This window comes from Streptomyces sp. (assembly GCF_036524955.1).
Taxonomy (GTDB): Bacteria; Actinomycetota; Actinomycetes; order Streptomycetales; family Streptomycetaceae; genus Actinacidiphila.
This window is the reverse complement of the sequence record NZ_DATDBG010000038.1, coordinates 1-57,671: the sequence shown is the minus strand read 5'-3', so window position 1 is coordinate 57,671 and position 57,671 is coordinate 1. Positions and strand designations below refer to the sequence as shown.

The following is a 57,671-nucleotide window of genomic DNA, read 5'->3' as shown; positions in this document are numbered from 1 at the left end:
CTGCACACCACGGTGATAGGGCCCAGCGGCAAGCCGGTCGAGCTGCAGATCCGTACCTTCGACATGCACCGCCGCGCCGAGTACGGCATCGCCGCGCACTGGAAGTACAAGCAGGAGGCGGTGGCCGGCACCTCCAAGGTGCGCACCGACAGTCCGCGCTCGGACAAGAAGGACGACGCGGTCAACGACATGGCGTGGCTGCGCCAGTTGCTGGACTGGCAGAAGGAGACCGAGGACCCCGGCGAGTTTCTGGAGTCGCTGCGCTTCGACCTCTCGCAGAACGAGGTCTTCGTCTTCACCCCCAAGGGCGACGTGATAGCGCTGCCGGCCGGCGCCACCCCGGTGGACTTCGCGTACGCGGTGCACACCGAGGTCGGCCACCGCACCATAGGCGCCCGGGTCAACGGCCGCCTCGTACCGCTGGAGTCCACCCTCGACAACGGCGACACGGTGGAGGTCTTCACCTCCAAGGCGTCCGGCGCCGGACCGTCCCGGGACTGGCTGGGCTTCGTCAAGTCGCCGCGGGCCCGCAACAAGATCCGCGCCTGGTTCTCCAAGGAGCGCCGCGAGGAGGCCGTCGAGCAGGGCAAGGAAGCCATAGCCCGGGCGATGCGCAAGCAGAATCTGCCGATCCAGCGCGTGCTGACCGGCGACTCGCTGGTCACCCTCGCCCACGAGATGCGCTACCCCGACATCTCCGCGCTCTACGCGGCGATCGGCGAGGGCCACATCACCGCCCAGTCCGTGGTGCAGAAACTGGTGGACGCGCTCGGCGGCGAGGACGGCGCGACCGAGGACATCGCCGAGATCACCACACCGTCCCCGGGCCGCAGCAAACGCCGGGCCAACGCCGACCCCGGCGTCATCGTCAAGGGCGAGCGCGACGTCTGGGTCAAGCTGTCACGATGCTGCACCCCCGTGCCCGGCGACCCGATCATCGGTTTCGTCACCCGCGGCAACGGCGTCTCGGTGCACCGCGCCGACTGCGTCAACGTCGAGTCGCTGTCCCAGCAGCCCGAGCGGATCATCGATGTCGAATGGGCGCCCACCCAGTCCTCGGTCTTCCTGGTCGCCATCCAGGTGGAGGCGCTGGACCGCTCCCGGCTGCTCTCCGACGTCACCCGCGTCCTGTCCGACCAGCACGTCAACATTCTCTCCGCGGCCGTCCAGACCTCCCGTGACCGGGTCGCCACCTCCCGCTTCACCTTCGAGATGGGCGACCCCAAACACCTCGGCCACGTCCTCAAGGCGGTCCGCGGCGTGGAGGGTGTCTACGACGTCTACCGCGTGACGTCGGGTCGGCAGCGCTGAGCCACCGGCTCCGGACGCCGTGTGCGACGCGCGCGGCCCGGTGTCGAGCAGCGCGCGGCCCCCGTACCGGCGTTCCGGTACGGGGGCCGCGCCCTGTCGAGCGTGGGGGGCCGTCAGCCGCCGAGCTCCTCCATGCCCTTGAGCGCCTGGTCCAGGAGCGCCTGGCGTCCATCGAGCTCGGCGGCCAGCTTGTCCGCCTTCGCGGTGTTGCCCGCGGCGCGTGCCGCGTCCACCTGGGCGCGCAGCTTGTCGACCGCCGCCTGGAGCTGGCCGGCCAGACCCGCCGCACGGGCCCGGACCTCGGGGTTGGTGCGCCGCCACTCCTGCTCCTCGGAGTCGTGGAGGGCGCGTTCCACCGCGTGCATACGGGCCTCGATCCGCGGCCGGGCGTCGCGCGGCACGTGGCCGATGGCCTCCCAGCGCTCGTTGAGCGACCGGAACGCGGCACGCGCCGCCTTCAGGTCCGTCACCGGCAGCAGCTTCTCCGCCTCGGCGACCAGCTCCTCCTTGGCCGCCAGGTTGTCCCGCTGCTCGCTGTCGCGCTCGGCGAACACCTCGGCGCGGGCGGCGAAGAAAACGTCCTGGGCGCCGCGGAAACGGTTCCACAGGTCTTCCTCGGCCTCGCGCTGCGCGCGCCCGGCCGCCTTCCAGTCCGCCATCAGCTCGCGGTAGCGGGCCGCGGTCGGCCCCCAGTCCGTGGAGGCCGACAGCGACTGCGCCTCGGTGACCAGCTTCTCCTTGGTCCGCCTGGCCTCCTCGCGCTGCGCGTCCAGGGACGCGAAGTGCGCCTTGCGGCGCTTGGAGAAGACCGAACGGGCATGGCTGAACCGGTGCCACAGCTCGTCGTCGGCCTTGCGGTCGAGACGGGGCAGGCCCTTCCAGGTGTCCACCAGGGCCCGCAGCCGTTCGCCGGCCGTACGCCACTGCTCGCTCTCCGCGAGCCGCTCGGCCTCGGCGACCAGCTGCTCCTTGGCGGTCCTGGCCTCCTCGTGCTGCTTGGCCCTGGCGGCCTTGCGCTCCTCGCGCCGGGAGTCCACCAGCGCCACCAGCGCGTCCAGCTGCTCGGCCAGCGCCGCCAGGTCACCGACGGCGTGGCCCTCCGACACAGTGGTCCGCAGGTGCTCGATCGCGGCCAGGGCGTCCTTGGGCGCCAGGTCGGTGGTCCGCACCCGCCGTTCCAGGAGGCCGATCTCCACGACGAGCCCCTCGTACTTGCGCTCGTAGTAGGCCAGGGCCTCCTCGGGAGAACCCGCCTGCCACGAACCGACCTCCTTCTCCCCGTCGGCCGTACGCACGTACACGGTCCCCGTCTCATCGACGCGGCCCCACGGGTCGCTGCTCACAGCGCCTCCTCCACGTGATGCCCCGCCGAATCGCGCCCGGCGGGCATCGTTCACAGTTTCTCTCCGGCCGGGCTGCCCGCCCTGACCGGTCCAACGCCAACATAGGCGACCAGCGCCCCGGCTGTCCGCATCCGGTGCGGCCCCAATCAGGATTTGGTGACGGTCGCCTTGTCGATGACCACCGTGGCGTTCGGTGCGCCGTCGCCCTGCCCGCTGGACTCACCGGCCTTGGCGATCTTGTCCAGCACCTTCATGCCGTCCGCGCCGATGGTGCCGAACGGGGTGTACTTCGGCGCCAGCGGGCTGTCCTTGTACACCAGGAAGAACTGGCTGCCGCCGGTGTGCGCCTGGCCGGTGTTGGCCATCGCCACGGTGCCCGCCGGGTAGGTGACCGTTCCGTTCGGGCCGGCCTCGCCGAGCGCCGTCAGGTTCTCGTCGGCGATGGTGTAGCCCGGGCCGCCGCTGCCCTGCCCGGTCGGGTCGCCGCACTGGAGAACGAAGATCCCGGCGCTGGTCAACCGGTGGCACTTGGTGTGGTCGAAGAAGCCCTTGCCGGCCAGGAACGTGAAGGAGTTGACGGTCTCCGGGGCCTTCGCCGCGTCCAGTGCCAGCGGGATGGTGCCGCAGGTGGTCCGCAGGGTGAAGGTGTACTTCGCGCCCTTGTCGACCGACATGGCCGGCTCGCTCTTCCACTGTTCGGTGCCCGGTGTGCCCGCGGCCGGCTTGGCGCACGGGTCGGGGCCCTTGGCCGGTGCGCCGGTCGCCGCCTGCCCGGACGGCGTGGCCGAGGGGTTCGCGGCCGCGTCGTCCTTCTTGCCGCTGCTGTCGAACGCGCCGACCGCGAACGCGGTCCCGGCCCCGGCGACGACCACCGCGAGCACGGCCGCGATCACCGAGTTGCGTACCTGTGACTTGCGCCGCTGCTGCACCCGGCGCTGCTGCTGCCGATCGAACTTCTCCCGGGCGAGCTGCCGCCGCCGCTGTTCCTTGGTGACCACTTCGCCGTCTCCGTCGTGAGTGCCGTCTACACGTCTTGATGATCAGCATGCCGTCCGTACCTGTGTGCGGCCGGTACGGCATGCGGTGTGTGGCGCAGATCCTCGCGTCCCGCACGCGCCCAGTCCAGTCCGCCTGCGATCCCGCCCCGCGCGCGCCGCCACGGGCACGATACGAGTTCGCCGCCGCCACCACGTCGCCGGTAGGCTTTTGAGCTGCCGACACCACCCGCGGACGACAGAAGGACGAACGTGCTCATTGCCGGGTTCCCCGCCGGGGCCTGGGGGACCAACTGCTACGTGGTCGCCCCCGCCGCCGGTGAGGAGTGTGTGATCATCGACCCGGGTCACCTCGCGACCCAGGGCGTCGAGGACATGCTCGCCAAGCACCGACTCAAGCCCGTCGCCGTCATCCTCTCGCACGGTCACATCGACCATGTCGCGTCCGTCGTCCCGGTGTGCGGGGCCCACGGCGTGCCCGCCTGGATCCACCCCGAGGACCGCTACATGCTCAGCGACCCGGAGAAGGGGCTCGGCCGCGCCATCGGGCAGCCGCTGATGGGAGAGCTGACGGTCGGTGAACCCGACGACGTCAAGGAGCTGGCCGACGGCTCCGTGCTGCGGCTGGCGGGCCTGGAGTTCCAGGTCGCGCACGCGCCCGGCCATACCAGGGGGTCGGTGACGTACCGGCTGCCCCAGAGCGCCGCCACCTCACAGGATCAGGGGTGGCCGTCGGTGCTCTTCTCGGGCGACCTGCTCTTCGCCGGCTCCGTCGGACGCACCGACCTGCCCGGCGGTTCCCTGGCCGAGCTGTACGAGTCGCTGGCCCGGGTGTGCCTGCCGCTCGACGACTCGACCGTGGTCCTGTCCGGCCACGGCCCCCAGACCACCATCGGCCGCGAGCGCGCCGCCAACCCGTACCTGGGCGAGGCGGCGCGCGGCTCAGGAGCCGGCGACCCGGCTCCACGACGAGGATTGTGACGCATTCTGCTGTGAGCGTGTTCCAGGCCCCCAAGGGCACCTACGACCTGCTGCCGCCCGACTCCGCGATCTACCTCGCGGTACGCGAGGCGATCGCCGCACCGGCCCGCCGCGCGGGCTACGGCTACGCGGAGACCCCCGGCTTCGAGAACGTCGAACTGTTCTCCCGCGGCGTCGGCGAGTCCACCGACATCGTGACCAAGGAGATGTACACCCTCACCACCAAGGGCGGCGACCGGCTCGCGCTGCGCCCCGAGGGCACCGCGTCCGTCCTGCGCGCGGCCCTGGAGGCCAATCTGCACCGCGGCGGCAACCTCCCGGTCAAGCTCTGGTACTCCGGCTCGTACTACCGCTACGAGAAGCCGCAGGCCGGCCGCTACCGGCACTTCTCGCAGGTCGGCGCCGAGGCGATCGGTGCCGAGGACCCGCTGCTCGACGCCGAGCTGATCATCCTGGCCGCTGACGCGTACCGCGCGCTGGGCCTGCGCGAGGTGCGGCTGCTGCTCAACTCCCTCGGCGACGCGGAGTGCCGCCCCGCCTACCGGGCCGCCCTCCAGGACTTCCTGCGCGGCCTCGACCTGGACGAGGACACCCGCAAGCGGATCGAGATCAACCCGCTGCGGGTGCTGGACGACAAGCGCGAATCGGTGCAGCGGCAGCTGGCCGGCGCCCCGCTCATCGCCGACCACCTGTGCGAGGCGTGCAAGTCCTACCACGAGCAGGTGCGCGAGCTGCTGGCGGCGGCCGGCATCCGTTACGAGGACGACCCCAGGCTGGTGCGCGGCCTCGACTACTACACCCGGACCACCTTCGAGTTCGTGCACGACGGACTCGGCTCGCAGTCCGCGGTCGGCGGCGGCGGGCGGTACGACGGCCTGTCGGAGATGATCGGCGGCCCGTCGCTGCCGTCGGTGGGCTGGGCGCTCGGCGTGGACCGTACCGTGCTCGCGCTCCGGGCCGAGGGCGTGCAGCCGCCGCTGCCGCCGGTCACCGACGTCTACGCGGTGCCGCTCGGCGAGGAGGCGCGGCGGGCGCTGTTCACCGCCGTCACCGGGCTGCGCAGGGCCGGGATCGCGGCGGACTTCGCCTTCGGCGGCAAGGGCATGAAGAACGCCATGAAGTCCGCCAACCGCTCCGGCGCGCGCTTCGCGCTGGTCGCGGGGGAGCGGGACCTCGCCGAGGGCGTCGTCCAGCTCAAGGACCTCCAGACCGGGGAGCAGGGCCCGGTCGCGCTGGACGAGGTCGTCACCACCGTCAAGGAACGACTGGCCTGATCCGCTCGTACGGGTACGAGGGCGCTGTGGACCTTGTCGCCTCCACGGCGCCCTCGTGCACAATGAGGGGTGCCGGCTCACCCCCACCGACCGAGAAGAACGGCGGCCATGACGACTTCCGCGCTTGACGAGACGCGAACGGACGGCGGCAGCGAGCAGCCGGAGCCGGACGGCATCGCGGCAGGACGTGCCTTCACCTGGCTCCTGCTCATCTGCGGCGCGCTCGGACTCCTCGCGTCGTTCGTCATCACCGACGACAAGTTCAAGCTGCTCGAGGCCAAGGTCGAGGGGAGGACCTACACCCCGGCGTGCAGCCTCAACCCGATCATCTCCTGCGGCAACGTCATGCAGAGCTCGCAGGCGCATGTCTTCGGCTTCCAGAACCCGATCATCGGCCTGGTCGCGTACTCCATGGTGATCGCGCTGGCGGTGGGCATGTTCGCCGGGGCCCGCTACCGGCCGTGGTTCTGGCTCGGGCTCCAGGCCGGCGGCCTGTTCGGCGTGGTCTTCTGCTCCTGGCTGCAGTACCAGACGCTCTACAACATCGACTCGCTCTGCCTGTGGTGCAGCCTCGCCTGGGTCGTCACCATCGCGATCTTCTGGTACACGCTGGTTCACAACATCAAGCACCGGATCATCAAGGTCCCCGAGGGCCCGCGCGCCCTGGTGCTGGAGTTCCACTGGGTGGTGCCCGTGCTCTGGTACGGCATCATCGCCACCTTGATCCTGGCGCGCTGGTGGTCGTACTGGAAGACGCTCGTCTGAGGCTCGGGCACGGTGGGGAACGGTACGGAGGCAGCATGCTGGTCGGCGTGACGACATACCTGGAGCAGGCCAGGTGGGGCGTGTGGGACGCCCCCGCCGTGCTGCTCCCGGCGGGCTACGTGCGGGTCGTCCAGCAGGCGGGCGGCATCGCCGTACTGCTGCCGCCGGACCGGCCGGAGGCAGCCGCCGCGGCGGTCGGACGCCTCGACGCCGTCGTCGTGGCCGGCGGGCCGGACGTGGAGCCGCACCGGTACGGCGCGGTGCGCGACGAGCGGACCGGCCCCGCGGCAACCGAGCGGGACGAGTGGGAGCTCGCGGTGCTCGCCGCGGCGCTCGGGCGGGGGACGCCCGTCCTCGGTGTGTGCCGCGGGATGCAGCTGCTGAACGTGCTGTACGGCGGCACCCTCGTGCAGCACCTCGACGGCCACACCGGGGCGCCGGGCCGGTTCGGGCGGCACCGGGTCACCCCGGTCGAGGGCACGCTGCTGGCGAAGCTGACCCCTGAGCCGTACACCGTGCCCACCTACCACCACCAGGCCGTCGACAGCCTCGGCGCGGGCCTGACCGCGAGCGCCCATGCCGACGACGGCACCGTGGAAGCCGTAGAGGTCACCGGCGAACCCTTCGCCCTCGGTGTCCAGTGGCACCCCGAGGCCGGTGCGGACCTGCGGGTCGTCCAAGGCCTGGTGGACGCGGCCCGCGGCGGGCGTGTCAGTGCGGTGACCTAGGCTGCATGGCGTGGAGCCAGATCTGTTCACCGCAGCCGCGGAAGACCGCCGGGAGCGGGATCCCAGCGCCAGCCCCCTCGCCGTGCGGATGCGTCCGCGCACCCTGGACGAGGTGGTCGGGCAGCAGCACCTGCTGCGCCCGGGCTCGCCGCTGCGCCGCCTGGTGGGGGAGGGCGGCGGCGGCCCCGCCGGGTCCTCCTCGGTGATCCTGTGGGGCCCGCCCGGCACCGGCAAGACCACCCTCGCGTACGTCGTGAGCAAGGCCACGAACAAGCGTTTCGTGGAGCTCTCCGCCATCACCGCCGGCGTCAAGGAGGTCCGCACGGTCATCGAGAGCGCCAAGCGCCAGTCCGGCGGCTACCAGCGCGAGACCGTCCTCTTCCTCGACGAGATCCACCGTTTCAGCAAGGCCCAGCAGGACTCCCTGCTGCCCGCCGTGGAGAACCGCTGGGTCACCCTCGTCGCGGCCACCACCGAGAACCCGTACTTCTCGGTGATCTCGCCGCTGCTGTCCCGCTCCCTGCTGCTGACCCTCGAACCGCTCACCGACGACGATCTGCGCGGCGTCCTGCACCGAGCGCTCACCGAGGAGCGCGGTCTGGCCTGCGCGGTGACCCTCCCCGACGACGCCGAGTCGCACCTGCTGCGCATCGCGGGCGGCGACGCCCGCCGCGCGCTGACCGCCCTGGAGGCGGGGGCCGGCGCCGCGCTGGCCAAGGGCGAGGACACCATCGCCCTGGCCACCCTGGAGGAGGCGGTCGACCGGGCCGCGGTCAGCTACGACCGGGACGGCGACCAGCACTACGACGTGGCCAGCGCCCTGATCAAATCGATCCGCGGCTCGGACGTGGACGCGGCGCTGCACTACCTGGCCCGGATGATCGAGGCGGGCGAGGACCCCCGCTTCGTCGCGCGCCGTCTGATGATCTCCGCGAGCGAGGACATCGGTCTGGCCGACCCCACCGCACTGCCGACCGCGGTGGCCGCCGCGCAGGCCGTGGCGATGATCGGCTTCCCCGAGGCCGCGCTGATCCTCAGCCACGCCACGATCGCCCTCGCGCTGGCCCCCAAGTCCAACTCCGCGACGACCGCCATCGGCGCCGCGCTGGCCGACGTACGCGCGGGGAAGGCCGGACCGGTGCCGCCGCACCTGCGCGACGGGCACTACAAGGGCGCGGCCGAGCTCGGCCACGCCCGGGGGTACGTCTATCCGCACGACGTCCCCGGCGCGATCGCCGCCCAGCAGTACGCCCCGCCCGAACTGGTCGGGCGCCGCTACTACGAGCCCACCCGCTACGGCGCGGAGGCCCGGTACGCGGACATCCTGGAGCGGGTCCGGGACCGCCTGGCCGGCCGCGGGGAGTGACCCGCCGCGCACCCCCCGCGGTGGTCTGCTCCACCCGCGCGGCACGGCCCGGGCGGCATGAGGGGCGCCGTGCCCGGGTTACCCTCAAAAGGAGTTCGCACACTGGCGGCCGACGGCCGCCGGCGCTTCTTCCACCACGGGACGCGGCTGACCGTTCCCTGACCTATGCGTCGGGCACGGGGTTCCCGGGTCGGCACCACGCGAACTCCTCAGTTAAGGTAAGCCTTACCTAATTCTCATGGAGGTCGTCGCACGTGAACCAGTCGCGTCCCAAGGTCAAGAAGTCCCGGGCGCTGGGCATCGCGCTCACCCCGAAGGCGGTCCGGTACTTCGAGACCCGTCCCTACCCGCCGGGTGAGCACGGCCGTGGTCGCAAGCAGAACAGCGACTACAAGACACGGCTGCTGGAGAAGCAGCGGCTGCGTGCGCAGTACGACGTCAGCGAGCGCCAGATGCAGCGTGCGTACGACCGCGCCAAGAAGGTCCAGGGCAAGACCGGTGAGGCGCTCATCGTGGAGCTGGAGCGCCGCCTCGACGCGCTGGTGCTGCGCTCCGGGCTGGCCCGGACGATCTACCAGTCCCGCCAGATGGTCGTGCACGGCCACATCGAGGTCAACGGCCGCAAGGTGGACAAGCCGTCCTACCGGGTGCGCCCCGAGGACATCGTCCAGGTCCGTGAGCGGTCCCGGGAGAAGACCCCGTTCCTCGTCGCCCGTGAGGGCGGCTGGGCCGGCGACGGCGAGTCCCCCCGCTACCTCCAGGTCAACCTCCCGGCGCTCGCCTTCCGCCTCGACCGCGACCCGAACCGCAACGAGATCCCGGTGATCTGCGACGAGCAGCTCGTCGTCGAGTACTACGCCCGCTGATCCCGCTGCGCGCGTGGGGGCCGCGGACCCGCCGCCCGGTTCTCGGCCCCCACGGCGACGGACGCGAACCGGCGGCGGGCGCTCAGCAAGGTGCGCGGCACTCGCGGTTCCCCGGAGCCGTCCGAGTGGCGTCAGCCGTCGCCCTCCAGCCTCCGCAGACGCTCCGTGTCGCCGGTCCGGGGGCAGTTCAGACACGCCTGGGCGGCGTCGAGTGTGTAGTACAGGCAGCAGCCGAGCCGGTTGCGGGTGGGGTACCGCTTCCCGTCGCGACCGGTCAGCAGCCTGAAGCCGGCGCCGCCGGGAAACGGTGGAATGCCGGCCGGAAGCAGCTCGGTCGCGGCCTGTACGGCCCGCTCCTCCTGGTCCAGCACGCGGCCGAGGTACCAGACCGCGGAGACCAGGTCGTCGCCGGCCATGCCCCACAGGGCCCTCGGCCCCCGCCGCAGGTGCGGGCCGATCGCGGTCAGCAGGGGTCGTACGTGGTCGGCGACGGCGGCCCGCAGTTCGGCGCGCAGCGCCTCCTCGTCCGCCACCACCCGGGCTCCGGGCATCCGGCCGGCCGCCGGGTCGTCCGGCAGGCACGCGAAGCCGGAGCCGGGGACGACTTCGAACGCGCCCGTCGCCAGCTCCACACGGACCTCCCGCGGGTGGACCCGCGGCACGCGCCGCTCCAGGTACCAGACCCCGCTCATCAGCAGACTGACGGACCAGAGATAGTCGTGCAGGGCGCGGGAGGCGGCGACATCCCTGCGAGGCATGTGGCCGTGGCGTTCCCGGATCCGTCCGGCCTCGGCATCGACGAAGGCGTCGAGCGCCTCCCGGCTCTCCGTCAGTTCCGCTCCGTCCAGGTGCGGTCCGGGCGTCGGTGCGGCGGCTGCCGCGCCCGGGGCCGCGACCGTCATGTGCAGCGCCTCGCACGACGCGACCAGACGCCGGTAGGTGCGGGCGAGCGCGGTGGAGGCCGAGCTCGCGGCGTGGTCCGCCGCCGAATCCCCAGGGGTCGTGGTCATCGGCGCTCTTTCCTGTGCGGGACGGCACGGCTGCGGGGCGAACAGAAAGGTAAGCCTCACCTTACCGGCGAATCCGTGGACGGGTGATCACCGGGGTGTGTCGTGCGGGTGAACGAGTTGAAGGCTTAGGTTTGCCTAACTTAGGCTGCTCGCCATCGACGTGGCCGTGTCCGTCGGCGTCGAGCAGCCCACACGCACGCCGCTCACCACCACCGACCCGGAAGGGGCCGCCGACCATGCGGTTGTACCTGCTCGCCCGCAACCCCACGGACTCGGTCACCGAAGGCTTCCTCCCCGCCGCGGCCCGGCTCGGCCTCGGCGTCACCGTTCTCACCGACCAGCCGGAGGCCCACCTCCGCATCTACCCGGACATCGAGATCCTGGGGTGCGATGTGCGCGACTTCCGTGCCGTCATCACCCGGATCGCCACCCACCACCCGCCCGACGCGGTCTTCACCAACAGCGACCACCTGCAGATCCAGACCGCTCTGGCGGCGGATTTCTTCGGCCTCCCCGCCAAGAGCTGGCAGGCCGCGCTGCGCGCCAAGGACAAGGCACACATGCGCCGTCACCTCGCCGCGACCGGAGCCGACACCGTCTGGTCGACGGAGCTCGCCGCAGGGCAGGACCCGGCCGGGCTCACCGGCTCCGACGTGCCCTACCCCTGTGTGGTCAAGCCGCGCGACGGGGTGGCCAGTGAGGACGTGGTGCTGGTCGAGCGCCCCGAGGAGCTCTTAACGCGCTGCAAGGAGATCCAGGCGCGGCGACCGGAGGCGGCGCTCGTGGTCGAGGAGTATCTCGCCGGAGAGCTCTACACCCTGGAGACCCTCGGCGACGCCCGAACCCGCCACGTCCTGGGCGGCTTCCACACCGAGCTGTCCCCGCCGCCGTACTTCGTCGAGGAGCGGATGACGTTCGTCGCCGCCCACCCCGAGCCGGTCGTCGCGCAGGTGCTCGCCCAGCTCGACCGCCTCGGCGTCGGCTTCGGCGCCTGCCACACCGAGTTCGTGGCGCACGAGGGCCGCGCCCGCATCATCGAGGTCAACTACCGTGCCGTCGGGGACCAGTGCGACCTGCTGCTGGCGGAGCTGCTGGGCATCCCGCTCTTCGAGCACATCCTGCGGATCCACCTGGGGGAGCCGTCGCCGCCCGCGGACCTCGGTGCCCGCACCGACGGCGCTGCCCGGCTGGAATACCCCCGCGCGACGAGCGCCGGAACGCTGACGGCAGCCCCCGCCGCCGCCGATCTGCTCGTGGACGGCGTGAAGCTGAGGTACCGGCCGCTGCGCCCGGTGGGGGAGCGGCACGAGCTCCACCACAGCAACCGCGACCATCTCGGCGTGCTCCGGGCCACCGGAACCGACCAGGAGACGGTCGACCGAACGGTGGCCGGCTTCCTCGCCGCGCAGAGCTGGGAGATCACCCGGTGACGGCGGGCGCCCCCGCCGCCGACACCGCCGAGCCGGACCTGCTGCTGCGCGTGCTCGGCGCGCTCCTGCGCGAGGACGTCGCCGGCCTTCGCACGGGTTCCACGCCCGTGGAGCGGGAGGACGGCCCGTGGCTGCGGCTCCCCACCCCGGGAGGTGACGACGCGCTGTTGCTGGCAGTCGCCGAGGACGGGTTCCAGAGCACGTACGCCGCACGGCTGCCCCTGCTCCTGCGGGAGTCGGACGGCGGCGAACTGACCGCCCACGACACGGTCCTCGACGCCCTGCGCGCATGTGCCGCCGCCGAAGACCGGGGCGGTTTCGACGCCTTCGCCGAGGAGTGCCGCCAGACCCTTGCGACCATGCGGCTGCACACCCGCACCCGTGACGAGGTCACCGGCCGGCTCGCCGCCCGCTACGGCGCCGACCCCGCCGACTGGACCGGCCTCACCGGTGGCCTGGCGCACGACACCCTCGCCGCCCGCCTCGACCACCCCGTCTACCCGACCGCCCGAGGACGCTCCGGCCTCGGCGAGGACCAGTTGCGCGCCTACGCACCCGAGTTCCACCCGCGCTTCGCACTGCGCTGGATCGCCGTACCGAGGCACGCCGTCACCGTGCCGGGAGGCGCAGCCCGGCTCCCCGACTGCTGGCCGACGTCCGCGGTCCTCGGCCTGCCGGAACTCTCCCACAGCCATCTCGCCCTCCCCGTCCACCCGCTCACGCTCGGCGCCCCGCTGCGGGAGGCCCTGCGCGCCACCGGGCTGCGGGACCGGGCCGTACTCGCCGAGGCCCCGTACCTCGACGCCGTACCCACCCTGTCGATGCGTACGGTCGCGCTCGTCGCCGACCCCGGCCTTCACCTCAAACTGCCGCTCGCCACCGCCACCCTGGGCCTGCGCAACCGCCGGACCATCAAGCCCGGCACCCTCGTCGACGGCGCCGCCGGCCAGCGCCTGCTGGACAGCGTGACCGCCCGCGAACCGCGCTTCCGCGACACGGTCCTGCACGCCGACGAGACGCTTTACGCCCATGCGGGGCACGAACTTCTCGCCGTACTGTGCCGGCGCTACCCGGCCGGCCTCGGCGACTGCGTCGTGGTGCCCATGGCCGCGCTGCTGAGCGAGGCCCCCGGTGGCCGCCTGCTCATCGACCACCTCGCCGACCGGTTCCACGGTGGCGACGCGGTCGCACTGCTCGACGCCTGCCTGACCCTGCTCTTCGACTGGCAGACCACGCTCTTCGGCTACGGCATCGGGCTGGAGTCGCACCAGCAGAACGTCTCACTGGTACTGGACCGGCGCCCGGACGGCCGCACCCGCCTGCGACTGCTGCTCAAGGACAACGACGGCCCGCGCGTCAACACCGCACGTCTGCGGGAGACGCTGGGCGCCGCCGCGCCCGACCCGTCCGAGTTCGACGACGCCCGGATCTGCGGCGAGGACGACCGGGCGGTCACCGACCTGTTCACCACCGTCACCGTCCACCTGTGCGCAGGCGCCTACGCCTTCGGGCTGGCCCGGCACGGCCGCGCCCCGCTGGAGCGGCTGCTGCGGCTCGTCCGCGACCGGCTCGCCGAGGCCGTCGAACGGCTGGGCACCGGCCCGGGCGAACCCGGTGCCACCCTCCGCGCCCATGTCCTGGACGCTCCGGAGCTGCCGGTCAAGGCGATGGTCACCGCCGGAACCCTGCTCTCCAAGGAGCGTTCGGGCGCGGCTGACATCAACAAGCACTACACCACCGGCCCCAACTACCTGCGGTCGGCGGAGACGCCGCGATGACGGCCGTCGCACCGCCCCGCCGCAGCCGCGGGCGGCCACCGCCGGCCCACCGCCCCACCCGGCCGCGCCCGTGCCGACCGGCACAGCCGTGGCGGTGGCCGCGGTGTCCGCGACCGCCCTTGCCCTGCCGAACCTCCGCTCTCCTCGCACCCGCTGGAGCCGTTGATGCCGCTGACCGATGATCTCCCGGCCGCCGCCGGGCGGTGCCCGCACGGCGCTGCCGCTGTTCCGGCTGCCCCCGCCGGTCTGCCCACCGCCGACGATGTCGTGGCCCACACCCTCCTCAACTGCCTGCTGCGCGAGCTGTCCGGCCCCGAGCACCAGACCGCCGTCGCCGACGGCCACCTGCTGGTGCGCCTGCCCCGCCGAGGCGTCCTGCTGCGGATCACCCTGCGCCGTACGTCCCTGCTGGGCGCGCACCGGTTCACCGGGCCGGTGCTGGAGCAGCGCGACGGCGGCTGGACGAAGATCGACTGGCGGCGCCTGGCCGAGTACACGCAGGAGGAGCTGTCGCTCCGTACGGGCGTGCGCAACGAGGAGTTCTCGGACCAGATCGCCTCCGGCCACCAGGCCGTGTCCGCCGTGCTCGCCGCACGCACCGTGCCGCCGGCCCCGAGGACCGCCGACGGAGACGGGCTCGCCACCTACCTCGACTCCGAGCAGTCCCTCCTGTTCGGCCACCGCTTCCACCCCACGCCCAAGGCACGCACCGGCGACATCGCCTCCTGGCTGTCCTTCGCGCCCGAGGCCGGTGCCCGTTTCCCGGTGCGGCACCTCGCGGTCCGCGAGCACCTGATCGCCGAGGAGACCGCGGAGGACGGCGCCACCGATGTTCTCGACCGGATGCGCTCCGACGTCCCGGCCGGCTACCGGCTGCTGCCCGCGCACCCGTGGCAGTACGGGATGCTTTCCTCGCACCCCCTGCTGCGGACCGCCCTCGCCCGCGGCGACGTCCTCGACCTCGGCGAGGGCGGGGAGCCCTTCGCCGCCACCGCCTCGGTACGGACCCTGTACGACGGCGAGACCTTCCTCAAGTTCAGCCTGAACGTCCGGATCACCAACTGCCTCCGCAAGAACGCCAGTTACGAACTGTCCGGCGCCGTCGCCCTGACCCGGCTGCTGGAACCGGCCCTGGCCGACCTGGCGACCCGCTTCCCGGCCGGCGCCGTGCTGCGCGAGCCCGCCTACCGCGGTCTCGCACTGCCCGGTCCCGACGGCCGCCCGGACCGCGAACTGCTGGAAGGCTTCGGGGTGATCGTCCGGGAAGGCCTCTCCCGGCGGATGCTGCCCGGCACCACCGCGCTGCTCGCCGCCGCCGTCGCCGACGAGTACCCGACAGGCCCCGGCCACATCTCCCGGCTCCTGGACGGGGCGGGTCCGCAGACCGCTCTCGACTGGTGGGCGGCCTACCTCACGCTGCTCGTACCGCCCGTCCTGGCGGCCTACTTCGACCACGGCCTCGTCCTGGAGCCGCACCTGCAGAACGTCCTTGTCTGCGTCGACGACGACCGCATGCCCGCCCAAGTGCTCTTCCGTGATCTGGAGGGCACCAAGCTCGTCCCCGAGTACCACGCCGAGGCCCTCGCCGCGCTGCCCGCCGACGTCGCGGGCCCGATGACGTACGACGCCCGGCACGGCTGGGACCGCGTCGTCTACTGCCTGCTGGTCAACCATGTCGCCGAGATGCTGGCCGCCCTCGCCGACCTGCACCCGCAGACCGAGCCCGCCCTGTGGGCCCAGGTCCGCGCCACCTTTCAGGAGTACGCCGACCGGCACGGCTGCCCGCCGCAACTCGCCGCCCTGCTCGCCGGCGTGCCTCTGCCCGCCAAGGCCAATCTGCTCACCCGCTGGGAGCGCAAGGCCGACCGCGAGGCCGCCTACATCCGCCTGGCTTCGCCGTTCGCCGAGCAGGTGCTCTCCGAAGCGGCCCGCGACCACGGCACCCGGTGCGTCCGATGACCGCCCCCACCCCCGCCGTGCGCGACCGCGTCCTGGCGCTGCCCTCGGCGGAACTGCCCGCGTACCTCTACGACCTGGCCGCGCTGCGCGAGCACGCCGCCGCGGTGCGTGCCGCGCTGCCCGGACGTGTCGAGCTCTACTACGCCGCCAAGGCCAACCCGGAGCCGGAGGTCCTGGCCGCGCTCGGCCCGTACGTCGACGGCTACGAGGTCTCCTCCGGCGGCGAACTCGCGCATGTCGGCGCGGCCGTACCGGGCCGCCCGCTGGCCTTCGGCGGCCCGGGGAAGACCCCCGCGGAGATCACGGCCGCGCTGGAAGCGGGCGTGGCCCGCTTCCACGTCGAGAGCGCGAACGAACTGCATACGCTGGCCGAGCTCGCCCGGCGGGTCGCCCCGGACAGCCGCGTGGCGGTCCTGCTCCGCTTCAACCTCCCCCTGTCCGACGGCTCGCTGGCGGGCAGTTCCCTGGCGATGGGCGGCCGCCCCACCCCCTTCGGCCTCGACCCGGCGGAAGCCGACACGGTCGTCCGGCGGCTCACCGACGGCACGCACCCGCATCTGGAGCTGCGCGGCGTCCACGCCCACCTGGCGAGCGGGCTGGGGGCCCCCGAGCAACTGGCCGTCGCCGAGTCCGTGGTGACCTGGGCGGTCGGCCTGGCGGCACGCCACCGCATCGAACTCGCGGAGGTCAACGTCGGCGGCGGCATGACCGTCGACTACACCGCCCCCGAGCGCCGCTTCGACTGGGCCGCGTACGGCGAAGGGCTCGGCCGCCTCACCGCCGCGCACCCGGATCTGACCGTGCGCATCGAGCCGGGCCGCGCGGTGACCGCGTACTGCGGCTGGTACGCCACCGAGGTGCTGGACGTGAAGCGCAGCCACGGCGAGGAGTTCGCCGTCGTCCGCGGCGGCACCCACCATCTGCGCACCCCGGCGGCCAAGGGCCACGACCAGCCCTGCACCGTCCTGCCGGTGGACGTCTGGCACCACCCCTGGCCGCGACCCTCCGCCCGTCAGGACCGGGTCACCGTCACCGGCCAGCTCTGCACCCCCAAGGACGTCCTGGCCCGGCAGGTCCCGGCGCCACGGCTGCGGGCCGGCGACCGGGTGGTCTTCGGCCTCGCCGGGGCCTACGCGTGGAACATCTCGCACCACGGCTTCCTGATGCACCCCCGGCCCGGCTTCCACTTCCTCCATCCGGCCGACGGCCGGCCCGCGGCGCACGGAGGGTGATCGGGCATGCGCACAGCGCGCCACGGCGCCCCGCCCGGTCGCCGGATCCGCCGCGTGCGCGGGGTGTGTGACACCGTGGCCGCTGGTGCCCGCCGTACGGTATTGCGGTACGGGGCCCCCGGCGTGGCGCGATAAGGTCGGTGTCCTAGCCGACGACGTCGGCGACGTGTGATCGGCCGGGTCGCGTCGGCGTCACGGTGCGCGTCGCACGGCGCGTGTCAAGCGGTCCGCGTCGAGGCGCGGACGATCCGAGGGAGTGCGGCAGCGTGTCCGGTGCAGAGGTGGCCGGCCTCATCGTGGCGGTGTTCTGGGCGATCCTGGTGTCGTTCCTGGCCGTCGCGCTGGTACGGCTCGCCCAGACGCTCAGGCGGACCACCGAACTGGTGGCCGGGATCACCGAGCAGGCCGTACCGTTGCTCGGCGACGCGTCGCAGGCGCTGCACAGCGCCCACGCCCAGCTCGACCGGGTCGACACCATCACCGCGGACGTCGCCGAGGTGACCGCCAACGCCTCCGCGCTCTCCTCCACCGTGGCCTCCGCGTTCGGCGGCCCCCTGATGAAGGTGGCCGCCTTCGGCTACGGAGTGCGGCGCGCGATCGGACTCCGGGCCGGGGACACGGGCCGGGCCAGGGCCCGGACCGCCACGGCCGGCACACCGCTGCCCGCCGCCCGGCGCGGCGGCCGTCGCAACCGCTCCAAGGACTGAGGACGCCATGCTCCGCCGCTTGTTCTGGTTCTCCTCCGGCGCCGCCACCGGCGTGTGGGCCACCGTGAAGGTCAACCGCGCGGTGCGCAGGCTGACCCCGGAGAGCCTGGCCGCGACCGCGGCCCACCGTGCCCTGGAGACGGGTGCGCGGCTGCGGCTGTTCGCCCGGGACGTACGGGCGGGCATGGCGCAGCGCGAGGTCGAACTGCACGACGCGCTGGGGCTGCGGGCCCCCGGCGCCGCCGGACTGCCCGCCCGCCAGGACCCGCCGGTCCTGCCCGCTCAGGTCTCCGACGTCCCGGCACGGCGCCGGGGCATCGCGTACAACCGGAAGGACGAACACTGATGGAGTCGGCAGAAATCCGCCGCCGCTGGCTGCGCTTCTTCGAGGAGCGCGGGCACACCGTCGTGCCGTCGGCGTCCCTCATCGCCGACGACCCGACGCTGCTGCTGATCAACGCCGGCATGGTCCCGTTCAAGCCGTACTTCCTCGGTGAGGTCAAGCCGCCCTTCCCGCGCGCCACCAGCGTCCAGAAGTGCGTCCGCACCCCGGACATCGAAGAGGTCGGCAAGACCACCCGGCACGGCACGTTCTTCCAGATGTGCGGCAACTTCTCCTTCGGCGACTACTTCAAGGAAGGCGCCATCCGCTACGCCTGGGAGCTGCTCACCACCCCCCAGGACAAGGGCGGTTACGGCCTGGAGCCTTCGAGGCTCTGGATCACCGTCTACGAGCAGGACGACGAGGCCGAGGCCATCTGGCGCGACGTCATCGGCGTCCCCGCCGAGCGCATCCAGCGCCTCGGCATGGGCCCCAACTTCTGGTCCATGGGCGTGCCGGGCCCGTGCGGCCCCTGCTCCGAGATCAACTACGACCGCGGCCCCGAGTTCGGCCCCGAGGGCGGCCCGGCCGTCAACGACGAGCGGTACGTGGAGATCTGGAACCTGGTCTTCATGCAGTACGAGCGCGGCGCCGGCCAGGGCAAGGAGGACTTCCCGATCCTCGGCGACCTGCCCGCCAAGAACATCGACACCGGGCTCGGCCTGGAACGCCTCGCGATGATTTTGCAGGGCGTGCAGAACATGTACGAGACCGACACCCTGCGCGTCGTCATCGACAAGGCCACCGAGCTCACCGGCGTCCACTACGGGCGGGCCCACGAGACCGACGTGTCGCTGCGCGTGGTCGCCGACCACATCCGTACCTCCGCCATGCTGATCGCCGACGGCGTCACCCCCGGCAACGAGGGCCGCGGCTACGTGCTGCGCCGCATCATGCGCCGCGCCATCCGCAACATGCGGATGCTGGGCGCCCACGACCCGGTGGTCGCCGAGCTGATCGACGTGGTGCTCAAGACCATGGGCGAGCAGTACCCGGAGCTGCTGACCGATCGCAAGCGCATCGAGTCCGTCGCGCTCGCCGAGGAGGCCCGCTTCCTCAAGACCCTCTCGGCCGGCACCAACATCCTGGACACCGCCGTCACCGAGACCAAGTCGGCCGGCGGCACCGTACTCCCCGGCGACCAGGCGTTCCTGCTCCACGACACCTGGGGCTTCCCCATCGACCTCACCCTGGAGATGGCCGCCGAGCAGGGCCTGTCGGTGGACGAGGACGGCTTCCGCCGCCTGATGAAGGAGCAGCGGGACCGGGCCAAGGCCGACGCCCGCGCCAAGAAGACCGGCCACGCCGACCTGTCCGCGTACCGCGAGGTCGCCGACCGTTCCGGCATCACCGAGTTCACCGGCTACACCCGTGACCAGGGCGAGGCCACCGTCGTCGGCCTGCTGGTGGACGGCCTGCCCTCGCCCGCCGCCACCGAGGGCGACGACGTCGAGGTGGTGCTGGACCGCACGCCTTTCTATGCCGAGGGCGGCGGACAGCTCGCCGACACCGGCCGCATCCGGCTCGACACCGGCGCCGTCGTCGAGGTCCGCGACGTACAGCAGCCGGTGCCCGGCCTCAGCGTGCACAAGGGTGTCGTCCAGGTCGGCGAGGTCACCGTCGGCGCCGCCGCGCACGCCCAGATCGACCTGGTGCGCCGCCGTGCCATCGCCCGCGCGCACAGCGCCACCCACCTCACCCACCAGGCGCTGCGCGACGCCCTCGGCCCCACCGCGGCCCAGGCCGGCTCGGAGAACTCGCCGGGCCGCTTCCGCTTCGACTTCGGCTCACCGACCGCTGTCCCCGGCGCGGTCCTCACCGACGTCGAGCAGAAGATCAACGAGGTGCTGGCCCGCGAACTCGACGTCACCGCCGAGGTGATGCCGATCGCCGAGGCCCGGAAGCAGGGGGCCATCGCCGAGTTCGGCGAGAAGTACGGCGAGCGGGTCCGGGTGGTCACCATCGGCGACTTCTCCAAGGAGCTGTGCGGCGGCACCCACGTGGGCAACACCGCGCAGCTCGGCCTGGTCAAGCTGCTCGGCGAGTCCTCGATCGGTTCCGGCGTGCGCCGCGTGGAGGCCCTGGTCGGCGTCGACGCGTACAACTTCCTGGCCCGCGAGCACACCGTGGTCGCGCAGCTCACCGAGCTGGTCAAGGGGCGCCCGGAGGAGCTGCCGGACAAGATCTCCGGGATGCTCGGCAAGCTCAAGGAGGCCGAGAAGGAGATCGAGCGGTTCCGGGCCGAGAAGGTGCTCCAGGCCGCCGCCGGGCTCGCCGAGAGCGCTGCCGACGTCAAGGGCGTCGCCCTGGTGACCGGGACCGTGCCCGACGGCACCGGCGCGGACGACCTGCGGCGGCTGGTGCTGGACGTACGGCAGCGCGTCACCGGTGGCCGCCCGGCCGTCGTCGCCCTGTTCACGGTCGCGAACGGCCGTCCGCTGACCGTCATCGCCACCAACGAGGCCGCGCGCGACCGCGGCATCAAGGCCGGCGAACTGGTCCGTGCCGCGGCCAGGACGCTCGGCGGCGGAGGCGGCGGCAAGGACGACGTCGCCCAGGGCGGCGGGCAGGACGCGTCGGCCGTCCCCGAGGCGATCGAGGCCGTGCAGCGGCTGGTCGGCGAGAAGGCGTGACGGATGGTGGCCATCGCGGGGGTCGCCGGGTAGCCGGCGGGCCGCAGTGTCCATCAGCGGCCTCCGGCCGCGGATCGCGCCGGTGCCGAAAGGGAGCGCGCGCAGTGAGCGACGACGGAGCGAGCGAGCACGGTCGACTGTCGAAACCGGGTCCGAGCGCCCGGAGACGAGAGGGCGGCGAAGGAGGCAGTATGCGACGCGGGCGGCGGATCGCCGTGGACGTCGGGGACGCCCGGATCGGGGTCGCCTCGTGCGACCCCGACGGGATCCTCGCCACGCCGGTGGAGACCGTCCCCGGACGGGACGTGCCCGCGGCGCTGCGCCGGCTCGCCGCGATCGTCGAGGAGTACCAGCCGATCGAGGTCGTCGTCGGGCTGCCCCGGTCGCTGAACGGCACCGAGGGCCCGGCGGCGGCCAAGGCGAGGACCTTCGCGCGGAGTGTGGCGAAAGTCATCGCGCCGGTGCCGGTGCGCCTCGTCGACGAGCGGATGACCACCGTCACCGCCACCCGGGGGCTGCGGGCGTCCGGGGTGAAGGCGAAGAAGGGACGCTCCGTGGTCGACCAGGCGGCAGCGGTGATCATTCTGCAAAGCGCCCTGGAGACCGAACGCGCGTCTGGTAAACCTCCGGGGGAGGGCGTCGAAGTAGTCATCTGATCGCGATACGGTAACGTTCCGCGCGACTCGGCGGCGCCCTTGCGGTGCCGCCCGTTTCGCAAGGTCGGCAGACCGATGCCGACCGCGTACCAAGGGGACCGATGACTGACTATGGCCGGGGCTCCGGCTCCGAACCGTGGCATCCCGAGGACCCGCTCTTCGGTGATGTGTACGACCAGGGCCAGGGGTACCAGCAGCCGCCGCAGCACCCGCAGCAGCCCGGCGGCTGGCAGGACCCGTACGCCACCGGCCGGCAGCCGCCCTACCCGCAGCAGGGGTACCCCCAGGAGCAGTACCCGCAAGTGCCGCACCACCCCTACCCGCAGCAGGGCCACCCGCAGCAGCCCCCGGGCCACGGGCAGCACCAGCCGTACCCTCAGGCGGAGTACGGCGGCTGGGACACCGGCACCCACCCGGCCGAGGGATACGGCCACCAGGACCCCTACGGCGGGCAGCAGCAGAACCCCTACGGCGCCGGGCAGCACCCCGACTTCTACGGGCAGAACGGCTACCCGCCGCCGCAGCAACCCCAGTTCCGGCAGCAGGGACAGCAACCACCCCCGGCCCAGCAGCCCACCCACGACCGGCAGCCGCAGCAGGGCCACCCGCAGGAGCCCGGCGCGCGGCCCCTGCGCCCGGCTCCCGGCAACACCGGCACCTGGGACCCCGAGGACGAGGACGACCCGCGCGAGCACGCCTTCTTCGCCGACCGCGACGAGGACGACGACGAGGACGACGCCCCTGCCACCACCGCGCCCGGCGGCCGGCGGGCGGGGCGGTCCCCGTCCAAGGGCGGCAGGAAACGCCGCAGCGGCTGCGCCTGCCTGGTCGTCACGGCCGTCCTGCTCGGCGGTGGCGGTGGCGCGGTCTACTACGGCTACAGCTTCTACCAGAGCCACTTCGGCCCGGCCCCGGACTACTCCGGCGAGGGCGCCGGAGACGTCCAGGTCGAGATCCCCAAGGGCTCGACCCTGACCGCGATGGGCAACATCCTCAAGACCGCCGGCGTCGTGAAGAGCGTGGACGCCTTCACCGCCGCCGCCAACAAGAACCCCAAGGGCACGTCCATCCAGGCCGGCGTCTACGCGCTGCGCAAGAGCATGTCCGCCGCTTCCGCGGTCACCCTGATGCTCGACCCCACATCGCAGAACGCGATGATCATCAGCGAGGGCATGCGGGACGCGCAGATCTACGCGTTGATCGACAAACGGCTGGGTGTGGCTCCCGGCACCGCCCGGAAGACCGCCGTCGCCCAGGCGAAGAACCTGGGCCTGCCCGACTGGGCGGACACCGACCGGAACATCAAGGACCCGCTGGAGGGCTTCCTCTTCCCGTCCCGCTACGGCGTCGCCAAGAACATGAAGCCCGAGGCGCTGCTGCGCGAGATGGTCGGCGAGGCGAAGAAGCGGTACGCCGGATTCGACCTGGCTGCCGAGGCCCGCAAGCAAGGGCTCAGGTCGCCGCTGGAACTCCTCACCGTCGCCAGCCTGGTGCAGGCCGAGGGCAAGACCGACGACGACTTCCGGAAGATGGCCAAGGTCGTCTACAACCGGCTGGTGCCGACGAACAAGGAGACCTACGGCATCCTGCAGTTCGACTCGACGTACAACTACATCAAGAACCAGGCCGAGACGAAGCTCAACCTCAGCCAGATGAAGGCACTGGACGACAGGTACAACACGTACCACTACAAGGGCCTGCCCCCCGGCCCGATCGGAAACCCGGGCATCGCGGCGCTGAAGGCGGCGATGAGCCCCGACAGCGGCGACTGGTACTACTTCATCTCGCTGGACGGGAAGACCACGAAGTTCACCGAGACCCACGACGATTTCAACAAGCTCTACCAGCAGTACAACGCCCAGTAGAAGGCACACCGTGGAATCGACCGAAGGGCACGCGGGCCGACGCCGCGCCGCCGTGCTCGGCTCACCGATCGCGCACTCCCTCTCGCCGGTCCTGCACCGGGCCGCGTACGCGGCACTGGGGCTGAACGGATGGCGGTACGACCGCTTCGAGGTGGACGGGGCCGCGCTGCCCGCCTTCCTCGGCCGGCTCGACCCCGCGCGGTGGGCGGGCCTGTCGCTGACCATGCCGCTCAAGCGGGCGGTGATCCCGCTGCTGGACGAGATCACGGACACCGCCCGGTCCGTCGAGGCCGTCAACACCGTCGTCCTGGGCGCCGACGGCCGGCGCCGGGGCGACAACACCGACATCCCCGGCATGCTCGCCGCCCTGCGCGAGCGGGGCGTCACCTCCGTGCCGTCCGCCGCCGTGCTGGGCGCCGGCGCCACCGCCTCCTCCGCCCTCGCCGCCCTCGCCCGGATCTGCACCGGCCGGGTCACGGCGTACGTACGGGGTCCCGAGCGCGCCGCCGAGATGCGGCAATGGGGGCAGCGACTCGGCGTCGCCGTGCGCACCGCCGACTGGGCGGACGCGGCCGGCGCCCTCGGCGAACCACTGGTCGTCGCCACCACCCCGGCGGGCGCCGCCGACCACCTGGCCGGCGCCGTGCCCGCACATCCCGGCACGCTCTTCGACGTCCTGTACGACCCCTGGCCGACCCCGCTGGCCGCCGCCTGGGCGGACCGCGGCGGCGCGGTCGTCGGCGGCCTCGACCTCCTGGTCCACCAGGCCGTCCTCCAGGTCGAACAGCACACCGGCCGCGCTCCGGCGCCGCTCGCCGCGATGCGCGCCGCGGGGGAGGCCGCCCTCGTCGCGCACTGAGCCGTCCGAAGGGTCCGGGGCGGTCCCCATGGGCCGCGCGGGCCGCACCGTTCACCTGGTCCGCGCATTGGACGGACGTCCGGATCGTCGGGCGAATCGTGGGAGGATCGGGACGAGAAAAGACACGGGCGTTTTCGAGGGAGCACCGTTGAGCAGGTTGCGCTGGCTGACCGCGGGGGAGTCGCACGGCCCCGCACTCGTCGCGACGCTGGAGGGGCTGCCCTCCGGGGTGCCGGTGACCACGGCGATGGTCGCGGACGCGCTGGCTCGGCGGCGGCTCGGCTACGGTCGCGGCGCGCGGATGAAGTTCGAGCAGGACGAGGTGACCTTCCTCGGCGGCGTGCGGCACGGCCGCACCATGGGCAGCCCGGTGGCGGTCATGGTCGGCAACACCGAGTGGCCCAAGTGGGAACAGGTCATGGCGGCCGACCCGGTGGACCCGGAGATCCTGGCCGGTCTCGCCCGTAACGCGCCGCTGACCCGGCCGCGCCCCGGCCACGCGGACCTGGCGGGCATGCAGAAGTACGACCTGGACGAGGCCCGGCCGGTGCTGGAACGGGCCAGCGCCCGGGAGACCGCGGCCCGGGTCGCGCTCGGCGCGGTCGCCAGGTCGTACCTGAAGGAGACCGCGGACATCGAGATCGTGTCGCACGTCGTGGAACTGGCCCGGGCCAAGGCGCCGTACGGCGTGGTGCCGGTGCCCGGCGACGAGGCGCGGCTCGACGCCGACCCGGTGCGCTGCCTCGACGCGGACGCGAGCAAGGCGATGGTCGCCGAGATCGACCAGGCCCACAAGGACGGCGACACCCTCGGCGGTGTCGTGGAGGTGCTGGCGTACGGGGTGCCGGTGGGCCTCGGCTCGCACGTGCACTGGGACCGGCGGCTCGACGCACGGCTGGCCGGGGCGCTGATGGGCATCCAGGCCATCAAGGGCGTCGAGGTCGGCGACGGCTTCGACCTCGCCCGGGTGCCCGGCTCGAAGGCGCACGACGAGATCGTGCCGACCCCGGACGGCGTCCGTCGCGCCACCGGCCGCTCCGGCGGTACGGAGGGCGGCATGAGCACCGGCGAGGTACTGCGGGTGCGGGCCGCGATGAAGCCGATCGCCACGGTGCCGCGGGCGCTGGCCACCATCGACGTCACCACCGGCGAACCCGCCCAGGCGCACCACCAGCGCTCCGACGTGTGCGCGGTGCCGGCCGCCGGTATCGTCGCCGAGGCGATGGTCGCTCTGGTCCTCGCCGACGCGGTCGCGGAGAAGTTCGGCGGCGACTCGGTGGCCCAGACCCGGCGTGCCGTCCGCGACTACCTCGACCACCTGGCGATCCGGTGACCGCGCCGGAGGCCGCGGGAGCGGCCGTACCGTCCGTACCGGAACCGGCAGCCGGGTCTCCCGCGCCGGAACCGGGAGGTTCCTCCGCGCCCGGACCGGCAGGTTCCCCAGTGCCCGAGCCGGCCGGGTCTCCGGTGCCGGACGCCGCCGGATCGGCCGGATCGGCCGGATCAACCGGGCTGCCCACTCCAGGCACGCCCGGATCGGCCGCGCCGGGCGCCGCCGGCTCCGCGCCCGCCGGGCCGCCTGCCATCGTCCTCGTCGGCCCCCCGGGGGCCGGCAAGACCACCGTCGGCCGGGTGCTCGCGCAGCGGCTCGGCATCACGTACCGGGACACCGACGCCGATGTCGAGGCGGCGGCCGGCAAGCCCATCCCGGAGATCTTCATCGACGAGGGCGAGCCGCGTTTCCGCGCCCTGGAACGCGCCGCCGTGCGCGACGCACTGGCCGGGCACGGCGGTGTGCTCTCGCTCGGCGGCGGCGCGATCATGGACGAGGCTACCCGCGCCCTGCTCGACGGGCTGCCGGTGGCCTTCCTCGACGTCGGCCTGCACGACGCCGTACGGCGGGTCGGCCTGGACGCGCCGCGCCCCCTGCTCGCCGTCAACCCCCGGCAACGCTGGCGCGAGCTGATGGACATCCGCCGCCCGCTCTACACCGAGGTGGCCCGCGCCGTCGTCCGCACCGACGACCGCACCCCCGAGGACGTGGCCGACGCCGTCCTCGACGCACTGGAACTGAAGGACGAATGAGCGAGAACCTGCCCCAGGCCGCGCCCCCCACCCGTATCCAGGTCGGCGGCACCGCGGGCACCGAACCGTACGAGGTGCTCGTCGGCCACCAGCTCCTCGGCGAGCTGCCGGGGCTGATCGGCCCGACCGCACTGCGGGTGGCCGTCCTGCACCCCGAGGCGCTGGCGGGGACCGGGGAGGCGATCCGCGAGGACCTGGCCGAACAGGGCTTCCGGGCCATCGCGATCCAGCTCCCGAACGCGGAGGAGGCCAAGACCGCCGAGGTCGCCGCGTACTGCTGGAAGGCGCTCGGCCAGACCGGGTTCACCCGCACCGACGTCATCGTCGGCGTCGGCGGCGGCGCGACCACCGACGTCGCCGGATTCGTCGCGGCGACCTGGCTGCGCGGAGTGCGCTGGATCGCGGTGCCCACCACCGTCCTCGGCATGGTCGACGCGGCGGTCGGCGGCAAGACCGGCATCAACACCGCCGAGGGCAAGAACCTCGTCGGCGCCTTCCACCCGCCCGCCGGAGTCCTCTGCGACCTCGCCGCCCTCGACTCGCTCCCGGCCCACGACTACGTCAGCGGCCTTGCCGAGATCATCAAGGCCGGCTTCATCTCCGACCCGGCCATCCTGGACCTCGTCGAGGCCGATCCGGCCGCCGCCCGCACGCCGGGCGGCCCGCACACCGCGGAGCTCGTCGAGCGCGCCATCCGCGTCAAGGCCGAGGTGGTCTCGGCCGACCTCAAGGAGTCGGGTCTGCGGGAGATCCTCAACTACGGCCACACCCTCGCGCACGCCATCGAGAAGAACGAGCGCTACAACTGGCGGCACGGCGCCGCGGTCTCGGTCGGCATGGTCTTCGCCGCCGAACTCGGCCGGCTGGCGGGCCGGCTGGACGACGCCACCGCCGACCGGCACCGCACCGTGCTGGAGTCGGTCGGGCTGCCGCTGACGTACCGCGGCGACCAGTGGCCGCGGCTGCTGGAGACCATGAAGGTCGACAAGAAGTCCCGCGGCGACCTGCTGCGGTTCATCGTCCTGGACGGCCTGGCCAAACCCACCGTGCTGGAGGGACCCGACCCGGCCGTGCTGCTCGCCGCCTACGGGGAGGTGTCCGCGTGACGGCGGTCCGCCGCGTGTTCGTGCTCAACGGCCCCAACCTGGGCCGGCTGGGCTCCCGCGAACCCGATGTCTACGGCGCGACCTCGTACGCCGGGCTGGTCGAGGAGTGCACGAAGCTGGGCGCGGAACTCGGCTTCGACGTCGAGGTCCGCGAGACCAACGACGAGGGCGAGCTGGTCCGCTGGCTGCACGAGGCCGCGGACGGCCGTGTACCGGTGCTCCTCAACCCCGGTGCGTTCACGCACTATTCCTATGCGATGCGGGATGCCGCGGCGCAGCGCACGGCTCCGCTCATCGAAGTGCACATCTCCAATCCGTACGCGCGTGAGGAGTTCCGGCACACGTCGGTTGTCGCGGCGGTGGCTTCCGGTACGGTCGCGGGGTTCGGCATCGGCTCCTACCGTCTCGCGCTGCGCGCTCTCGCGGAGGACCCCGGAACGTAGGGCTCCGCACAGGGGCGCGGGGAACCGCGCGCTCGGCCACGACGGGTCCGCACCCGCCGGCGCGCCGGTCCCGCCGAGCTGGATTCCGGTCGTGTCCGGGGTGCCGACCGGTGGGGGCTGCCCCGTGGGCACCCCGCGGGCAGGTCGCTCGTTCCCACGACGGCGCCCCGTGGCGGTACCGTTCGTGGTCGACGCATTGCCTCCGTACGGGATGGAGTGGGCCGAGATGCAGCACGCTGTGGGAGCACCGCAGCCCGGTCGACCGGCGGCGCAGCCGTCCCCCCCGCCGCCCCCCGCACCCGGCGGCACAGGGCACTTCCCGCTGCCGCCGCCGGCTCCCGTGCAGGTGCCCGCGCAGCCCGGCGGCTCGCTGTCCGGTACCGCGCACGGCCCGGTCGCCGTCCTGCTGATCGGCGCGGCCGGCGCGGGCAAGACCACCATCGCCCGGTACTGGGCGGACCACCGCGGCGCCCCGACCGCGCACATCAGCCTGGACGACGTGCGGGAATGGGTGCGAGCCGGTTTCGCCGACCCGCAGGCCGGGTGGAACGAGCACTCCGAGGCGCAGTACCGCCTCGCCCGCCGCACCTGCGGCTTCGCCGCCCGCAACTTCCTGGCCAACGGTGTCTCCTGCATCATCGACGACGCCGTCTTCCCCGACCGCCCCGCCGTCGGCCTGGGCGGCTGGAAACGCCACGTCGGCCCCGGTCTGCTCCCGGTCGTCCTGCTCCCGGGCCTGGACGTCGTCCTCACCCGCAACGCCGAGCGCTCCGGCAACCGCCGCCTGTCCGACGAGGAAGTCGCCCGCATCCACGGCCGTATGGCCGGCTGGTACGGCTCCGGCCTGCCCATCATCGACAACTCCCACCTCGACGTCGCCGCCGCGGCCGCCGCCCTCGACCGCGTGGTGGCCCGCAGCCTCCAGGGCCCGCCGGTCTGGTAGACCCGCGGGCCGCGCGGCCCGTTCCCTTTCGGGCACCTCTTCCGACGCGACGGCCGCAGGCGGTCCTGGCGGCGGTGAACCGGGCCGTATCCCGGACAGGGCTGCAGGCGGCGCCCGGGCCGTATCCCGGACACACACCTCGGGAACCCCCTCTGCCCACCCTCGCCCCACCACCCCCGTGGGTGCCGGTCCACGCCGCCCGCAGGGCTTGCGAACGTCCCACGGCCGGACGCGCACAGGGAGCCACGCGGCCGGTGTCGTCGTACGCTCGCCGCATGGCGGAGGTGCATGCGATCCGTAGGGAACGGCTGCGCGGCCGGTGTGCGGCGGCGGGCGTCGCGGCGGCGCTCGTCACCCAGCCGGCCAATGTGCGGTATCTGACCGGGTGCGCGCCCGCCGGGGCCGCGCTGCTGGTCGGGCCGGGTCCCGAGGACGTCCTCGTGCACCTGCGTACGCCGCCCGACCACCGGGGCCGAGCGGAGTTCTCGGACGATCTGCGCTCCCTGGTGCTGCGGTCGGCGGACGGCGACGCGGCGGTGGCCGCCGCCGGGCTGGCCCGCGAGCACGCCGCCGCCTCCCTCGCCGTCGAGGAGCACCACCTCACCGTGGTCCGGCACCGCGCGATCGGCTCCGTCGCCGGCGGTCTGCCGCTGACCGACCTCGGCGGCGCCGTGGAGCAGTTGCGCCTGGTCAAGGACGAACAGGAGATCGCGGCCCTGCGCATCGCCGCGGAGATCGCCGACCAGGCCCTCGGTGAACTGCTGGAATCCATCCTGGTCGGCCGCACCGAACGGCACCTCGCCCTGGAACTGGAGCGCCGCCTGGTGGACCACGGCGCCGACGGACCCGCCTTCCCCACCTCCGTCGGCACCGGCCCGCACTCCGGCACCCCCCGCCACGCACCGACCGACCGCCGCGTGGAGGAGGGCGACTTCCTCACCGTCCGGCTGGGCGCCTGCTACCGCGGGTACCGCTGCGAGATCGGCCGCACCTTCGTCATAGGCAGCGCTCCCGCCGCCTGGCAGATCGACCTGTACGAGCTGGTCTTCGACGCCCAGCGGGCCGGCCGCGAGACGCTGGCGCCCGGGGTGGCCTGCCGTGACGTGGACCGCGCCACCCGCCAGCCGCTGACCGCCGCGGGCCACACCGAGGGCCTGGCGCCCTGGTCCGGCCACGGCGTCGGCCTGGAAATCGACGAGGACCCTCAGTTGTCACCTGCGGCCATGGGTAAACTGGACGCCTGCGTGCCGGTCACCGTCGAACCGGGGGTCCATCTTCCGGGCCGTGGCGGTGTCCGCATCGACGACACACTCGTCGTACGTCCCGTGGCGGACGGCGGGCCCGAGCTACTCACCATCACGACCAAGGAACTGCTCGCCCTGTGACGGGCGCGGGTTTCCTGGTCCCGAAGCAGCACTTTCAGGAGATTCCGCAACCGTGGCCACCACGAACGACCTCAAGAACGGCCTCGTGCTCAAGCTCGACAGCGGCCAGCTCTGGACCGTAGTCGAGTTCCAGCACGTCAAGCCCGGCAAGGGCCCCGCCTTCGTGCGTACCAAGCTGAAGCACGTGCTCTCCGGGAAGGTCGTCGACAAGACCTTCAACGCCGGAGTGAAGGTCGAAACGGCCAACGTCGACAAGCGCGGCATGCAGTTCTCCTACAAGGACGGCGCCGACTTCGTCTTCATGGACACCGAGACGTACGACCAGATCACCGTCAGCCCCGAGGTCGTCGGCGAGGCCGCCAACTACCTGCTGGAGGGCTTCGAGGCGGTCGTCGCGATGTACGAGGGCTCGCCGCTCTACATCGAGCTGCCCGCCTCGGTCGAGCTGGTCATCGAGTACACCGAGCCCGGTGTCCAGGGCGACCGCTCCACCGGCGGCTCCAAGCCCGCCCGCCTGGAGACCGGCTACGAGATCGGGGTGCCGCTGTTCATCACCACCGGTGAAAAGGTGAAGGTCGACACCCGCACGGGTGATTACCTCGGCCGGGTGAACAGCTAACCGTGGCTGCCCGGAACAAGGCCCGAAAACGCGCTTTCCAGATCCTGTTCGAGGCGGAACAGCGCGGGGCCGACCCCAGGACCGTCATGGCGGACTGGATCCGGCTGGCCCGGACCGACGACCGGCAACCGCCGGTCACCGAGTACACCTCACAGCTCGTCGAGGGTTACGCGGCGCACGCCCAGCGGATCGACGAACTGCTCTCCGGCTACGCGGTCGGCTGGACGCTCGACCGGATGCCGGTCGTGGACCGCAATGTGCTGCGCCTCGGCACGTACGAGCTGATCTGGGAGGACGACGTCCCGGACGCGGTGGTGCTGGACGAGGCCGTGCAACTCGCCAAGGAGTTCTCCACCGACGAGTCGCCGTCCTTCGTCAACGGCCTGCTCGGCCGGCTGATGGAGCTCAAGCCGACGCTGGGCCGCTAGGGGCCTGTCTGACACATCCCGCCTGCCTCGCGGTGTCCGGCACGTGCGTGCGCCGCGTTGCCGGGATCGTCGGAGCTGCCCATGACGCGGGCTACGCCCACTACGAGGACCGCCCTCCGCCGTGCGATCGCACGCACCGGACACCGCGAGCCCCACCCGGCGGGTGGACGGCGCCATGTGTCGGACCGGCCCTGGGCCGACATGCCGCCGCCCGGGGCGGACCCCGTCAGGGGCCGACCCGGGCGGCGGGACGTTTCTGCAGGCGGGACGGAAGGTCAGCCCTCCTCGTGCTGCACCGCGCGGCGTGCGTCCGAGTCGAGGACGCCCCAGGAGATGAGGTGCTCGGTGAGGACGGACGGCGACTGGTCGTAGATCACGGCGAGGGTGCGCAGGTCGTCCTGGCGGATGGAGAGCACCTTGCCGTTGTAGTCGCCGCGCTGGCTCTGGATGGTCGCCGCGTACCGCTGGAGGGGGCCGGCCTTCTCCGGCGGTACCTGGGACAGGCGCTCGAGGTCGAGCACGAGCTTCGGCGGTGGCTCCGCCGCGCCGCCGGGCGTGGTCCCCGGCAGCAGCTCCTGCACCGGCACTCCGTAGAAATCGGCGAGCTCGGCGAGGCGCTGCACGGTCACGGCGCGGTCGCCGCGCTCGTAGGAGCCCACGACCACTGCCTTCCAGCGGCCCTGGGACTTCTCCTCGACGCCGTGCAGGGAGAGGCCCTGCTGCGTGCGGATGGCACGGAGCTTCGCTCCGAGCTGCTTGGCGTAATCGCTGGACATATGGCTCCCCGGACGGAAACTCGGTGACTCACTGTGAGGTTACGCAGCGTAATCCAAGCTCGTCAAGCCGAAGAGGTCCGACTGGTCTCTGACCTGGGCGGTCTCCGTCACCTGATACCGTTGCCCCGTACCCCCGACGTCCTTTAACGCCCGTCCCGTGAGGCGGGGAAGGAGGTCCCCGACCCATGGTCGAAGACCGCAACACCATCGCGCGGACGCAGCCGCCGTCCGCCCCGCTTCCGGCCGGTGCCCGCCCGGTGCTCGAAGCCCCGGACATCGCCCGCGCCCTCACCCGTATCGCCCACGAGATCGTCGAACGTGCCAAGGGCGCCGACGACGTGGTGCTGCTCGGCGTCCCCACCCGCGGCGTCTTCCTGGCCGGCCGGCTCGCCGACAAGCTGGCCCAGATCACCGGCCGCAGCACCCCGGTCGGCTCGCTCGACATCACCATGTACCGCGACGACCTGCGGCTGCACCCGCCGCGGGCGCTGGCCCGTACCGAGATCCCCGGTGACGGCATCGACGGCCGGCTGGTGGTCCTGGTGGACGACGTGCTCTTCTCGGGCCGGACGATCCGCGCCGCGCTCGACGCCCTGGGCGACATCGGCCGCCCGCGCGCCGTACAGCTCGCCGTGCTGGTCGACCGCGGTCACCGCGAGCTGCCGATCAGGGCCGACTACGTCGGCAAGAACATCCCCACCTCGCTGCGCGAGACCGTCCGGGTCCTGCTGACCGAGGAGGACGGCCGCGACAGTGTTCTTCTCGGCCAGCTCGGCCAGCTCGGCCAGCTCGGCCAGAAGCCGGGCCGGCCGGCGGACGAGTAGCGCACCCGCGCCCGGACCCCGCACGGTCCGGCGCTCGCGTGTGCCCTCGTAGCCCCGGCGCGCCCTGCGGCCCGCCCCAGCACCCCGGAGTGACCCCGATGAAGCGCCATCTGATCTCGGCCGCCGACCTCACCCGCGACGACGCCCTGCTCGTGCTCGACACCGCCGAGGAGATGGCCCGCGTCGCCGACCGCCCCATCAAGAAGCTGCCCACCCTGCGCGGCCGGACCGTCGTCAACCTGTTCTTCGAGGACTCGACGCGGACCCGGATCTCCTTCGAGGCCGCCGCCAAGCGGCTCTCCGCCGACGTGATCAACTTCTCCGCGAAGGGGTCCTCGGTCTCCAAGGGCGAGTCGCTGAAGGACACCGCGCTCACCCTGGAGGCGATGGGCGCCGACGCGGTCGTCATCCGCCACCACTCCTCCGGCGCCCCGCACCGGCTCGCCACCTCGGACTGGATCAACGCCTCGGTGGTCAACGCGGGCGACGGCACCCACGAACACCCCACCCAGGCGCTGCTGGACGCGTTCACCATGCGCCGCCACCTGTCGGGCACCGGCCGTGACCTGTCGGGCCGCCGGATCACCATCGTCGGCGACGTCCTGCACAGCCGGGTCGCCCGCTCCAATGTGCTGCTGCTCACCACCCTCGGCGCCCAGGTCACCCTGGTCGCCCCGCCCACCCTGCTGCCGATCGGAGTCGGCCGGTGGCCCTGCGAGGTCTCGTACGACCTGGACGCGGTGCTCGCCAAGTCCGACGCCGTGATGATGCTGCGGGTGCAGCGCGAGCGGATGAACGCCGCGTTCTTCCCCACCGAGCGGGAGTACGCCCGTCGCTACGGCCTGGACGCCGCCCGGATGGCGGCGCTGCCCGAGCACGCCATCGTCATGCACCCCGGCCCGATGAACCGCGGCATGGAGATCACCGCCGAGGTCGCCGACTCCCCGCGCTGCACCGCCGTCGAACAGGTCGCCAACGGTGTCAGCACCCGGATGGCCGTCCTCTACCTGCTGCTCGGCGGCTCCGAGCCCGCGATCGCCAACCCCCGCACCGAGGAGAGCAAGTGACCACCAGCAACACCCTGATCCGCGGGGCGAAGATCCTCGGCGGCGCCGCCCAGGACGTTCTGATCAGCGGCGAGACCATCGCCGCGGTGGGCGCCGGGCTGGACGCGGCCGGCGCGACCGTCGTGGACGGCGCGGGGAAGATCCTGCTGCCCGGCCTGGTCGACCTGCACACCCACCTGCGCGAGCCGGGCCGCGAGGACTCCGAGACCGTGCTGACCGGCACCCGCGCCGCCGCCGTCGGCGGCTACACCGCCGTGCACGCGATGGCCAACACCTTCCCGGTCGCGGACACCGCGGGCGTGGTGGAGCAGGTGTGGCGGCTCGGCACCGAGTCCGGCTACTGCGACGTGCAGCCGGTCGGTGCCGTCACCGTGGGCCTGGAGGGCAAGCAGCTCGCCGAGCTGGGCGCGATGGCGGACTCCGCCGCCCGGGTACGGGTCTTCTCCGACGACGGCAAGTGCGTGGACGACGCGGTGATCATGCGGCGCGCGCTGGAGTACGTGAAGGCGTTCGACGGGGTCGTCGCCCAGCACGCCCAGGAGCCGCGGCTCACCGAGGGCGCCCAGATGAACGAGGGCACGGTCTCCGGCGAGCTGGGCCTGACCGGCTGGCCCGCCGTCGCCGAGGAGGCGATCATCGCCCGCGACGTGCTGCTCGCCGCACACGTCGGCTCCCGTCTGCACGTCTGCCACCTCTCGACGGCCGGGTCGGTGGAGATCGTCCGCTGGGCCAAGGCCAAGGGCTGGGACGTCACCGCCGAAGTCACCCCGCACCACCTGCTGCTCACCGACGAGCTGGTCCGTACGTACAACCCGGTCTACAAGGTCAACCCGCCGCTGCGCACCGAGGCCGACGTGCTGGCACTGCGCGAGGCGCTGGCCGACGGCACCATCGACTGCGTGGCCACCGACCACGCCCCGCACCCGCACGAGGACAAGGACTGCGAGTGGGCCGCCGCCGCCATGGGCATGGTGGGCCTGGAGACCGCGCTGTCCGTGGTGCAGCACACCATGGTCGACACCGGGCTGCTGGACTGGGCGGGCGTCGCCGACCGCATGTCGGCCCGGCCCGCGGTGATCGGCCGGCTGGCCGGACACGGGCGGCCCGTCGCCGGGGGTGAGCCCGCCAACCTCGTGCTGGTCGATCCCGCATACCGTGGAGCGGTCAATCCCGCGGGCTTCGCCTCCCGCAGCCGCAACACCCCCTACGCGGGCCGCGAGCTGCCGGGCCGGGTCGTCGCCACCTTCCTGCGGGGCCACGCCACGGTCATGGACGGGAAGCTCACATGACAGCTCTGACACTGCCAATGACGGTCATCGCCGAGGGTGCCGAGCGGCACTCCGCGAAGGTCACCGACTGGACCGACCGGATCGGCTGGATCGTCGGCCTCGCCCTGGTCGTCGTGCTCGTCTACTGGCTGATGCGGCAGGGCTGGCAGTGGCGCCGCACCCTCCAGGGCGGCCTGCCCGCACTGCCGCAGGCGCCCGAGGACACCGGGGAGCCGCTGCTGCCTCTGTTGTCGATGGACGGCCGCTACCACGGCAGCACCACCGCCGGGCAGTGGCTGGACCGGATCGTCGTGCACGGCCTGGGCGTACGCAGCCGGGCCGTACTGACCCTCACCGGCCGGGGCCTGGACGTGGCGCGCGTCGGCGCACCCGGGTTCTTCGTGCCCGCCGCCGCGCTGCGCGGCGCCCGGCTGGACCGGGCCATCGCGGGCAAGGTGCTCCCCGAGGGCGGCCTGCTCGTGGTCACCTGGGAGCACGGCGGCACCCTGATCGACTCCGGTTTCCGCTCCGACCACGCCGCCGAACACCCGGCGTGGGTCGCGCGCGTCAGCGAACTCACCGAACGCAACGAACTCACCGAACTCACCGAACGCAACGAACTCAGCGACGATGTGGTCGCCTTCGAGCAGGACAAGCCCCACGACAAGGAAGGCGCACAATGACGACCTCCACCCGGGCGGCCACCCCACCCGCCGTACTCGTCCTGGAGGACGGCCGCACCTTCCGCGGCCGTGCCTACGGGGCGGTCGGGGAGACCTTCGGGGAGGCCGTCTTCTCCACCGGCATGACCGGCTACCAGGAGACGCTGACCGACCCCTCCTACCATCGCCAGGTGGTCGTCATGACCGCCCCGCACGTCGGCAACACCGGCGTCAACGACGAGGACCCCGAGTCCGCCCGCATCTGGGTCGCGGGCTATGTCGTACGCGACCCCGCCCGGCGCCCCTCCAACTGGCGCTCCCGCCGCTCCCTGGACGAGGAACTCCTCGCGCAGGGCGTCGTCGGGATCAGCGGCATCGACACCCGCGCGCTCACCCGGCACCTGCGGGAACGCGGCGCCATGCGGGTGGGCATCTTCTCCGGCCACGCACTGGCCGACGACGGCACGCTGCTCGCCCGGGTCCGGCAGGCCCCCGAGATGGCCGGCGCGGACCTGTCCGCCGAGGTCGCCACCGAGCAGCCGTACGTCGTTCCCGCCGTCGGCCCGAAACGGTTCACCGTCGTCGCCCTCGATCTGGGCATCAAGGGCATGACCCCGCGCCGGATGGCCGAACGCGGCATCGAGGTGCACGTGCTGCCCGCCACCGCCACCGTCGAGGAGGTGTACGCGCGGCAGCCCGACGGGGTGTTCCTCTCCAACGGCCCCGGCGACCCGGCCACCGCCGACCTCACCGTCATCCGGGCGGTGCTGGAGCGCGGCACCCCGCTGTTCGGCATCTGCTTCGGCAACCAGCTCCTCGGACGGGCGCTCGGCTTCGGCACCTACAAGCTCAAGTACGGCCACCGCGGCATCAACCAGCCGGTGCGCGACCGTGCCACCGGCAAGGTCGAGGTGACCGCGCACAACCACGGCTTCGCCGTCGACGCCCCGCTCGACCGGGTGATCCAGACCCCCTACGGCCGCGCCGAGGTCAGCCACGTCTGCCTGAACGACGACGTGGTGGAGGGGCTGCGCCTGCTCGACCGGCCGGCCTTCAGCGTCCAGTACCACCCCGAGGCCGCAGCCGGCCCGCACGACGCCGCGTACCTGTTCGACCGCTTCGTCGAACTCATACGGGACGAGCAGGACAAGCACAGCGCAACACTCATGGAGGGCCAGCGTGCCTAAGCGCACCGATATCGAGTCCGTCCTGGTCATCGGCTCCGGCCCGATCGTCATCGGCCAGGCAGCCGAGTTCGACTACTCCGGCACCCAGGCCTGCCGGGTGCTCAAGGCCGAGGGCCTGCGGGTGATCCTGGTCAACTCCAACCCGGCCACCATCATGACCGATCCGGAGATCGCCGACGCCACGTACGTGGAGCCGATCACCCCGGAGTTCGTCGCCAAGATCATCGCCAAGGAGCGGCCGGACGCGCTGCTGCCCACCCTCGGCGGCCAGACCGCGCTCAACACCGCGATCGCCCTGCACGAGGGCGGCGTCCTCGCCGAGCACGGCGTCGAACTGATCGGCGCCAACGTCGAGGCCATCCACAAGGGCGAGGACCGCGACCAGTTCAAGGCGGTCGTCGAAGCCGTACGGGCCAAGATCGGCCACGGCGAGTCCGCCCGCTCGGTGATCTGCCACTCCATGGACGAGGTGCTGGCCGGCGTCGGCGCCCTCGGCGGCTACCCGGTCGTGGTCCGCCCCTCCTTCACCATGGGCGGCGCCGGCTCCGGCTTCGCCCACGACGAGGACGAGCTGCGCCGCATCGCCGGGCAGGGCCTCACCCTCTCGCCCACCACCGAAGTGCTCCTGGAGGAGTCCATCCTCGGCTGGAAGGAGTACGAGCTGGAGCTGATGCGCGACAGGCACGACAACGTCGTGGTCGTCTGCTCCATCGAGAACTTCGACCCGATGGGCGTGCACACCGGCGACTCCATCACCGTCGCCCCCGCGATGACCCTCACCGACCGCGAGTACCAGATCCTCCGCGACATCGGCATCGCCGTGATCCGCGAGGTCGGCGTGGACACCGGCGGCTGCAACATCCAGTTCGCGGTCAACCCCGACGACGGCCGGGTCATCGTCATCGAGATGAACCCGCGGGTGTCGCGGTCCTCCGCGCTCGCCTCCAAGGCCACCGGTTTCCCGATCGCGAAGATCGCCGCCCGGCTCGCCGTCGGCTACACCCTGGACGAGATCCCCAACGACATCACCGAGCAGACCCCGGCCTCCTTCGAACCCACCCTGGACTACGTGGTGGTGAAGGTCCCGCGGTTCGCCTTCGAGAAGTTCCCGGCCGCCGACGCCACCCTCACCACCACCATGAAGTCGGTCGGCGAGGCGATGGCCATCGGCCGCAACTTCACCGAGGCGCTGAACAAGGCGCTGCGGTCGCTGGAGAAGAAGGGCTCGCAGTTCGACTTCGCCGGCCCGCTCGGGGACAGGGCCGAACTGCTGGCGAAGGCCGCGGTGCCCACCGACGGCCGGATCAACACCGTCATGGCGGCGATCCGCGCCGGAGCCACCCAGCAGGAGGTCTTCGACGCCACGCGGATCGACCCCTGGTTCGTCGACCAGCTCTTCCTGATCAAGGAGTACGCGGACGAGCTGGCCGCCGCCGACCGGCTCCACCCGGAGCTGCTGGCCGACGCCAAACGGCACGGCTTCTCCGACGCCCAGATCGCCGCCGTCCGCGGCCTGCGTGAGGAGACCGTCCGCGAGGTCCGGCACGCGCTCGGCATCCGCCCGGTCTACAAGACCGTCGACACCTGCGCCGCCGAGTTCGCCGCGCGCACCCCGTACTTCTACTCGTCCTACGACGAGGAGAGCGAGGTCGCGCCGCGCGCGAAGCCCGCGGTGATCATCCTCGGCTCGGGCCCCAACCGCATCGGCCAGGGCATCGAGTTCGACTACTCCTGCGTGCACGCCTCCTTCGCGCTGCACGATGCCGGGTACGAGACCGTCATGGTCAACTGCAACCCGGAGACCGTCTCCACCGACTACGACACCTCCGACCGGCTCTACTTCGAGCCGCTCACCCTGGAGGACGTCCTGGAGGTCGTGTACGCCGAGACCCAGGCCGGACCGGTCGCGGGCGTCATCGTCCAGCTCGGCGGCCAGACCCCGCTGGGCCTGGCCCAGGCGCTCAAGGACAACGGCGTGCCCGTCGTCGGCACCTCGCCCGAGGCGATCCACCTCGCCGAGGACCGCGGCGCCTTCGGCCGGGTGCTCGCCGAGGCCGGGCTGCCGGCGCCCAAGCACGGCACCGCCACCTCCTTCCCCGCCGCCAAGGCCATCGCCGACGAGATCGGCTACCCGGTGCTGGTCCGCCCCTCCTACGTGCTCGGCGGGCGCGGCATGGAGATCGTGTACGACGAGACGCGCCTGGCCTCGTACATCGCGGAGTCCACCGAGATCGGCCCGAACCGGCCGGTGCTGGTCGACCGCTTCCTGGACGACGCGATCGAGATCGACGTGGACGCGCTCTACGACGGCCACCAGCTCTACCTCGGCGGCGTGATGGAGCACATCGAGGAGGCCGGCATCCACTCCGGCGACTCGGCGTGCGCGCTGCCGCCGATAACGCTGGGCGGCCACGACATCAAGCGGCTGCGGGTGTCCACCGAGGCGATCGCCGCGGGGGTCGGCGTGCGCGGCCTGATCAACATCCAGTTCGCGCTGGCCGGGGACGTCCTGTACGTGCTGGAGGCCAACCCGCGGGCGTCGCGCACCGTCCCCTTCACCTCCAAGGCGACCGCGGTACCGCTGGCCAAGGCCGCCGCCCGGATCTCGCTGGGCGCGACCATCGCCGAACTGCGGGCCGAGGGCCTGCTGCCGTCCCGCGGCGACGGCGGCACGCTGCCGCTGGACGCGCCGATCTCCGTCAAGGAGGCGGTGCTGCCGTGGAGCCGGTTCCGCGACCCGCAGGGCCGTGGCGTGGACACCGTCCTCGGGCCCGAGATGCGTTCCACCGGCGAGGTGATGGGCATCGACACGGTGTTCGGCACCGCCTACGCCAAGTCGCAGGCGGGCGCGTACGGCGCACTGCCCACCAAGGGGCGGGCCTTCGTCTCCGTCGCCAACCGGGACAAGCGGGCGCTGATCTTCCCGGCGCGGGCGCTGATCGAGCACGGCTTCGAGCTGCTGGCCACCTCGGGCACGGCGGAGATGCTGCGGCGCAACGGGATCGAGGCGCGGATCGTGCGCAAGCAGAGCGAGGGGGTCGGCCCGGACGGCGAACCCACCGTCGTGACGCTGATCCACGAGGGTGAGGTGGACCTCATCGTCAACACGCCCTTCGGCACCGGCGGACGCCTCGACGGCTACGACATCCGCACCGCCGCGGTGGCCCGCGGGGTGCCGTGCCTGACCACGGTCCAGGCGCTGGCCGCCGCCGTCCAGGGCATCGACGCGCTCACCCGCGGCGACATAGGGGTGCGCTCCCTCCAGGAGCACGCGGAGCGAATGACCGAGGCGAGGGAGGGCTGAGGGCGGCCGGCGCCGTCGCGACGGGGTGTTCCGCCCGGCCGTGCCGGCCGTGCCCGCACCCGAACGACCTGACCCTGCTACGAGAAAGCACAGCATGTACGCCCTTTTCTTCCGGCTGGTCTTCCGGCGGATGGACCCCGAGCGGGCGCACCGCCTGGCGTTCGCATGGATCCGGCTGGCCGCGCGGGTGCCGGGACTGCGGAGCCTGGTCGCCGCGGTGTTCGCGCCGCGGTACCCGGACCTGCGGACCGAGGCGTTCGGGCTGGCCATGCGCGGGCCGTTCGGTCTGGCCGCCGGGTTCGACAAGAACGCGGTCGCGATCGACGGCATGGCGATGCTCGGCTTCGACCACGTCGAGGTGGGCACCGTGACCGGGCAGGGCCAGCCGGGCAACCCGCGCAAGCGGCTCTTCCGGCTGGTCGAGGACCGCGCGCTGATCAACCGCATGGGGTTCAACAACGACGGCTCGGCGGCCGTCGCCGCGCGCCTGGCGGCCCGCACGGCGGTCTTCCCCACCACCGTCGGCGTCAACATCGGCAAGACCAAGGCCGTCCCCGAGGAGGAGGCCGTCGCGGACTACGTGACGTCCACCGAGCGGTTGGCCGCCCATGCCGACTACCTGGTCGTCAACGTGTCCTCGCCGAACACCCCGGGGCTGCGCGACCTCCAGGCCACCTCCGCGCTCCGGCCGCTGCTCAGCGCGGTGCGCGAGGCCGCCGACCGCACGGTGACCGGCCGGCGGGTGCCGCTGCTGGTCAAGATCGCGCCCGACCTCGCCGACGAGGACGTGGACGCGGTGGCCGACCTCGCGGTGGAACTGGGCCTGGACGGGATCATCGCCACCAATACGACGATCGCCCGCGAGAGCCTGGGCCTGGCATCGGACCCGGCCCTGGTACGGGAGACCGGCGGGCTGTCCGGTGCGCCGCTCGGAGCGCGCTCGCTGGAGGTGCTGCGGCGGCTGTACGCGCGGGTAGGCGACCGGATCACGCTGGTCGGCGTGGGCGGCGTCGAGAACGCCGAGGACGCCTGGCAGCGCATTCTGGCCGGCGCCACCCTGGTCCAGGGGTACAGCGCGTTCGTCTACCGGGGACCGCTGTGGGCGCGCGCGGTGCACAAGGGCCTGGCCGCGCGGCTGGCCGCCAGCCCCTACGACACGCTCGCCGACGCGGTCGGCGCCGACACCCGGAAGGTGACCGCATGACCGGCACGACCTCCCTGACCACGCCGGAACCCTTCGGCGCCCGGCTGCGGCACGCCATGGACACCCGGGGACAGCTGTGCGTCGGCATCGACCCGCACACCTCGCTGCTGGCGGAGTGGGGGCTGAGCGACGACGTCGCCGGTCTCGAGCGGTTCACCATGACCGTGGTGGAGGCGCTGGGCGGGACGGTGGCCGTGCTCAAGCCGCAGTCCGCCTTCTTCGAGCGCTTCGGGTCGCGCGGGATCGCGGTCCTGGAGCGGGCGGTGGCGGCGGCCCGGCAGGCGGGCGCCCTGGTGGTGACCGACGCCAAGCGCGGCGACATCGGGTCAACGATGGCCGCGTACGCCGCCACCTACCTCGACAAGGACTCGCCGCTGTTCAGCGACGCGGTCACGGTGAGCCCGTTCCTCGGGTTCGGCTCGCTGCGGCCGGCGCTGGACGCGGCGCGGATCTCCGGCGCCGGGGTCTTCGTACTGGCGCTGACGTCCAACCCGGAGGGCGCCGAGGTGCAGCGGGCCACGGTGCCGGGCGGGGCGTCGGTCGCGCAGGTGATGCTGGACCACATCACCGCGGAGAACGCCGGCGCGGCGCCGCTGGGCTCGGTCGGCGCGGTGGTCGGGGCGACGCTGCGCGAGGCGGGCGTGGACCTCGCGGTCAACGGCCCGCTGCTGGCCCCCGGTATCGGCGCGCAGGGGGCCACCGCGGCGGATCTGCCGGACCTGTTCGGCAGCGCCCTGGGGAATGTGCTGCCGAGCGTCAGCCGGGACGTGCTGCGCCACGGCCCGGACGCCGCGGCGCTGCGGAAAGCGGTGCGGGCATATGCGCGGCAGGTCCGGGAAGCGGTCGCGGGTGCCGGGAATGTCGACGGCAATACCGTCCGGTAATACGCCGGAAAATCAGCCGGCAAAGGGGCCGGATTCAACCACCGGCCGCATGGACCCCGAAACCTGCTCCGTTTTGCCCCAAATGCCCGCTCGGATCGAGGCTGACCAGGACTTTTCCTCTGTTCTCGCTGACTTGGGCCGTCCGGACCGCTAGTCTCCGACAGGAGCGAGCGGTTCAACGCGCCGCTCATCGCCCCGCGGGCGCGGGGCGAGTCGTTCCACACGGTCCATATCCGATTGCTCTACATCCGAGGTGACGTAGGCGTGGCTCTTCCGCCCCTTACCCCTGAACAGCGCGCTGCCGCGCTCGAAAAGGCCGCCGCGGCTCGCCGGGAGCGCGCCGAGGTCAAGAACCGGCTCAAGCATTCCGGCGCCTCCCTGCACGAGGTCATCAAGCAGGGCCAGGAGAACGATGTCATCGGCAAGATGAAGGTCTCCGCGCTGCTGGAATCCCTTCCTGGCGTCGGCAAGGTCCGCGCCAAGCAGATCATGGAGCGGCTCGGCATCTCCGAGAGCCGCCGGGTGCGCGGGCTGGGCTCGAACCAGATCGCCTCCCTGGAGCGCGAGTTCGGCGGCACCGCCGCCTGACGGTCCCAGCACTCCGGGAACCAGGGATAATCGCTCCATGAGCTCTGCAGTCTCCCGGGGGACGGTCCGCCCCCTCGCATCGCAGGGGGCAACCCCGGCCCACCCGGTCAGACGTCCGCGGCTGACCGTGCTCTCCGGCCCCTCCGGGGTCGGCAAGAGCACGGTCGTCGCCCACCTCCGCAGGGTGCACCCCGAGGTCTGGCTCTCGGTGTCCGCCACCACCCGCAAGCCGCGCCCCGGTGAGGAGCACGGTGTCCAGTACTTCTTCGTCGAGGACGACGAGTTCGACAAACTCGTCGCCAACGGCGAACTGCTGGAGTGGGCCGAGTTCGCCGGCAACCGGTACGGCACTCCGCGCCGGGCCGTGCTCGACAAGCTCGCCGCGGGTGAGCCGGTACTGCTGGAGATCGACCTGCAGGGTGCCCGGCTGGTCCGCCAGTCGATGCCCGAGGCCCATCTGGTCTTCCTCGCCCCGCCGAGCTGGGAGGAGCTGGTCCGCCGCCTCACCGGCCGCGGCACCGAATCACCCGAGGTGATCGAGGAGCGGCTGGCCGCCGCGCGGGTCGAGCTGGCGGCCGAGTCCGAGTTCGACCAGACCCTTGTCAACACCTCCGTCGAGGCGGTAGCGCACGAGCTGCTAGCCTTGATGCAGATTGTTTGATCGTCGATCCACGTCCGGTGAGCCCGGTCCGCACTGTCTCCGCCGCTCCTCGTCCGTCGATCCTCGCTTCGCGTCCGCAATCTCCTGTCGTCCACAAGTAGGGGTAGGTAGAGCGTGTCCTCTTCCATCACCGCGCCCGAGGGCATCATCAACCCGCCGATCGACGAGCTGCTCGAAGCCACCGACTCCAAGTACAGCCTGGTGATCTACGCGGCCAAGCGCGCTCGCCAGATCAACGCGTACTACTCGCAGCTCGGCGAGGGCCTGCTGGAGTACGTGGGCCCGCTGGTGGACACCCACGTCCACGAGAAGCCGCTCTCCATCGCGCTGCGCGAGATCAACGCGGGTCTGCTGACCTCCGAGGCCGTCGAGGCCCCGCCGGCACACTGAACACCCGCTTCACCTTCATCCCGGGCCCGGCGGCGCGACCGCCGGGCCCGTGGTGTGTCATGGGGTGGGCGGAATCCCCGCGGTTCCGCCCACCCGGGTTCTTCGACGTCGGCGGGAGAGGCGATGGGCAGGCCACAGGTCGTGCTGGGCGTGAGCGGCGGGATCGCCGCCTACAAGGCGTGCGAGCTGCTGCGGCGGCTGACCGAGTCGGGACACGAGGTCCGGGTGGTGCCCACCGAGTCGGCGCTGCACTTCGTCGGCGAGGCCACCTGGTCGGCACTGTCCGGCAACCCCGTCCCGACCCGGGTCTGGGACGACGTCCACCAGGTGCCGCACGTCCGCATCGGCCAGCACGCCGACCTGGTGGTGGTCGCGCCCGCGACCGCCGACCTGCTGGCCAGGGCCGCCCACGGCCTCGCCGACGACCTGCTCACCAACACCCTGCTCACCGCCCGCTGCCCGGTGGTCTTCGCCCCCGCGATGCACACCGAGATGTGGGAGCACCCGGCCACCCAGGACAACGTCGCCACCCTGCGCCGCCGTGGCGCCGTGGTCATCGAGCCCGCCGTCGGCCGGCTCACCGGAGCCGACACCGGCAAGGGCCGGCTGCCCGAACCCGCCGAGATCTACGAGGTCTGCCGCCGGGTCCTGGCCCGCGGCGGCGCCCTCCCGCGCGACCTGGCCGGCCGGCACGTCGTGATCAGCGCCGGCGGCACCCGCGAACCGCTCGACCCGGTCCGCTACCTGGGCAACCGCTCGTCCGGCAAGCAGGGTTACGCGCTGGCCCGCACCGCCGTCGCCCGCGGCGCCCGGGTCACCCTGGTGGCGGCCAACACCGGGCTGCCCGACCCGGCGGGCGCCGACGTGCTGACCGCCGGTACCGCCGACCAGCTCCGGGAGGCCGTCCTGAAGGCCGCGGCGGACGCCGACGTGGTGGTGATGGCCGCGGCCGTCGCCGACTTCCGGCCCGCCGCGTACGCCACCGGCAAGATCAAGAAGAGGGACGGGGAGGAGCCGGCGCCGATCCCCCTGGTGCGCAACCCGGACATCCTGGCCGAACTGTCGGCGAACCGGCCCCGTGCCGGGCAGCTCGTGGTCGGCTTCGCCGCCGAGACCGACGACGTCCTCGCCAACGGCCGCGCCAAGCTCGCCCGCAAGGGCTGCGACCTCCTCGTCGTGAACGAGGTGGGCGAGCGCAAGGTGTTCGGCGCCGAGGAGAACGAGGCGGTGGTCCTGGGCGCCGACGGCAGCGAGACCCCGGTGCCGCACGGGCCCAAGGAGGCGCTCGCGGACCGGGTGTGGGATCTGGTGACGGCCCGGCTGGGCTGAAAAATTTCACTCCGACGGGCGCGAATAGAACGCCCCATTGTCACGCTTTCGAGTGATGGCTGGAAGTCATCGTTCCGGCGGTGGACACGGTGACGCAGGTCATGGCATATCCAAGGTGCGAGATGTCGTGTCCGCCGGGAGGACACGAACGATAAACTGTCCGCGGAGTGCCGGGCGCAGCCCCGCGCACTCCGCCACGATCGAGCCAGCAGCCGCTGCAACCCCAGGGAGCGATGTGTCCCGCCGCCTGTTCACCTCGGAGTCCGTCACCGAGGGACATCCAGACAAGATCGCTGACCAGATCAGCGACACCATCCTCGACGCGCTTCTGAAGGAGGACCCCACCTCCCGCGTCGCCGTCGAGACGATGATCACCACCGGCCAGGTGCATATCGCGGGCGAGGTGACGACCACCGCCTATGCCGACATCGCCACCCTGGTGCGCGGCAAGATCCTGGAGATCGGCTACGACTCGTCCAAGAAGGGCTTCGACGGCGCCTCGTGCGGCGTCTCGGTGTCCATCGGCGCGCAGTCGCCGGACATCGCCCAGGGCGTGGACACCGCGTACGAGAAGCGGGTCACCGGGGACGTGGACGACGAGCTCAGCAGGCAGGGCGCGGGCGACCAGGGCCTGATGTTCGGCTACGCCTCGGACGAGACGCCGGAGCTGATGCCGTTGCCCATCACGCTGGCGCACCGCCTGTCCCGGCGGCTCACCGAGGTCCGCAAGAACGGGACCATCCCGTACCTGCGTCCGGACGGCAAGACCCAGGTCACTATCGAGTACGACGGGGACAAGGCGGTCCGCCTCGACACCGTCGTGGTCTCCTCCCAGCACGCCTCGGACATCGACCTGGATTCGCTGCTCGCCCCCGACATCCGCGAGTTCGTGGTCGAGGTCGAGCTGAAGGCGCTGCTGGACGACGGCATCAAGCTGGACACCGACGGATACCGGCTGCTGGTCAACCCGACCGGCCGGTTCGAGATCGGCGGTCCGATGGGTGACGCGGGCCTGACCGGCCGGAAGATCATCATCGACACCTACGGCGGCATGGCCCGCCACGGCGGCGGCGCGTTCTCCGGCAAGGACCCCTCCAAGGTCGACCGGTCCGCCGCCTACGCCATGCGCTGGGTCGCCAAGAACGTGGTGGCGGCGGGCCTCGCCGCCCGCTGCGAGGTGCAGGTGGCGTACGCGATCGGCAAGGCCGAGCCCGTCGGCCTGTTCGTCGAGACCTTCGGCACCGAGAACGTGGACGTGGAGAAGATCGAGCAGGCCATCGGCCAGGTCTTCGACCTGCGTCCGGCCGCGATCATCCGCGACCTGGACCTGCTGCGGCCGATCTACGCCCAGACCGCCGCGTACGGGCACTTCGGACGCGAGCTGCCCGACTTCACCTGGGAACGCACGGACCGGGTGGACGCGCTGCGTACGGCGGCGAACCTGTAACGCGCGGCGACTCCGTAGCACCGTTGTGCGCCGGGGACCGCTGTCGGTCCTGTCTGGTAGGAAATGAGAGTGAGCGGCGAGCACGGGAATCCCGGACAGCGCCCCGCGGGCGAGCCCGCGGGGGGCGAGCAGCTCGCGCTCATCCGGGAGACGGTCCGCCGTTCCAAGGAACCGCGCGCCAAACCCCGCACCTGGCGGGGGGCCGCGCTCGCCGAAGGGCTGCCGGTGGCCCGTGTCCTGGTGGACAAGGGGCTCCTCCACCTCGACCAGTTCTTCGACTACGCCGTGCCCGCCGCGATGGACCGGGACGCCCAGCCGGGAGTACGGGTCCGGGTCCGCTTCGGGGCGCGCGTCGTCAAGGGCCGCCGCGAGGGCGGCACCCTGCACGACGGCTTCATCGTCGAGCGCCGCACCGACAGCGACTTCCGAGGCCCGCTCGCCCCGCTCGCCCAGGTCCTCTCCACCGAACCCGTCCTCACCCCGCCGCTGCTCATGCTGTGCCGCCAGGTCGCCGACCGGTACGCGGGCGCGCTCGCCGACGTCGTACAGCTCGCGGTCCCACCGCGGATGGCACGGGCGGAACGCGAGCCGTGGCCCGGGCCACCCCCGGCCACCGCTGGGGGGACCGCCACCGACCCCGCCGCGCCGCCGCCCGGCACCTGGACGCGTTACACCACCGGGCCCGCCTATCTCCGGGCGCTGAGCAGGGGTGACACCCCGCGCGGGGTGTGGCTCGCGCTACCGGGCCCGCACTGGCCGCGCGAACTGGCGGTGGCCATGGCCACCGCGCTCGCCGCCGGGCGGGGCGCGCTCGCCGTGCTGCCCGACGGCCGGGCCGCCGCCCGGGTGGACGCGGCGCTCACCGAGCTGATCGGCGAGGGCCGCCACGTCATGCTCACCGCGGACGCCGGCCCGGAGGAGCGGTACCGGCGCTGGCTCGCGGTCAGCCGGGGGGCGGTACGGGCGGTGGTCGGCACCCGGGCGGCGATGTTCGCTCCCGTCGCCGGCCTCGGGCTCATCGTGCTCTGGGACGACGGCGACTCCAGCCACGCCGAGCAGCACGCACCGCAGCCGCACGCCCGCGACGTGCTGCTGCTGCGCGCCAGGGAGGAACGCACCGCCTTCCTGCTCGGCGGCATCACCACCACCGTGGAAGCGGCGCAACTCGTCGACAGCGGCTGGGCACTGCCGCTGGCTGCGGCACGCGACGAGGTACGGGCGGCGGCGCCGTTGATACGTACCGTCGGCGACGCCGATCAGGCGCGGGACGAGGCGGCCCGTGCGGCCCGGCTGCCGTCAGTGGCCTGGCAGGTCACCCGGGACGCGCTGACCCGCGGACCGGTCCTCGTCCAGGTGCCGCGTCGCGGGTACGTGCCCAGGCTCGCCTGCGACCGCTGCCGGGAGCCCGCGCGGTGCGCCGCGTGCGCCGGGCCGCTGGAACTCCGCGACGAGAAGGCCACCCCGTCCTGCGGGTGGTGCGGGCGGCCCGCGGCCGACTGGCACTGCGCGTTGTGCGGCGGGACCCGGCTGCGCGCCCGGGTGGTCGGGGCCCGGCGCACCGCCGAGGAGCTGGGGCGGGCCTTTCCGCGGGTGCCGGTGCGGACATCCGGGCGGGACACGGTGCTCGGCTCGGTGGGGGGCGCGCCGGCGCTCGTCATCGCCACGCCAGGGGCGGAACCCGTCGCCGACGAGGGGTACGCGGCGGCGCTGCTGCTCGACGGGTGGGCGCTGCTCAGCCGGCCCGACCTGCGGGCAGGCGAGGAGGCGCTGCGCCGGTGGGCGCAGGCGGCGGCGCTGGTACGGCCGGCGTCGGAGGGCGGCACGGTGCTCGTGCTGGCCGAGCCCACGCTGCGGCCGGTGCAGGCGCTCGTCCGGTGGGACCCGGCGGGGCACGCGGTGCGGGAGCTGGCGGAGCGGGCGGAGCTGCGGTTTCCTCCTGTGTCGCGGATGGCTTCGGTGACGGGGGCGGCGGCGGCGCTCGCCGACTTCGTCGACACGGTCCGGCTGCCGCCGGGCACGGAATTGCTCGGGCCGGTTCCGGTTCCGGCTTCGGGGGTTCCGGGGTCCGCCCGGCCCCGGCGGGCGGGTGCGGCTTCCGCCGGCGGGCCGTCGGAACGGCTGCTGCTCCGGGTGCCCCCGGGAAGCGGGTCCGCGCTCGCCTCGTCGCTCAAGGAGGCGCAGGTCGCCCGCGCGACCCGGGGCGCCCCGGACCCCGTCCTCATCCGCATGGACCCGCCGGACATCGGGTGAGAGTGCTCCGGCGGCCCGCACGGGTGACCGCATTCCGTGCGGGCCGCCCGCTGTCCGGCGGCGCGGGCTGCCCCCTCCCGCGGAATGCGACCACTTCACGGGAGGGGGGACCGCGGGCCTGTCTGACACGTCCCGCCTGCCCCGCGGTGCCCGGCACGCATGCTCGCTGCGTTGTCGGGGTCGTCGGAGCATGCCCGCTACGCCGCTATGTCCGCTACGCCGCTACGGCGACGGCGCTCCGCCGTGCGATCGTACGCACCGGACCCCGCGAGCATCGCCCCGCGGGCGGACGGCGCTATCTGTCAGACAGGCCCGCGTCCCCTCCGGGCTACCCGGCGGTCGACCACGGCCGGCGCGCGCGGGAGGGCCAGGACGCAGGGCACGACCGACGCCGCCGGGTCAGGTTGCGGTCCTACGGGATGCGGCAGACCCGCGCGCCCGCTGCCCACCTGTGGGCTCAGCCGTTGCGGGGGCCCGGGAGGGCGGGGACGGTCGGCGTGGGGTGGGCCGCCTGCTCCTCCGGGGCGGCTCCGGGCGGCGGGGAGCCCCGCCGCCCCCCGTACCGCCGGTGCACGGCCTGCTTGGTGACGCCGAGTGCGGAGCCCACCGCGTCCCACGAGAAGCCGAGCGAGCGGTCGAACTCGACCGCGGCTGTGACCAGCGTCTCCACGCTGTCCCGCAGCTCCTGGGCGAGTCGTACGGTCGGCGCGGGCGCCCGCCCGTACACCACGAAGCCGGCGGTGGGGCCGCCGCGGCGCGGCCGGTACACGTTGCCCAACTGGGCGGTCAGGGTGCGCAGCGCGTCCACCTGGCGGCGGACCCTTTCGATGTCCCGCACCAGCAGGTGCAGGCTTGCCCGTGCCTGGGCATCAGGAGTTGCGTGGTCGGGCATCAACAAGCCTCTCCAACCGGCGGTTACAGGAGTCGAACGAGTCCGAACGAGTCAAACTCACTTGACCAACGCGCCACCCGCCCAAGGAGTCACGCACCTGGGGGCACACCCCCACCTGCGGGGGGCGCACGAGCGGGCGTGCACCCCCTGCCGGGGCGCGCCCTGGTGCCGCCCCGGCAGGGGGTGCGGGGTCGCCCGTCGAGGAGCGGTGTCCGGAGGCGGTGCGTCGCACGGCGCCGGATTCGGCCTCGTCATCTGCTCGGTCGATGCGGCAGCGTCGCAGGGCGCCGTGCCGGGTGCCGCGACGGGGCGAACTCCGGCTGACGCGGCCCTAGAATTGACCGTCCCGCCGCCGCACGCACAGGAGAAGACCGCCGTGCCCGTCAAGCCCATCCGCCTCTTCGGCGACCCGGTGCTGCGCATGACGGCGCAGCCGGTCACCACCTTCGACGCCGAACTCCGCACCCTGGTCAAGGACTTGACCGACACCATGCAGGACGCCCCGGGCGCCGGCCTGGCCGCCCCGCAACTCGGCGTCTCCCTGCGGGTGTTCACCTACTTCGTGGAGGGCGAGCTGGGCCACCTGGTCAATCCCGACCTCACCCTCAGCGAGGAGGAGCAGGACGGCCCCGAGGGCTGCCTGTCGCTGCCGGGCCTGACGTACGACTGCAGGCGCGCGTACGGTGTCGTCGCCCGAGGGTTCAACATGTACGGCGACCCGGTGACCATCGAGGGCACCCAGCGCCTGGCCCGCTGCATACAGCACGAGACCGACCACCTGGACGGCGTCATCTTCGTCGACCGGCTCGACACCGAGCAGCGCAAGGCGGCGATGAAGGCGATCCGTGAGGCGGAGTGGGGCGGGGCGGCGGTCCCGCCGCAGGTGAGGATCTCCCCGCACGACACGTTCGGCCGCGCGCTGTAGTCAGCCGGCCGGCTCGCGCCCCGCCCCCCGTAAGCCCCGCACGCCCGCGCCACCCACCCGCACCGCCCACCGAGAGGCACACCCGCACGATGAGGCTTGTCTTCGCCGGCACCCCCGAGGCCGCCCTACCCGCACTGGACGCCCTGCTCGCCTCCGACCGGCACGAGGTGGCGGCCGTGGTGACCCGGCCCGACGCGACCGCCGGCCGCGGGCGCAGGCTGCTGGCCAGCCCGGTCGCCCAGCGGGCGCAGGAAGCGGGGATCGAGGTGCTCAAGCCGGTCCGGCCGCGTGACGAGGACTTCCTCGCCCGGCTGCGGGAGATCGCCCCCGACTGCTGCCCGGTCGTCGCGTACGGCGCGCTGCTGCCCGGGGCCGCGCTGGAGGTGCCCGCGCGCGGCTGGGTCAACCTGCACTTCTCGCTGCTGCCCGCGTGGCGCGGCGCGGCCCCCGTACAGCACGCGGTGATGGCCGGGGACGAGGTGACCGGAGCGTCCACCTTCCTCATCGAACAGGGTCTCGACTCGGGGCCGGTCTACGGCGTGATCACCGAGGAGATCCGGCCCACCGACACCAGCGGCGATCTGCTCGGCCGGCTCGCGCACAGCGGGGCGCGGCTGCTGACCGCCACGGTGGACGGCATCGAGGACGGCTCGCTCGTCGCCCGCCCCCAGCCCGCCGACGGCATCACCCTCGCCCCGAAGATCACCGTCGAGGACGCCGCAGTGGACTGGTCCGCGCCCGCCCTCCGCATCGACCGGCTGATCCGCGCCTGCACTCCCGCCCCGGGCGCCTGGACCCTCGTCGCCGGTGAACGCCTCAAGCTCGGCCCGGTCCGTCTGACCCCCGACCGGACCGACCTCGCCCCGGGCGAGCTCGCCGTCACCAAGAACACCGTCCACGTCGGCACCGGCAGCCACGTTGTCCAGCTCACCGACGTCCAGCCCCAGAGCAAGAAGCGCATGCCCGCCCCCGACTGGACCCGCGGTACCCGCCTGTCCTCCGGCGAACGCCTGGGCGGAAAGCCGTAACCTCCCGGCGACGGACCGCCCGCCCGCAGGGGCGGTCGTACGCTGGACGCCGACCCACCTCGCCCAAAAAATCCGGAGCACCTTTCACGTGAACGAGCACACGCGCCGCCGTCCGCACGGCACGTTCCAGCACAAACCCCGCCAAAAACCGCAGCACGGCCCGCAGGGCAAGCCCTACCGCCGTCCGCATCGCGATCCCGTGCGGGTGCTCGCGTACGAGGCGCTGCGGGCGGTGGGGGAACGGGACGCCTACGCCAACCTCGTGCTGCCCGGGCTGCTGAGGACCGCCGAGGAGGACGCGGCGAAACGGGGCGGCGGGTTCGACCGGCGGGACGCGGCGCTGGCCACGGAGCTGGTGTACGGGACGCTGCGGCACCAGGGGACGTACGACGCGGTGATCGCCGCGTGCGTGGACCGGCCGCTGCGCGAGGTCGATCCGCCGGTGCTCGACGTACTCGCGCTGGGCGCCCACCAGTTGCTCGGTACCCGCATCCCCACCCACGCCGCGGTCTCGGCCACCGTGGACCTCGCCAGGGTCGTCGTCGGCGACGGACGGGCGAAGTTCGTCAACGCGGTGCTGCGCCGGATCTCCGCCCAGGACCTGGACACCTGGCTGGACCAGGTGGCGCCGCCCTACGACGAGGACCCGGAGGACCACCTCGCGGTCGTGCACTCGCATCCGCGCTGGGTGGTGTCCGCGCTGTGGGACGCGCTCGGCGGCGGCCGGGCGGGCATCGAGGAACTGCTCGCCGCCGACAACGAGCGGCCCGAGGTGACGCTGGTCGCGCGGCCCGGCCGGTCCACCCCGCAGGAGATCGCCGACTCGCTGCCCGCCGACTCCGCGCTGCCCGGCCGCTGGTCGCCGTACGCGGTACGGCTCGCCGAGGGCGGCGACCCGGCCGGTGTCCCGGCGGTACGCGAGGGCCGGGCCGGAGTGCAGGACGAGGGCAGCCAGCTGGTGGCCGCCGCACTGGCCGCGGCGCCGCTGGAGGAGGGTCCCGACGCGCGCTGGCTGGACGGTTGCGCGGGTCCTGGTGGGAAGGCCGCGTTGCTGGCCGCGCTCGCGGCGGACCGCGGGGCCGAGCTGGTCGCCGCCGAGAAACAGTCGCACCGCGCCCGGCTGGTCAGCCGTGCGCTGGCCGGCAACCCGGGCCCGTACCAGGTCGTGGTGGCCGACGGCACCCGTCCGGCCTGGGCGCCCGGCTCCTTCGACCGGGTCCTGGTCGACGTGCCGTGCACCGGCCTCGGCGCCCTGCGGCGCCGCCCCGAAGCCCGCTGGCGGCGCCGCGCCGAGGACGTGGCCGGGTTCGGGCCGCTCCAGCGCGGGCTGCTCACCGAGGCGCTGCGCGCGGTCCGCGTCGGCGGCGTGGTCGGCTACGCCACCTGCTCCCCGCACCTGGCCGAGACCCGCGCGGTCGTCGAGGACGTGCTGCGCGGCGGCCACGCGCCCGCCGCGCAGTGGATCGACGCCCGGCCCCTGCTGCCCGGAGTCCCGGCCCTGGGCGAGGGCCCCGACGTGCAGCTCTGGCCGCACCTGCACGGCACGGACGCGATGTACCTCGCGCTGCTGCGCCGTACGGGGTGAGCCCGGGGGCACCCGAGCGCCCGTACCGTACGGTACCTACCGCCGCTCGGCCGGCACGTCCGCATCGTGCGGTGCCGGCTCGGCCGGCCCGCCGACGTGCCAGCCGCGGCTGAGGTCCCCCGGCCACCACACCCGGTCGCCCAGGTCCAGGGTGAGCGCCGAGACCAGCACGGACCGCACCACGAACGTGTCCAGCAGGACGCCGAACGCCACCGCGAAGCCGATCTCGGCGAAGCCGACCACCGGCAGGGTGCCCAGCGCCGCGAAGGTGCCCGCCAGCACCAGTCCGGCCGAGGTGATCACACCGCCGGTCGCCGCGAGCCCGGTCCGTACGCCCTCGCCGGTGCCCAGGCGCGCGCTCTCCTCGCGGATGCGGGTCATCAGGAAGATGTTGTAGTCGATGCCGAGGGCGACCAGGAAGACGAAGACGAAGAGCGGGAAGGCGGTGTCCTCGGCAGGGAAGTCCAGCACGTGCCGGAAGGCCAGCGCGCTCACGCCCAGCGCGGCGGCGAAGGAGAGCACCACCGTGCCGATCAGCACCAACGGCGCGACCACCGCCCGCAGCAGTACCGCCAGAATCAGCAGCACCACCAGCAGGATCAGCGGGATGAGCAGTGCGTCGTCCCGGGCCGACGCCTCGCCGGTGTCCTTGATGACGGCGGTGCCCCCGCCGACCTTCGCGTCCGCACCCGGGATCCTGTGCAGGGTGTCGCGCGCCAGGTCCACCGTGTCCTTCGCGGCCTGGCTGTCCGGGCGGTCGGTCAGGGTGGCCTCCAGGTAGACCCGGCCGTTGTTCTCCGGGGGCACGCCGGGCGGCGCGCCGACCGAGCCGGTCACCACGCCCGGCACCGAGGTGAGCGCGGACTTCACCTCGACGGCCGCGTCCGCCCGGGCGATCACCACCAGCGGCTGCCCGCCGCCGGCCGGGAAGTAGCGGGCCTGCACCCGCTGGCCGACCACCGAGTCGGGGGTGTCGGTGAAGCTGTCTGCGGCGGACAGTCCGGTCGAGTTGAGGGCGAGCAGTCCGAAGGAGAGCGCCCCCAGCACGGCGACCGTGGTCACCCACACGGCGCGCGGCCGGCGGCTGACCCGCTCGCCGATCCGCGCCCACCGCCCGGTCCTGGTCGGTTCCGGGGTGCCGAGATGCGGGACCGCGGGCCAGAACACCCAGCGGCCGAAGATCACCAGCAGCGCCGGGAAGAGGGTGAGCATCGCGATCAGCCCGACGGTCACGCCGACCGCCGCGACCGGGCCGAGCCCGGAGGTGGAGTTCATCTCGGCGGCCAGCAGGCAGAGCATGCTCAGCGCCACCGTGGCGGCGCTGGCGATGATCGCGGGGCCCGCGCGGTGCAGCGCGAGCGCCATCGCCTCGTGCCGGTCCTCGTGCCGCCGCAACTCCTCCCGGTAGCGGGCCACCAGCAGCAGCGCGTAGTCCGTACCGGCGCCGAACACCAGCACCGTCAGGATGCCGGCGCTCTGCGCGTTGACCACCAGGCCGGCGTGCTCGGCCAGCAGGTAGACCACCGCCTGGGCGCTGAAGAGCGCGCCGACCACCGAGATCACCGGAAGGAAGAGCAGGCTGAGGCTGCGGTAGGTGAACAGCAGGATGACGACGACCACCGCGAGCGCCGAGAACAGCAGCGTGCCGTCGATGCCCTCGAAGGCGTTGTTGGAGTCCGCGGCGAACCCGGCGGGCCCGGTGATGTGCGCCTGGAGGCCGCCGGTGTCCTTGCCGGTGACGGCTCTGATGTCGTCCACCGCGTCCGAGAGGGAGGTCCAGCCGCTCTCGTCCACCGAGACCGGCACGATGAACTCCGCGGCGCGCGGCGACTGCGGGCGGTCCAGCAGCGGGCCGACGGTACGGGAGCCGATGATGCCGTGGGCGGTCATCGACCGGACCGTGGCCACGTCCCCGCGGATCTTCGCCAGGTCCGCGGGGGTCAGACCGCCCGGCCGGGTGTAGACCACCACCGCGGGCGCCGACTCCGGCGCGAAGTCCTTCTGCAGACTGAGCACCTGGGTGGACTCGGCCTTGCCGGGCAGCCAGCTCGCCGCGTCGTTCTTCTCCGCGTCCGTCAGCTTCTGCGCCAGCGGCGAGACCACCACCAGCACGACCACCCACAGTGCGAGAACGACCCACTTGGCGCGCCGCCCGCACACCAGATGGGCGATGTGCCGTGTTCCGCTCGCTGTTCCGCTCGCCATGAGTTGCGTTCCCCAGGTTCGCTCGTGGTGACGCCCTGCCCTCCACAGACGTGCCCGGAGAGCGGTCCGCGACCAGGATGGCACCGGCGTTCAGGTTTCGCGCGCCGGGTTCGCGCGCCGGGTCTACCGCCGGGTCCGCACCGTCACGGAGTGCGCTCCGGCGCCCGCCGGCGAGCCGGTCCCCGCCGTACTCCGGTGGAACAGCCCTCCACCGCCGGCCCGGATTCTGGTTTGCTGGGCACATGAGTGTGCAGATCAACCCCAGCATCCTGTCCGCCGACTTCGCCCGGCTCGCCGAGGAGGCGCAGGCGGTCGAGGGAGCCGACTGGCTCCACGTCGACGTCATGGACAACCACTTCGTCCCGAACCTCACGCTGGGGATCCCGGTCGTCGAGTCGCTGCACAAGGCCACGGGCATCCCGCTCGACTGCCACCTGATGATCGAGCAGCCGGACCGCTGGGCTCCCGCCTACGTGGAGGCCGGCGCCGGCTCGGTCACCTTCCACGCCGAGGCCGCCGCCGCGCCGGTCCGGCTGGCCCGCGAGATCCGCGCCAAGGGCGCCCGCGCCTCGATGGCGCTCAGGCCCGCGACGCCGATCGAGCCGTACGAGGACCTGCTGCCCGAACTCGACATGGTGCTGATCATGACCGTGGAGCCGGGTTTCGGCGGCCAGGCGTTCCTGGACATCATGCTGCCGAAGATCCGCCGCACCCGGGCCCTGATCGACAGGTACGGGCTGAGCATGTGGCTCCAGGTCGACGGCGGCGTCTCCGCCGGGACCATAGAGCGCTGCGCCGAGGCCGGCGCCGACGTCTTCGTGGCCGGCTCGGCCGTGTACGGGGCCGACGACCCCGCCGCGGCGGTCCGCGCACTGCGTGAACAGGCCGCCGCCGTCCACGTCCACTGACAGAGTGGCGCCGGGCACGAAGCTACGCGCCCGTAACCCCGGGTGTCTGCGAGTATGAGCGCGGAGCGGATCAGATGGGTGACTGGGGAGAAGTGACGTGAGCACAGGCCGCACTCAGGTGCGCATGGGCCCCGGCGAGATGGTCCAGGCTGCGGCGATGGCGCGTCGCTTCTACCTGGAGGGCAAGTCGAAGATCCAGATCGCCGAGGAGTTCGGGGTCAGCCGGTTCAAGGTGGCCCGCGTTCTGGAGACCGCGCTCGAACGCGACCTCGTCCGGATCGAGATCAGGGTTCCCGCCGAGCTCGACGCCGAGCGCTCCGACGCCCTGCGCGCGCACTACGGACTGCGGCACGCGGTGGTCGTGGAGACCCCCGCCGAGCAGGCCGACGCGCCCGACCAGGAGAACCTGGGCACGGTCGCGGCCGGCCTGCTCGGCGAACTCGTCAGCGACGGCGACGTGCTCGGCCTGGCCTGGGGCCGGTCCATCATCACCATGGCCAACGCCCTGGAGCGACTGGCGCCCTGCACGGTCGTGCAGCTGACCGGGGTGTACGACGTCGGCACCGCGGAACGCGGCTCCGTCGAGGCGGTACGCACCGCCGCCGCGGTCTCCGGCGGCGAGGCCCACCCGCTGTACGCGCCGATGGTGCTGGCCGACCCCGCCACGGCCGCCGCGCTGCGGGCGCAGAGCCAGATCGCCGCCGCCATGAGCCACTTCGACAAGGTCACCGTGGCCGTGGTCTCGGTCGGCTCCTGGGAGGCGGGCGTCTCCACCGTCCACGACGCGCTCACCGACGTCGAGCGCCGGCACTACGCGGGCCTCGGGGTGGCCGCGGAGATGTCCTCGCAGCTCTTCGACGCGCAGGGCCGCCAGGTCGGCCGCGACCTGGGGGAGCGGTGCATCACCATCGAGGCCGACCGGCTGCGGCGCATCCCCGAGGTGCTGGCCGTCGCGGGCGGTCGGCGCAAGGCCGCCGCCATCGACGCGGTGCTCCGCTCCGGCCTGGTCACCAGCCTGGTCACCGACACCGGGGCGGCCGAGCACCTGCTGCGTACCACCGAGCCCCCCGCCCGGCCCGCCCTCGACCGGGCGGACCCCGACGGCCCGTGAGGCCGGCGCGGCGCGCGGCGCCGCGAT

General features: G+C 72.9%; 50 protein-coding genes (1 of these 50 running past the window's edge). 44 read left to right on the top strand and 6 right to left on the bottom strand.

What is annotated here, in order from left to right:
- A protein-coding gene (locus VIW71_RS03395; protein WP_331620416.1) for a RelA/SpoT family protein crosses the window boundary here: on the top strand, positions 1 to 1,311 show its 3' portion. Its footprint begins 1,038 nt before the window's first position; only the last 1,311 of its 2,349 coding nucleotides appear in the window; the start codon falls outside the window, past its left edge; its stop codon occupies positions 1,309 to 1,311.
- A 113-nt stretch (positions 1,312 to 1,424) separates the two neighbouring features.
- Here the strand turns inward: VIW71_RS03395 and VIW71_RS03390 are convergent, their stop codons facing one another.
- Both VIW71_RS03390 and VIW71_RS03385 read right to left on the bottom strand, forming a co-directional pair.
- A complete protein-coding gene (locus VIW71_RS03390; RefSeq protein WP_331620412.1) occupies positions 1,425 to 2,654 on the bottom strand; it encodes a DUF349 domain-containing protein in 1,230 nt (409 codons plus the stop codon).
- 146 nt (positions 2,655 to 2,800) lie between these two features.
- Positions 2,801 to 3,652 (bottom strand): peptidylprolyl isomerase, encoded by an 852-nt coding sequence (locus VIW71_RS03385; protein ID WP_331620411.1) that lies wholly within the window; start codon positions 3,650 to 3,652, stop codon positions 2,801 to 2,803.
- Between the two features lie 249 nt (positions 3,653 to 3,901).
- Here VIW71_RS03385 and VIW71_RS03380 point away from each other — a divergent pair, with 249 nt between their 5' ends.
- From VIW71_RS03380 to rpsD, 6 genes are all read left to right on the top strand, one after another.
- The gene (locus tag VIW71_RS03380) at positions 3,902 to 4,630 is read left to right on the top strand and encodes an MBL fold metallo-hydrolase (protein ID WP_331620410.1); all 729 of its coding nucleotides are present in this window, start codon (positions 3,902 to 3,904) and stop codon (positions 4,628 to 4,630) included.
- A gap of 11 nt (positions 4,631 to 4,641) precedes the next feature.
- Positions 4,642 to 5,904, top strand: a complete 1,263-nt coding sequence (gene hisS, locus VIW71_RS03375; RefSeq protein ID WP_331620409.1) for a histidine--tRNA ligase — start codon at positions 4,642 to 4,644, stop codon at positions 5,902 to 5,904.
- 108 nt (positions 5,905 to 6,012) lie between these two features.
- Positions 6,013 to 6,669 (top strand): vitamin K epoxide reductase family protein, encoded by a 657-nt coding sequence (locus tag VIW71_RS03370; protein WP_331620408.1) that lies wholly within the window; start codon positions 6,013 to 6,015, stop codon positions 6,667 to 6,669.
- A gap of 35 nt (positions 6,670 to 6,704) precedes the next feature.
- Complete coding sequence (locus VIW71_RS03365; RefSeq protein WP_331620407.1) at positions 6,705 to 7,397, top strand: gamma-glutamyl-gamma-aminobutyrate hydrolase family protein; 693 nt, start codon at positions 6,705 to 6,707, stop codon at positions 7,395 to 7,397.
- Positions 7,398 to 7,407: 10 nt separating this feature from the next.
- Positions 7,408 to 8,763, top strand: coding sequence for a replication-associated recombination protein A (locus VIW71_RS03360; protein ID WP_331620406.1), 1,356 nt, complete (start codon positions 7,408 to 7,410; stop codon positions 8,761 to 8,763).
- A 254-nt stretch (positions 8,764 to 9,017) separates the two neighbouring features.
- Complete coding sequence (rpsD, locus tag VIW71_RS03355; protein ID WP_331620405.1) at positions 9,018 to 9,629, top strand: 30S ribosomal protein S4; 612 nt, start codon at positions 9,018 to 9,020, stop codon at positions 9,627 to 9,629.
- Positions 9,630 to 9,760: 131 nt separating this feature from the next.
- Here the strand turns inward: rpsD and VIW71_RS03350 are convergent, their stop codons facing one another.
- Entirely contained in the window at positions 9,761 to 10,639 is an 879-nt protein-coding gene (locus VIW71_RS03350) for a (2Fe-2S)-binding protein (protein ID WP_331620404.1), read from the bottom strand.
- Between the two features lie 236 nt (positions 10,640 to 10,875).
- Between VIW71_RS03350 and VIW71_RS03345 the strand changes: the two genes are divergently transcribed.
- From VIW71_RS03345 to nusB, 18 genes are all read left to right on the top strand, one after another.
- Positions 10,876 to 12,069: an ATP-grasp domain-containing protein gene (locus VIW71_RS03345; RefSeq protein ID WP_331620403.1), complete on the top strand. Its 1,194-nt coding sequence runs from the start codon at positions 10,876 to 10,878 to the stop codon at positions 12,067 to 12,069.
- A complete protein-coding gene (locus tag VIW71_RS03340; protein WP_331620402.1) occupies positions 12,066 to 13,847 on the top strand; it encodes an IucA/IucC family protein in 1,782 nt (593 codons plus the stop codon). The genes VIW71_RS03345 and VIW71_RS03340 overlap by 4 nt, the downstream gene beginning before the upstream one ends.
- Before the next feature lie 165 nt (positions 13,848 to 14,012).
- Positions 14,013 to 15,806: an IucA/IucC family protein gene (locus VIW71_RS03335; protein WP_331620401.1), complete on the top strand. Its 1,794-nt coding sequence runs from the start codon at positions 14,013 to 14,015 to the stop codon at positions 15,804 to 15,806.
- Entirely contained in the window at positions 15,803 to 17,038 is a 1,236-nt protein-coding gene (locus VIW71_RS03330; protein WP_331620400.1) for a type III PLP-dependent enzyme, read from the top strand. Before VIW71_RS03335 ends, VIW71_RS03330 begins: the two co-directional genes overlap by 4 nt.
- A 266-nt stretch (positions 17,039 to 17,304) precedes the next feature.
- Complete coding sequence (locus tag VIW71_RS03325; RefSeq protein WP_331620398.1) at positions 17,305 to 17,745, top strand: DUF948 domain-containing protein; 441 nt, start codon at positions 17,305 to 17,307, stop codon at positions 17,743 to 17,745.
- Positions 17,746 to 17,752: 7 nt separating this feature from the next.
- Complete coding sequence (locus tag VIW71_RS03320) at positions 17,753 to 18,091, top strand: DUF6167 family protein (protein WP_331620397.1); 339 nt, start codon at positions 17,753 to 17,755, stop codon at positions 18,089 to 18,091.
- Positions 18,091 to 20,760: an alanine--tRNA ligase gene (gene alaS / locus VIW71_RS03315; protein ID WP_331620396.1), complete on the top strand. Its 2,670-nt coding sequence runs from the start codon at positions 18,091 to 18,093 to the stop codon at positions 20,758 to 20,760. The genes VIW71_RS03320 and alaS overlap by 1 nt, the downstream gene beginning before the upstream one ends.
- A 191-nt stretch (positions 20,761 to 20,951) precedes the next feature.
- The gene (gene ruvX, locus VIW71_RS03310) at positions 20,952 to 21,416 is read left to right on the top strand and encodes a Holliday junction resolvase RuvX (protein WP_331620395.1); all 465 of its coding nucleotides are present in this window, start codon (positions 20,952 to 20,954) and stop codon (positions 21,414 to 21,416) included.
- Positions 21,417 to 21,517: 101 nt separating this feature from the next.
- Positions 21,518 to 23,281, top strand: a complete 1,764-nt coding sequence (gene mltG, locus VIW71_RS03305; protein ID WP_331620394.1) for an endolytic transglycosylase MltG — start codon at positions 21,518 to 21,520, stop codon at positions 23,279 to 23,281.
- Between the two features lie 10 nt (positions 23,282 to 23,291).
- On the top strand, positions 23,292 to 24,140 hold the full coding sequence (locus tag VIW71_RS03300; RefSeq protein WP_331620393.1) for a shikimate dehydrogenase: 849 nt from the start codon (positions 23,292 to 23,294) through the stop codon (positions 24,138 to 24,140).
- 148 nt (positions 24,141 to 24,288) lie between these two features.
- On the top strand, positions 24,289 to 25,473 hold the full coding sequence (gene aroC, locus VIW71_RS03295) for a chorismate synthase (RefSeq protein WP_331620392.1): 1,185 nt from the start codon (positions 24,289 to 24,291) through the stop codon (positions 25,471 to 25,473).
- Positions 25,474 to 25,724: 251 nt separating this feature from the next.
- A complete protein-coding gene (locus VIW71_RS03290; RefSeq protein ID WP_331620415.1) occupies positions 25,725 to 26,225 on the top strand; it encodes a shikimate kinase in 501 nt (166 codons plus the stop codon).
- Positions 26,222 to 27,331: a 3-dehydroquinate synthase gene (gene aroB, locus VIW71_RS03285; protein WP_331620391.1), complete on the top strand. Its 1,110-nt coding sequence runs from the start codon at positions 26,222 to 26,224 to the stop codon at positions 27,329 to 27,331. Before VIW71_RS03290 ends, aroB begins: the two co-directional genes overlap by 4 nt.
- Positions 27,328 to 27,774: a type II 3-dehydroquinate dehydratase gene (aroQ, locus tag VIW71_RS03280; RefSeq protein ID WP_331620390.1), complete on the top strand. Its 447-nt coding sequence runs from the start codon at positions 27,328 to 27,330 to the stop codon at positions 27,772 to 27,774. Before aroB ends, aroQ begins: the two co-directional genes overlap by 4 nt.
- 211 nt (positions 27,775 to 27,985) lie before the next feature.
- Complete coding sequence (locus VIW71_RS03275; RefSeq protein ID WP_414720638.1) at positions 27,986 to 28,717, top strand: AAA family ATPase; 732 nt, start codon at positions 27,986 to 27,988, stop codon at positions 28,715 to 28,717.
- 275 nt (positions 28,718 to 28,992) lie between these two features.
- Complete coding sequence (locus tag VIW71_RS03270; RefSeq protein ID WP_331620387.1) at positions 28,993 to 30,102, top strand: M24 family metallopeptidase; 1,110 nt, start codon at positions 28,993 to 28,995, stop codon at positions 30,100 to 30,102.
- Positions 30,103 to 30,154: 52 nt separating this feature from the next.
- A complete protein-coding gene (gene efp / locus VIW71_RS03265) occupies positions 30,155 to 30,721 on the top strand; it encodes an elongation factor P (protein WP_331620386.1) in 567 nt (188 codons plus the stop codon).
- A 2-nt stretch (positions 30,722 to 30,723) separates the two neighbouring features.
- Entirely contained in the window at positions 30,724 to 31,149 is a 426-nt protein-coding gene (nusB, locus tag VIW71_RS03260; RefSeq protein ID WP_331620385.1) for a transcription antitermination factor NusB, read from the top strand.
- A 275-nt stretch (positions 31,150 to 31,424) separates the two neighbouring features.
- On the opposite strand, the gene bldD is transcribed toward nusB, so the two are convergent.
- Positions 31,425 to 31,925, bottom strand: a complete 501-nt coding sequence (bldD, locus tag VIW71_RS03255; protein ID WP_331620384.1) for a transcriptional regulator BldD — start codon at positions 31,923 to 31,925, stop codon at positions 31,425 to 31,427.
- 185 nt (positions 31,926 to 32,110) lie between these two features.
- On the opposite strand from bldD, the gene pyrR reads away from it, so the two are divergent.
- From pyrR to VIW71_RS03185, 14 genes are all read left to right on the top strand, one after another.
- Positions 32,111 to 32,749, top strand: a complete 639-nt coding sequence (gene pyrR / locus VIW71_RS03250) for a bifunctional pyr operon transcriptional regulator/uracil phosphoribosyltransferase PyrR (RefSeq protein WP_331620382.1) — start codon at positions 32,111 to 32,113, stop codon at positions 32,747 to 32,749.
- A 98-nt stretch (positions 32,750 to 32,847) separates the two neighbouring features.
- The gene (locus VIW71_RS03245; RefSeq protein WP_331620381.1) at positions 32,848 to 33,816 is read left to right on the top strand and encodes an aspartate carbamoyltransferase catalytic subunit; all 969 of its coding nucleotides are present in this window, start codon (positions 32,848 to 32,850) and stop codon (positions 33,814 to 33,816) included.
- On the top strand, positions 33,813 to 35,105 hold the full coding sequence (locus VIW71_RS03240) for a dihydroorotase (protein WP_331620380.1): 1,293 nt from the start codon (positions 33,813 to 33,815) through the stop codon (positions 35,103 to 35,105). Before VIW71_RS03245 ends, VIW71_RS03240 begins: the two co-directional genes overlap by 4 nt.
- Positions 35,102 to 35,767: a hypothetical protein gene (locus VIW71_RS03235; RefSeq protein WP_331620378.1), complete on the top strand. Its 666-nt coding sequence runs from the start codon at positions 35,102 to 35,104 to the stop codon at positions 35,765 to 35,767. Before VIW71_RS03240 ends, VIW71_RS03235 begins: the two co-directional genes overlap by 4 nt.
- Positions 35,764 to 36,933: a glutamine-hydrolyzing carbamoyl-phosphate synthase small subunit gene (gene carA / locus VIW71_RS03230; RefSeq protein WP_331620377.1), complete on the top strand. Its 1,170-nt coding sequence runs from the start codon at positions 35,764 to 35,766 to the stop codon at positions 36,931 to 36,933. Before VIW71_RS03235 ends, carA begins: the two co-directional genes overlap by 4 nt.
- Positions 36,926 to 40,237 (top strand): carbamoyl-phosphate synthase large subunit, encoded by a 3,312-nt coding sequence (gene carB / locus VIW71_RS03225; protein WP_331620375.1) that lies wholly within the window; start codon positions 36,926 to 36,928, stop codon positions 40,235 to 40,237. Before carA ends, carB begins: the two co-directional genes overlap by 8 nt.
- A gap of 94 nt (positions 40,238 to 40,331) precedes the next feature.
- Positions 40,332 to 41,441: a quinone-dependent dihydroorotate dehydrogenase gene (locus VIW71_RS03220; RefSeq protein ID WP_331620373.1), complete on the top strand. Its 1,110-nt coding sequence runs from the start codon at positions 40,332 to 40,334 to the stop codon at positions 41,439 to 41,441.
- Complete coding sequence (pyrF, locus tag VIW71_RS03215; RefSeq protein ID WP_331620371.1) at positions 41,438 to 42,325, top strand: orotidine-5'-phosphate decarboxylase; 888 nt, start codon at positions 41,438 to 41,440, stop codon at positions 42,323 to 42,325. Before VIW71_RS03220 ends, pyrF begins: the two co-directional genes overlap by 4 nt.
- A gap of 264 nt (positions 42,326 to 42,589) precedes the next feature.
- Positions 42,590 to 42,913 (top strand): integration host factor, encoded by a 324-nt coding sequence (locus VIW71_RS03210; protein WP_031515413.1) that lies wholly within the window; start codon positions 42,590 to 42,592, stop codon positions 42,911 to 42,913.
- A gap of 37 nt (positions 42,914 to 42,950) precedes the next feature.
- The gene (gmk, locus tag VIW71_RS03205; RefSeq protein ID WP_331620369.1) at positions 42,951 to 43,574 is read left to right on the top strand and encodes a guanylate kinase; all 624 of its coding nucleotides are present in this window, start codon (positions 42,951 to 42,953) and stop codon (positions 43,572 to 43,574) included.
- Between the two features lie 114 nt (positions 43,575 to 43,688).
- Positions 43,689 to 43,964 (top strand): DNA-directed RNA polymerase subunit omega, encoded by a 276-nt coding sequence (rpoZ, locus tag VIW71_RS03200; RefSeq protein WP_331620367.1) that lies wholly within the window; start codon positions 43,689 to 43,691, stop codon positions 43,962 to 43,964.
- A 123-nt stretch (positions 43,965 to 44,087) separates the two neighbouring features.
- A complete protein-coding gene (gene coaBC / locus VIW71_RS03195) occupies positions 44,088 to 45,293 on the top strand; it encodes a bifunctional phosphopantothenoylcysteine decarboxylase/phosphopantothenate--cysteine ligase CoaBC (protein ID WP_331620366.1) in 1,206 nt (401 codons plus the stop codon).
- Positions 45,294 to 45,528: 235 nt separating this feature from the next.
- Positions 45,529 to 46,740 carry a methionine adenosyltransferase gene (metK, locus tag VIW71_RS03190; protein WP_331620365.1) on the top strand — a complete coding sequence of 404 codons (1,212 nt, stop codon included), beginning with the start codon at positions 45,529 to 45,531 and terminating at the stop codon, positions 46,738 to 46,740.
- 69 nt (positions 46,741 to 46,809) lie between these two features.
- Positions 46,810 to 48,990 carry a primosomal protein N' gene (locus VIW71_RS03185; RefSeq protein WP_331620364.1) on the top strand — a complete coding sequence of 727 codons (2,181 nt, stop codon included), beginning with the start codon at positions 46,810 to 46,812 and terminating at the stop codon, positions 48,988 to 48,990.
- Positions 48,991 to 49,447: 457 nt separating this feature from the next.
- Here VIW71_RS03185 and VIW71_RS03180 read toward each other — a convergent pair whose 3' ends face one another.
- Entirely contained in the window at positions 49,448 to 49,882 is a 435-nt protein-coding gene (locus tag VIW71_RS03180; protein WP_331620363.1) for a hypothetical protein, read from the bottom strand.
- A gap of 376 nt (positions 49,883 to 50,258) precedes the next feature.
- Between VIW71_RS03180 and def the strand changes: the two genes are divergently transcribed.
- The 3 genes from def (at position 50,259) to VIW71_RS03165 (ending at position 53,420) form a co-directional block, all read left to right on the top strand.
- Positions 50,259 to 50,807, top strand: coding sequence for a peptide deformylase (def, locus tag VIW71_RS03175; RefSeq protein WP_331620362.1), 549 nt, complete (start codon positions 50,259 to 50,261; stop codon positions 50,805 to 50,807).
- Positions 50,808 to 50,896: 89 nt separating this feature from the next.
- Positions 50,897 to 51,835 carry a methionyl-tRNA formyltransferase gene (fmt, locus tag VIW71_RS03170; RefSeq protein WP_331620361.1) on the top strand — a complete coding sequence of 313 codons (939 nt, stop codon included), beginning with the start codon at positions 50,897 to 50,899 and terminating at the stop codon, positions 51,833 to 51,835.
- Between the two features lie 199 nt (positions 51,836 to 52,034).
- The gene (locus VIW71_RS03165) at positions 52,035 to 53,420 is read left to right on the top strand and encodes an RsmB/NOP family class I SAM-dependent RNA methyltransferase (protein WP_414720637.1); all 1,386 of its coding nucleotides are present in this window, start codon (positions 52,035 to 52,037) and stop codon (positions 53,418 to 53,420) included.
- Between the two features lie 36 nt (positions 53,421 to 53,456).
- Here the strand turns inward: VIW71_RS03165 and VIW71_RS03160 are convergent, their stop codons facing one another.
- A complete protein-coding gene (locus VIW71_RS03160) occupies positions 53,457 to 55,625 on the bottom strand; it encodes an MMPL family transporter (RefSeq protein ID WP_331620358.1) in 2,169 nt (722 codons plus the stop codon).
- A gap of 242 nt (positions 55,626 to 55,867) precedes the next feature.
- On the opposite strand from VIW71_RS03160, the gene rpe reads away from it, so the two are divergent.
- Together rpe and VIW71_RS03150 are read left to right on the top strand one after the other, a co-directional pair.
- A complete protein-coding gene (gene rpe, locus VIW71_RS03155; protein WP_331620357.1) occupies positions 55,868 to 56,533 on the top strand; it encodes a ribulose-phosphate 3-epimerase in 666 nt (221 codons plus the stop codon).
- A gap of 124 nt (positions 56,534 to 56,657) precedes the next feature.
- The gene (locus VIW71_RS03150; RefSeq protein WP_331620414.1) at positions 56,658 to 57,644 is read left to right on the top strand and encodes a sugar-binding transcriptional regulator; all 987 of its coding nucleotides are present in this window, start codon (positions 56,658 to 56,660) and stop codon (positions 57,642 to 57,644) included.
- The last annotated feature ends 27 nt before the right edge of the window (positions 57,645 to 57,671 follow it).

Coding starts and splice junctions, on each gene's coding strand:
- VIW71_RS03370 (WP_331620408.1), top strand. CDS start 6,013: ATGACGACTTCCGCGCTTGACGAGACGCGAACGGACGGCGGCAGCGAG.
- VIW71_RS03365 (WP_331620407.1), top strand. CDS start 6,705: ATGCTGGTCGGCGTGACGACATACCTGGAGCAGGCCAGGTGGGGCGTG.
- VIW71_RS03350 (WP_331620404.1), bottom strand. CDS start 10,639: ATGACCACGACCCCTGGGGATTCGGCGGCGGACCACGCCGCGAGCTCG.
- VIW71_RS03345 (WP_331620403.1), top strand. CDS start 10,876: ATGCGGTTGTACCTGCTCGCCCGCAACCCCACGGACTCGGTCACCGAA.
- VIW71_RS03335 (WP_331620401.1), top strand. CDS start 14,013: ATGCCGCTGACCGATGATCTCCCGGCCGCCGCCGGGCGGTGCCCGCAC.
- VIW71_RS03330 (WP_331620400.1), top strand. CDS start 15,803: ATGACCGCCCCCACCCCCGCCGTGCGCGACCGCGTCCTGGCGCTGCCC.
- VIW71_RS03320 (WP_331620397.1), top strand. CDS start 17,753: ATGCTCCGCCGCTTGTTCTGGTTCTCCTCCGGCGCCGCCACCGGCGTG.
- alaS (WP_331620396.1), top strand. CDS start 18,091: ATGGAGTCGGCAGAAATCCGCCGCCGCTGGCTGCGCTTCTTCGAGGAG.
- ruvX (WP_331620395.1), top strand. CDS start 20,952: ATGCGACGCGGGCGGCGGATCGCCGTGGACGTCGGGGACGCCCGGATC.
- mltG (WP_331620394.1), top strand. CDS start 21,518: ATGACTGACTATGGCCGGGGCTCCGGCTCCGAACCGTGGCATCCCGAG.
- aroB (WP_331620391.1), top strand. CDS start 26,222: ATGAGCGAGAACCTGCCCCAGGCCGCGCCCCCCACCCGTATCCAGGTC.
- VIW71_RS03275 (WP_414720638.1), top strand. CDS start 27,986: ATGGAGTGGGCCGAGATGCAGCACGCTGTGGGAGCACCGCAGCCCGGT.
- VIW71_RS03270 (WP_331620387.1), top strand. CDS start 28,993: ATGGCGGAGGTGCATGCGATCCGTAGGGAACGGCTGCGCGGCCGGTGT.
- bldD (WP_331620384.1), bottom strand. CDS start 31,925: ATGTCCAGCGATTACGCCAAGCAGCTCGGAGCGAAGCTCCGTGCCATC.
- pyrR (WP_331620382.1), top strand. CDS start 32,111: ATGGTCGAAGACCGCAACACCATCGCGCGGACGCAGCCGCCGTCCGCC.
- VIW71_RS03245 (WP_331620381.1), top strand. CDS start 32,848: ATGAAGCGCCATCTGATCTCGGCCGCCGACCTCACCCGCGACGACGCC.
- VIW71_RS03235 (WP_331620378.1), top strand. CDS start 35,102: ATGACAGCTCTGACACTGCCAATGACGGTCATCGCCGAGGGTGCCGAG.
- carA (WP_331620377.1), top strand. CDS start 35,764: ATGACGACCTCCACCCGGGCGGCCACCCCACCCGCCGTACTCGTCCTG.
- VIW71_RS03220 (WP_331620373.1), top strand. CDS start 40,332: ATGTACGCCCTTTTCTTCCGGCTGGTCTTCCGGCGGATGGACCCCGAG.
- pyrF (WP_331620371.1), top strand. CDS start 41,438: ATGACCGGCACGACCTCCCTGACCACGCCGGAACCCTTCGGCGCCCGG.
- gmk (WP_331620369.1), top strand. CDS start 42,951: ATGAGCTCTGCAGTCTCCCGGGGGACGGTCCGCCCCCTCGCATCGCAG.
- coaBC (WP_331620366.1), top strand. CDS start 44,088: ATGGGCAGGCCACAGGTCGTGCTGGGCGTGAGCGGCGGGATCGCCGCC.
- VIW71_RS03180 (WP_331620363.1), bottom strand. CDS start 49,882: ATGCCCGACCACGCAACTCCTGATGCCCAGGCACGGGCAAGCCTGCAC.
- fmt (WP_331620361.1), top strand. CDS start 50,897: ATGAGGCTTGTCTTCGCCGGCACCCCCGAGGCCGCCCTACCCGCACTG.
- VIW71_RS03160 (WP_331620358.1), bottom strand. CDS start 55,625: ATGGCGAGCGGAACAGCGAGCGGAACACGGCACATCGCCCATCTGGTG.
- rpe (WP_331620357.1), top strand. CDS start 55,868: ATGAGTGTGCAGATCAACCCCAGCATCCTGTCCGCCGACTTCGCCCGG.
- VIW71_RS03150 (WP_331620414.1), top strand. CDS start 56,658: ATGGGCCCCGGCGAGATGGTCCAGGCTGCGGCGATGGCGCGTCGCTTC.